This is a genomic window from Thalassotalea sp. PLHSN55 (assembly GCF_052030545.1).
Lineage (GTDB): Bacteria > Pseudomonadota > Gammaproteobacteria > Enterobacterales > Alteromonadaceae > CANMXU01.
In genome coordinates, this window is the sequence record NZ_JBPDIH010000010.1 from 1 (window position 1) to 57671 (window position 57671).

The 57671-nt window shown below is 40.7% G+C and carries 38 protein-coding genes (1 of these 38 running past the window's edge); 17 read left to right on the forward strand and 21 right to left on the reverse strand.

Annotated features, from left to right (window positions below; genetic code table 11):
- Positions 1-98: 98 nt before the first annotated feature.
- The 3 genes from ACRRSQ_RS17180 to ACRRSQ_RS17190 all read left to right on the forward strand — a co-directional run bounded on the left by ACRRSQ_RS17180 (position 99) and on the right by ACRRSQ_RS17190 (position 2589).
- On the forward strand, positions 99-1856 hold the full coding sequence (locus ACRRSQ_RS17180; RefSeq protein ID WP_440877009.1) for a hypothetical protein: 1758 nt from the start codon (positions 99-101) through the stop codon (positions 1854-1856).
- A 261-nt stretch (positions 1857-2117) separates the two neighbouring features.
- Positions 2118-2423 (forward strand): hypothetical protein, encoded by a 306-nt coding sequence (locus tag ACRRSQ_RS17185; RefSeq protein ID WP_440877010.1) that lies wholly within the window; start codon positions 2118-2120, stop codon positions 2421-2423.
- Positions 2401-2589, forward strand: a complete 189-nt coding sequence (locus tag ACRRSQ_RS17190; protein WP_440877011.1) for a hypothetical protein — start codon at positions 2401-2403, stop codon at positions 2587-2589. Before ACRRSQ_RS17185 ends, ACRRSQ_RS17190 begins: the two co-directional genes overlap by 23 nt.
- A 192-nt stretch (positions 2590-2781) precedes the next feature.
- On the opposite strand, the gene ACRRSQ_RS17195 is transcribed toward ACRRSQ_RS17190, so the two are convergent.
- A complete protein-coding gene (locus ACRRSQ_RS17195) occupies positions 2782-4215 on the reverse strand; it encodes a sugar porter family MFS transporter (RefSeq protein WP_440877012.1) in 1434 nt (477 codons plus the stop codon).
- Between the two features lie 418 nt (positions 4216-4633).
- On the opposite strand from ACRRSQ_RS17195, the gene ACRRSQ_RS17200 reads away from it, so the two are divergent.
- Positions 4634-6433 (forward strand): glycoside hydrolase family 43 protein, encoded by a 1800-nt coding sequence (locus tag ACRRSQ_RS17200; RefSeq protein ID WP_440877013.1) that lies wholly within the window; start codon positions 4634-4636, stop codon positions 6431-6433.
- Between the two features lie 90 nt (positions 6434-6523).
- Here ACRRSQ_RS17200 and ACRRSQ_RS17205 read toward each other — a convergent pair whose 3' ends face one another.
- From ACRRSQ_RS17205 to ACRRSQ_RS17235, 7 genes are all read right to left on the reverse strand, one after another.
- Positions 6524-7726 carry a hypothetical protein gene (locus ACRRSQ_RS17205; RefSeq protein WP_440877014.1) on the reverse strand — a complete coding sequence of 401 codons (1203 nt, stop codon included), beginning with the start codon at positions 7724-7726 and terminating at the stop codon, positions 6524-6526.
- Positions 7723-9351 carry a methyl-accepting chemotaxis protein gene (locus ACRRSQ_RS17210; protein WP_440877015.1) on the reverse strand — a complete coding sequence of 543 codons (1629 nt, stop codon included), beginning with the start codon at positions 9349-9351 and terminating at the stop codon, positions 7723-7725. Before ACRRSQ_RS17210 ends, ACRRSQ_RS17205 begins: the two co-directional genes overlap by 4 nt.
- Positions 9352-9507: 156 nt before the next feature.
- Positions 9508-10389: a sugar phosphate isomerase/epimerase family protein gene (locus ACRRSQ_RS17215; protein WP_440877016.1), complete on the reverse strand. Its 882-nt coding sequence runs from the start codon at positions 10387-10389 to the stop codon at positions 9508-9510.
- 222 nt (positions 10390-10611) lie between these two features.
- A complete protein-coding gene (locus ACRRSQ_RS17220) occupies positions 10612-12291 on the reverse strand; it encodes a BNR-4 repeat-containing protein (protein ID WP_440877017.1) in 1680 nt (559 codons plus the stop codon).
- Positions 12292-12375: 84 nt separating this feature from the next.
- Positions 12376-13584 (reverse strand): glycoside hydrolase family 88/105 protein, encoded by a 1209-nt coding sequence (locus ACRRSQ_RS17225; protein WP_440877018.1) that lies wholly within the window; start codon positions 13582-13584, stop codon positions 12376-12378.
- Positions 13585-13672: 88 nt separating this feature from the next.
- On the reverse strand, positions 13673-15238 hold the full coding sequence (locus ACRRSQ_RS17230; protein WP_440877019.1) for a sulfatase family protein: 1566 nt from the start codon (positions 15236-15238) through the stop codon (positions 13673-13675).
- A gap of 115 nt (positions 15239-15353) precedes the next feature.
- Positions 15354-18455, reverse strand: a complete 3102-nt coding sequence (locus ACRRSQ_RS17235) for a TonB-dependent receptor (RefSeq protein WP_440877020.1) — start codon at positions 18453-18455, stop codon at positions 15354-15356.
- A 613-nt stretch (positions 18456-19068) separates the two neighbouring features.
- Between ACRRSQ_RS17235 and ACRRSQ_RS17240 the strand changes: the two genes are divergently transcribed.
- The 7 genes from ACRRSQ_RS17240 (at position 19069) to ACRRSQ_RS17270 (ending at position 36059) form a co-directional block, all read left to right on the forward strand.
- Complete coding sequence (locus tag ACRRSQ_RS17240; protein ID WP_440877021.1) at positions 19069-19785, forward strand: 3-keto-disaccharide hydrolase; 717 nt, start codon at positions 19069-19071, stop codon at positions 19783-19785.
- Positions 19786-19899: 114 nt separating this feature from the next.
- Positions 19900-22725, forward strand: a complete 2826-nt coding sequence (locus ACRRSQ_RS17245) for a family 78 glycoside hydrolase catalytic domain (protein ID WP_440877022.1) — start codon at positions 19900-19902, stop codon at positions 22723-22725.
- Positions 22726-22931: 206 nt separating this feature from the next.
- Positions 22932-24647, forward strand: coding sequence for a BNR-4 repeat-containing protein (locus tag ACRRSQ_RS17250; RefSeq protein WP_440877023.1), 1716 nt, complete (start codon positions 22932-22934; stop codon positions 24645-24647).
- A 96-nt stretch (positions 24648-24743) separates the two neighbouring features.
- Positions 24744-27611, forward strand: a complete 2868-nt coding sequence (locus ACRRSQ_RS17255) for a family 78 glycoside hydrolase catalytic domain (protein ID WP_440877024.1) — start codon at positions 24744-24746, stop codon at positions 27609-27611.
- 291 nt (positions 27612-27902) lie between these two features.
- Positions 27903-30920 carry a sugar-binding domain-containing protein gene (locus ACRRSQ_RS17260; protein ID WP_440877025.1) on the forward strand — a complete coding sequence of 1006 codons (3018 nt, stop codon included), beginning with the start codon at positions 27903-27905 and terminating at the stop codon, positions 30918-30920.
- A gap of 148 nt (positions 30921-31068) precedes the next feature.
- Positions 31069-32541, forward strand: coding sequence for a sulfatase (locus ACRRSQ_RS17265; RefSeq protein WP_440877026.1), 1473 nt, complete (start codon positions 31069-31071; stop codon positions 32539-32541).
- A 47-nt stretch (positions 32542-32588) separates the two neighbouring features.
- Positions 32589-36059 carry a glycosyl hydrolase gene (locus ACRRSQ_RS17270; RefSeq protein WP_440877027.1) on the forward strand — a complete coding sequence of 1157 codons (3471 nt, stop codon included), beginning with the start codon at positions 32589-32591 and terminating at the stop codon, positions 36057-36059.
- Positions 36060-36167: 108 nt separating this feature from the next.
- Here the strand turns inward: ACRRSQ_RS17270 and ACRRSQ_RS17275 are convergent, their stop codons facing one another.
- The 3 genes from ACRRSQ_RS17275 to ACRRSQ_RS17285 form a co-directional block, all read right to left on the reverse strand.
- The gene (locus tag ACRRSQ_RS17275; RefSeq protein WP_440877028.1) at positions 36168-37097 is read right to left on the reverse strand and encodes a heparin lyase I family protein; all 930 of its coding nucleotides are present in this window, start codon (positions 37095-37097) and stop codon (positions 36168-36170) included.
- Between the two features lie 152 nt (positions 37098-37249).
- Positions 37250-38176, reverse strand: a complete 927-nt coding sequence (locus ACRRSQ_RS17280; protein WP_440877029.1) for an AEC family transporter — start codon at positions 38174-38176, stop codon at positions 37250-37252.
- Positions 38177-38249: 73 nt separating this feature from the next.
- Positions 38250-38909, reverse strand: a complete 660-nt coding sequence (locus ACRRSQ_RS17285; protein WP_440877030.1) for a hypothetical protein — start codon at positions 38907-38909, stop codon at positions 38250-38252.
- A 293-nt stretch (positions 38910-39202) separates the two neighbouring features.
- On the opposite strand from ACRRSQ_RS17285, the gene ACRRSQ_RS17290 reads away from it, so the two are divergent.
- Positions 39203-40609 (forward strand): sulfatase-like hydrolase/transferase, encoded by a 1407-nt coding sequence (locus ACRRSQ_RS17290; RefSeq protein WP_440877031.1) that lies wholly within the window; start codon positions 39203-39205, stop codon positions 40607-40609.
- A 180-nt stretch (positions 40610-40789) separates the two neighbouring features.
- On the forward strand, positions 40790-42025 hold the full coding sequence (locus ACRRSQ_RS17295) for a glycoside hydrolase family 88/105 protein (protein ID WP_440877032.1): 1236 nt from the start codon (positions 40790-40792) through the stop codon (positions 42023-42025).
- A 121-nt stretch (positions 42026-42146) separates the two neighbouring features.
- Here ACRRSQ_RS17295 and tpiA read toward each other — a convergent pair whose 3' ends face one another.
- The gene (tpiA, locus tag ACRRSQ_RS17300) at positions 42147-42887 is read right to left on the reverse strand and encodes a triose-phosphate isomerase (protein ID WP_440877033.1); all 741 of its coding nucleotides are present in this window, start codon (positions 42885-42887) and stop codon (positions 42147-42149) included.
- Between the two features lie 403 nt (positions 42888-43290).
- On the opposite strand from tpiA, the gene ACRRSQ_RS17305 reads away from it, so the two are divergent.
- The 4 genes from ACRRSQ_RS17305 to ACRRSQ_RS17320 are packed head-to-tail and all read left to right on the forward strand — an operon-like array spanning position 43291 to position 48016.
- Positions 43291-44073 carry a hypothetical protein gene (locus tag ACRRSQ_RS17305; RefSeq protein WP_440877034.1) on the forward strand — a complete coding sequence of 261 codons (783 nt, stop codon included), beginning with the start codon at positions 43291-43293 and terminating at the stop codon, positions 44071-44073.
- 20 nt (positions 44074-44093) lie between these two features.
- Positions 44094-45551, forward strand: a complete 1458-nt coding sequence (locus ACRRSQ_RS17310; protein ID WP_440877035.1) for a sulfatase — start codon at positions 44094-44096, stop codon at positions 45549-45551.
- Positions 45541-46530 carry a 2-keto-3-deoxygluconate transporter gene (gene kdgT / locus ACRRSQ_RS17315; RefSeq protein ID WP_440877036.1) on the forward strand — a complete coding sequence of 330 codons (990 nt, stop codon included), beginning with the start codon at positions 45541-45543 and terminating at the stop codon, positions 46528-46530. Before ACRRSQ_RS17310 ends, kdgT begins: the two co-directional genes overlap by 11 nt.
- A complete protein-coding gene (locus ACRRSQ_RS17320; RefSeq protein ID WP_440877037.1) occupies positions 46520-48016 on the forward strand; it encodes a sulfatase in 1497 nt (498 codons plus the stop codon). Before kdgT ends, ACRRSQ_RS17320 begins: the two co-directional genes overlap by 11 nt.
- Before the next feature lie 110 nt (positions 48017-48126).
- Here ACRRSQ_RS17320 and ACRRSQ_RS17325 read toward each other — a convergent pair whose 3' ends face one another.
- The 9 genes from ACRRSQ_RS17325 to ACRRSQ_RS17365 form a co-directional block, all read right to left on the reverse strand.
- Positions 48127-49032 (reverse strand): GGDEF domain-containing protein, encoded by a 906-nt coding sequence (locus ACRRSQ_RS17325; RefSeq protein ID WP_440877038.1) that lies wholly within the window; start codon positions 49030-49032, stop codon positions 48127-48129.
- Entirely contained in the window at positions 49029-49835 is an 807-nt protein-coding gene (locus ACRRSQ_RS17330; RefSeq protein ID WP_440877039.1) for an alpha/beta fold hydrolase, read from the reverse strand. The genes ACRRSQ_RS17325 and ACRRSQ_RS17330 overlap by 4 nt, the downstream gene beginning before the upstream one ends.
- Before the next feature lie 348 nt (positions 49836-50183).
- The gene (locus ACRRSQ_RS17335; protein WP_440877040.1) at positions 50184-51446 is read right to left on the reverse strand and encodes a HipA domain-containing protein; all 1263 of its coding nucleotides are present in this window, start codon (positions 51444-51446) and stop codon (positions 50184-50186) included.
- Positions 51447-51450: 4 nt separating this feature from the next.
- Positions 51451-51732: a transcriptional regulator gene (locus tag ACRRSQ_RS17340; RefSeq protein ID WP_440877041.1), complete on the reverse strand. Its 282-nt coding sequence runs from the start codon at positions 51730-51732 to the stop codon at positions 51451-51453.
- A 444-nt stretch (positions 51733-52176) separates the two neighbouring features.
- Positions 52177-53646, reverse strand: coding sequence for a sulfatase family protein (locus tag ACRRSQ_RS17345; protein ID WP_440877042.1), 1470 nt, complete (start codon positions 53644-53646; stop codon positions 52177-52179).
- 18 nt (positions 53647-53664) lie between these two features.
- Complete coding sequence (locus tag ACRRSQ_RS17350) at positions 53665-55365, reverse strand: GH39 family glycosyl hydrolase (protein WP_440877043.1); 1701 nt, start codon at positions 55363-55365, stop codon at positions 53665-53667.
- A gap of 49 nt (positions 55366-55414) precedes the next feature.
- On the reverse strand, positions 55415-56839 hold the full coding sequence (locus ACRRSQ_RS17355) for a cellulase family glycosylhydrolase (protein ID WP_440877044.1): 1425 nt from the start codon (positions 56837-56839) through the stop codon (positions 55415-55417).
- Positions 56840-56913: 74 nt separating this feature from the next.
- The gene (rhaM, locus tag ACRRSQ_RS17360; RefSeq protein ID WP_440877045.1) at positions 56914-57228 is read right to left on the reverse strand and encodes an L-rhamnose mutarotase; all 315 of its coding nucleotides are present in this window, start codon (positions 57226-57228) and stop codon (positions 56914-56916) included.
- Between the two features lie 149 nt (positions 57229-57377).
- A protein-coding gene (locus ACRRSQ_RS17365) for a DUF4861 family protein (RefSeq protein WP_440877046.1) crosses the window boundary here: on the reverse strand, positions 57378-57671 show its end. 627 nt of this gene lie beyond the right edge of the window; the window shows 294 of its 921 coding nt (coding positions 628-921); its start codon lies beyond the right edge, outside the window; its stop codon occupies positions 57378-57380.

Below are 57671 nucleotides of genomic sequence, written 5' to 3' on the forward strand. Positions count from 1 at the left end.
ACAAACTAATTATGGCTCTGTCTTTTTAAGTTAACCCACGAATGGAGGCTAGCCTCGTGGGGAGTCATTATGTCTATGCCCAAAGGAACTGACGATCAATGAATCAAGATTGGATTCTTCAAAAAAAGGAAACACGTCGGACTTTTTCAAAGTCTACTTGGGTGCCTTTGAGAGCATCAATTAACGATGAAAAAGGAAACTGCAAATATATAGGGCACGTTGGCGAGTACTTTGGTTGTGGTTCTGTAGCATTTCCTCCAGAGCACAGAGAAATAGCAGAAAAAGCTAGCTGGAGTGACATTGGTATTGGTTGTACTCCTCAACCTTATGCCTATGAAGATGGCTATTATTCTACAATTGAACAGTACCAATGGAATGACAAAGAACCAATCGGAATCCATCTTATATTTGAGCACCCTCAACCTGTAGTTGGCGGAAGTTTATGGATATTGAATCCTGACTTAGTAGTAGCGCTTCGTCTTATTAAAGAGGGAAGTAACTGGGTAAGGCCAGAAGAGAATTTTGTAGTAGTAGCTCGGGAGGTTCTCGATGACAAAGGGGAACAGCGCCTCATCGAAATAAAAAGAGAGTTTCTTCTCGACTATTTAGCGGCTAGAAATTTATCTCTAAAGCTATCGTACTATCGACAAAGAGTTGAAAACGTACCGACACTTGAAAACAGCGAATATGCTGACCTGAAAGACCACCAAGAAGAAAGGGATGGCGGCCGATATGAACTACTTATTCGCAATGTGAATGATGTATTTGGCGGTAGTTGGGCAATGTTTCGTGCTTGGCGTACAGATGTAGACGAAGAGGAAGACGCTCCTGTAATGGGGCCCGAAACAAACGAAAATACTGATTATGAAAAGTCTGAAGGAAACAAGTCCGGTTATGATGGTGTACGGGTGGAAGGAGAATTTTGGCGGGATGAATGGGTTGAACACCAAGGCATAAGCAAACGCGTTAGAGGGGACGCTGATACAAATCTACCTCAATTCATAGTCGAAACTGATAGTACTCGTATCGCATCAGCTGAGCTAAACAATGAAGACGTTGGAAGGTGGCTGTGGTTTCGTTCAAGTATTGTAAATGAGCTGTTGGGGCTTCGAGGCTTCTCACTTGAATGGTATACAGCCGAAACAGGTTCTATTCACTCAACGTCCGGTTATCGAATTCACTTTGGAGTAAACTCAGCGGATTTCATTACTGTATATGCTTATGACATCGCCCGTCTGCCTTCATGGGAACAGCACTTATGGGCCGCACATAATGCAGTCCCAGAGGGCAAGGTTTCCAGTGAGTTGTTAGATTCTCAAGTTAAGGCTCAACCCGCATCCACACATGCAGTAGAGGAGTTACTTTTCGAAGTAATGCGCATGCTGGAGAATGGATTTAAGCAAGAGTTTAATGTTTCTCTTTTCTCACATGATATAGACCGTGAAGAAGCCTTAAAGAAAATATCCAGATTCGAAAGTAAAGATCAGGCGTCATTGCTAAGGCTAGCAAAAGAAATTGTACGCGTTTTCTCTGACCGGCTTAATGTCAAAGAGTTGCGGGCGTTATCAGTACATGCGAATAAGGATAAACTTGGCTCAAATAAACTACTTCAAGACATACTATCCCAGAAGGTTGGAGATGATGCTGCTCGTAAAGTCTTTGGTCCAATTGTGGGTGCTTATGATATGCGAGTAGGTGATGCACACCCGACAAGTTCAAAAATCGGAGAAGCCTTAGAGCTTGCCGGAATTGACACTGAAAATTCGTATTTAAGGCAAGGGCAACAATTGATTTCCAATGTTGGGCGGTCAATTTGGTGGATTGGTAAGATGATGTTTGAAGACCCTAAAAAATGATGAGGCCCGCAAGATGGCATAACAAGGCGCTGCTGTCGGACAAATTTTCCGCTGTGCTACAAATTTGCCGCAGAGCGCAGCGTTATTCGTTAGTTTAGGGTACCGATTCTAACAAGTCATTAAATCAGGACAAAAAACAGCTGGTTTTTTACTCGTGCCTTGCTAATTTTTATGAAAAATAGTTTGCTTGGTTTTGATTCGCTAGACATTTTAGCAAACTATTATTTGCCTCTAATAGCGTTTGTTTAGAAGAGTTAATTGATGTTTCGAAATTGGTTAAAGATAATCGTAGCCTTATTTTTCCTTACAGGTTGCGCTGAAAGAGTAATAAATATTACTGATAATGAAGGGAAGATCGTCGGCGGTTGTAATGCCGGTTTTGATTGGCATATTTATGGCCTGCAAGACTCTATTGATTATATGCTCTATGAGTGTGCCAAAGATTCAATAGCTAAAGGTTTCTTAATATCAGATGAAAGGCTTCTTACTCTTGATTTTACGTTACCACAACTTCCTGAAGGCAAGCAGTGGAATGAGGCTTTGCATGGCGTTGCACCACTTCCATAAGGGATGTATCAGCGAAAGAAAACTCGGTTATATTCTTGCTGCTATAGAATACGAATATCAAAAGGTTGCTTGGTCAGCAGAAGATGATTTAGCTCACGGCAAAATCAGTCAGGCTGAATTCAATCGAATAATCAAAGAAGCCAAATTTAAGTGGCTTGGCGAATAAAACACATAACAAGCCCATGAGTGCTTTTAGTTTATAATTTGGGTATTTATTAGCTAAGGTCAGTAATGTGTCAGTCGTTATCTTTTCAAACTAAGTTGTAACTGCTAGCTTTGGTTGGCAAGAAATAGTCAGGTTTAGTTGAACGCTCTTTACTAAACCTGACAGACTTGGTTATAAATTTTGTTTGCAGTATTAATTAGTTTCTTTGGAAAAACCTTGCATGTCTTCCAATTCAACGCCTTTCGTTTCATGTACATACTTGATCACAAAAATAATCGAAATAGCGGCACATAGCGCGTAAATACCGTAAGCACTTGCTAGGCCTAGTGAACTCAGCAGTAATGGGAAACTCATGGTGATTAAAAAGTTACTAAACCACTGGAAGAAACCTGCAACAGCAAGGCCTGAACCTCGAATTTGATTCGGGAACATTTCGCCTAACATAACCCACATAACTGGTCCCCACGACATATTAAAGAATATGACGTAAAGGTTAGCTGCAACCAATGCCAAGGTGCCCATTGAGTCTGATAATGATACAGCGCCAGTAGCATCGAGTGAGCTGGTTGAAAATGCAAATGCCGTTAATGCTAATGTTATTGCCATGCCAATAGAGCCAAAAACCAGTAAGGGTTTACGTCCTATTTTATCAACGAGTAATAGCGCGACAACACAAGCGAAAATACTGACTAGTCCCGACACTGTATTGATAAACAACGCATCACTTTCTGTAAAGCCAACCGATTGCCACAATACTGCGCCGTAGTAAAACACAACATTAATGCCTACCAGTTGCTGGAAAGTTGCTAAGCCGATACCAACCCAAACAATTGGGCGTATTTTCCTAGTGGTTTTATCAATTAAATCAGACATTTTAGGTTTATGGTGATCTGATGCTAAAGAGGCGTCAATTTCGGTGAGTTTCTTCTGACCTTGGGTATTGCCATATAGCTTTTTCAAAACGACTAAGGCGTTTTCTTTATTACCTTTAACCACTTGAAAGCGAGGACTTTCAGGAATGAAAAACAACGCAACTAAAAAGATAATGGCAGGGACAAGCTCAACCCAAAACATCCAACGCCATGTTTCAAAACCCAGCCATAGTGTATTTAATGCTGATCCTGAAATTTCAGCTAATAAATAATTACTTAAAAAAGCCGAGGTTAAACCAATGATGATGGCTACCTGTTGAATAGAAGATAAACGGCCGCGATAAGATGCGGGTGCAACTTCACTAATATAAGCAGGGGTCATCACACTTGCCGCGCCAACAGCTAAACCACCCACGATTCGGTAGATGATAAATTCAGCTGAACTGGTAGAAATACCTGAGCCCCAAGCTGAAATAACAAATAGTATCGCGGCAATAATTAGCATTGTTCTACGACCATAAAGATCTGCTAATCGACCGGCAGCAGCGGCACCCAAAGCGCAACCAAGTAGCATAGATGCGACATTAAATCCGGTACCGGCAGCGTCTGAATTAAAAGCGACTTGCAGGCCTGCAACTGTGCCGTTAATTACACCGCTGTCAAAACCAAAAAGGAAACCACCTATAGTGGCAACGCAGCTTATCAGTATGATAAAGCGAAGGTTTTCGGTGTCCTGTGTAAGGGCTGTGTTCATGCAATATTCCCATTAATAAAGTTGTTTTTATTGTAATTACGTTAAATGCTTAGTGACTCATCGATGCTAAGCCGTTTAGTCATTTAACTGGTTGTTATATATTGTTTTATTTTATTTTTTACGCATCCGGCAGCGGTTTGTCGGATTTTATTTAGCACACAATAATGAGCTAGTGTGATTTATTATGCAAGTAAATGATTTTTGTTGTCTTGGTTTATAGCATTTTTAATAAGTTGATCGGTCAGTAAGTTATTATTTTTCTGTGGTTATTCTAGTTTCAGTTACTGGTCAGCTAAATTGTTTGAATTGAACGCTGTTGATTGGATTTGATTTTTTGTGGTACATTGTTAATCATAATGATTATTAATTAACAATGTTTTGCACTTAAAACAATTGTTACACAACAGGAATAATGTAAATGACGTTTGCTAAAAACAAGGCGATTGGGGTATGTAGTTTGCCACTACTATTTGCTGCCACAGGTTGCACCATTGATAACTCGACAACAAAAACGTTACCGACCGTAGTGCTACAAGAAGCTAAAACCGGTAGTTTTGGTGATCAAGGGGATGGCACATATATTAATCCTATTTTGAATGCTGATTATCCCGATTCAGACATTGAACAAGTCGGCGACACTTATTACATGATCACCTCTAAGCAGCATATGTCTCCGGGGATGCCTATTTTGGAATCTAAAGACATGGTCAATTGGACTAACGTTGGTCATGCGTTTCCTAAATTATCGTGGGCGCCAGAATATAATGCTGATCGTATGAATGGCTATTCATTTGGTACTTGGGCAGGTGATATCGCTTACCACGAAGGCAAATGGTATGTGTATCAAATTGATTATCAACATGGTTTGATGGTGACCACCGCTGATGATATTCGCGGCCCGTGGAGTGAACCTATCATGATGTTACCTCATGCTGAAGTGTTAGATGACCCAGGCGTTTTTTGGGATCACGAAACGCATAAAGCTTACGTTATCATCAATACCGGTACTAAGCATAAAGGCCCTGAAAATACGATTGAAGGTAATGAAAATCGCATTTATGAAATGAGTTGGGACGGTACTAAAATTTTAGATGAAGGCAAACTTGTTTATACCGGCATGGGTGCAGAAGCGGCTAAAATTTATAAGATTGACGGTACTTGGTATATTTTTATGGCGCAATGGACCATGGGAGATAAATCTACCAAGCCTGGCGTTAAAAATCCTAAAAATGACCGTAAACAACTCGTGCTTCGTTCAAAAGAAAGTATTTACGGCCCTTATGAAGTCAAAACGGTATTAGAAAAAGGTAAAGAATTTAACAATCGCAGTGCGAGTCAAGGCGGGCTAATGCAAGCACCCGATGGCTCTTGGTGGTACATGCATCAGCTTATTCAAAATGACGATATTCCTTTCCAAGGTAGACCACAAGTACTTGATCCTGTGACTTGGGTAGACGGTTGGCCGATTATTGGTTTTGATGAAGACAATGATGGTATTGGTGAGCCTGTTAAGCGACACAAAAAGCCGATTGACGGTTACCCGATTGCTGCGCCAAGTTCAGATGACGATTTTTCTGCTGAACAATTAGGTTTCCAATGGGAATGGAATCATAATCCAAGAGACAGCCATTGGTCATTAACTAAAAGACCCGGTTGGTTGCGCTTAACGGCGAGCAAAGTGCTACCTAATGAAAAAGGTTACGGACCAAAAATTAATGAGTGGACCAATAATGACGGCTCAGACTCTGATTTTTGGCGTGCTAGCAATACCTTAAGTCAACGTATAATGGGGATCACCACAGGTACTGCCGTTGCTAAGTTTGATATTTCAGGCATGCAGCCTAATCAGCTAGCGGGTTTTGTTCGTTACGGCGGCGTATTTAACCTACTTGGTGTGCAAATGAATGAGCAAGGCAAGAAACATTTGTTTTATATGGACCCAATGAGTAATAAAACCCTTGGCCCTGAAATAACGGGCAACGACTTATATGTGCGTACATCGAATGCCCGTAACCAAGCTACTTATGAATATAGTTTTGACGGCAAAAGCTTTAAAGCATTTGGTCCAACGTTTACCATCGCATTTGGTAAATGGACAGGTGATCGCTTAGGTTTCTTCTCATGGAATGAAAAAACTGACCAAGATGCCGGATATATTGATGTTGACTGGTTTACTTACGATTACGACGGCCCTAAAGCGGCGAAGTTATCGCGCTAAGCGATAGTTTTGTTATTATTCTCTTTCAGTAGAGCAATATGTATGTCGCCCAATGGCTTAATATTATTGCTTGCTGAAAGAGAACAGCCCCTAGTTTTTTTGCTGATATATTTTTTTTATATCGACACCAAAAGTTAATACGCTGATCGGATACATTGATTTTGGCAAAGAAAAGCTAATTTGGCTTTGATAGGTTTTCGTTGATTGGTCAAAGACAATGTCGCTAACGTGTACTTTATCAATGCCATGAGTATTAATGAACTTTGGCTCATCTCCTTGATATAAATCTGTCGTCGCTTGGCTCATAGCGATAGCATAGCCATCAGTATCTATTGCTAAAATCTCGGTAATAGTTTGGTTAGCGCTAAGTTGCTGTTCAAATAAAAACTTACTGAATTCAGAATTCATTATCAGCTCATAAAGATCACCGGCCCCATTGCTTACTTCACTGCGCCATTGGTTATCTATTTTTTCACTATAACTTTGCGTAATTTCATTTTGTAAAAGTGACTGAGCAGGGTGTAAGCGTAAGTAGTCGACAACTTTTGTTAAATACGACTGGGAATAATCTTTTAACATAATTTTTTCATCATTAGTAAGTCTTAACGACAGGGGAGCGCAAGCAGAAATAGACTGGTTGAAATGATGAATTAAATTGGCATGTTGAGTTAATACATTATCTGAAAATGCTAGGTGTTGTGATTCATACTTTAAAAACAGCCAGTAGTTGTTTGTCGCATTTAGAATATCTTGAAATTCAAGGCTTTCATTGGTTAGGTTTTTATCAACTATGATGATGTCGACTCTGCCGGCTTTGAACATTTCCAACAGCTGTTTTTGTGTTGTTACTAAGGTGTTGACGGAATAGTTATTTGCTAATAGCCAAAAATGTTCTGGGCTACCTCGTACTGCGCCAATGTGCTTTTTGTCTGAAATCTCAGTGCTGTCTGTTAATTTGTAATTGGATAGCCAAAACCACTTTTTAATTGAAACTGGTAACGTTCTCGTCGACTTTTGACTTTCTGCAAAATTAACCGGAAACACACCATCAATGGTATTTTTATCTAATTCAACTAGCGCCCGTTTGAGCGGGTAAATAGCAAAAGCAACCTCCATGTCTAATTGGTTAAAAATACATTCAATAGTATTAATTGAAATACCTTGAATACTATTATCTTCTACCTGCACATAAGGAGGCGAGTTATAGCTACCAAGCAATAAAGAGGGAAGGGTATTTGCTGTTGCATATGTTGCCAATAAAAAAGTGAATATATAGGTGACTAAATACTTCATTCCACTTTAAACCTATCAATTCCGGCTTCAATATTTTGTGTTAACAATTGCATTTGGCTTGATGCGTTATTTGTTTCTGACGAAATTTCTTTAGTGATGATAATTTGTTCATTTAAATCATGTAAATTGCGATTAATTTCATCGGTGACGGCCGTTTGCTCTTCAGTCGCTGTTGCTGTTTGAATAGACATATCGCTTACTGTGGTTACGCTACCTAAAATGCTTTCTAACGATAACTCTGTTTCTTTAGATAATTCAACGGTACTTGCTACCTTGCTAAAGCCGTCGTCTATTTGTTTTACCACATTAGATACTCCTGACTGTAATGATTCGATCATTTTCTGAATACTGTCAGTAGACTCTTGAGTTTTCTGAGCAAGCGAGCGTACTTCATCAGCAACAACAGCAAAACCTCGACCTTGCTCACCAGCTCTGGCCGCTTCTATGGCGGCATTAAGTGCTAATAGATTTGTTTGATCAGCAATGCCTCTAATAACATCGAGCACACTTGAGATGTTTAACGAGTCTTCAGACAATTGTTTGGTACCTGTAGAAGCTTCTTCAATGGTTGTATAAAGCTGTTCTATTTGCGTGACCGATTCACCAATTTTAGTGACACCTTCTTTCGAAAAGGTCATCGCTTTTTTGGTTTCGTCAGCTGTTTTTAAGGCAATATTTGCTAATTCTTTTGTCGACATACTCATTTCATGAACTGCACTTACGATCATGTCTGAGGCGGTATTTTGCGTTTCAGCAACTTTTTGTCCTTTTTTAGCAGATACTTTTAATGTTGTACTACTTTCCGATAAATGGCTTACGTCATCACGTAAGCTAATAATCAACCCTTTTAAGCTTTCAACAAACTCATTAAAGGCTTGTCCGAGGTGGCCTATTTCATCATTTTGTTTGGTTCTGATTTTATTGGTTAAATCGCCGCCACCAGAGGTAATATCATTAATACCTTCTTTTATTTCGTTGAGTCGTTGCAGCAAGAGTTTTTGGCTATAGATGGACGTAATTACCGTGACAATAATAATAATGAAGGCGAGTACTATGGTGATTGTTTTAAACTGACTATTTGACGCAGCAATTTCGCTTTTTAATAATTCGGCTTTGTTAAAGGCGCGCTCGCCAGCCTGATCATAAATTTTTCTTAATGCAGAAAAATGTTGTTCAGAGCTAGTATTAACGATAGCAATAGCGGCCTCGTTGCCACTATTATTTTTGGCCGTGATAACTTTTCCCACTTCGTTAAGCCATAACTGATAACGTTCATCAAAGGTTTTTAAGGCATTTAACACGTCTGGGTAATCTTTCATTAATTGGCGGTATTTATTAAAACGTTCTTTTGCTTGTTTTGCGTTTTCGTCAATATCGCTAAGAAAACTCGCTGCACCTGAACTTGAGTTTGCCAGTTGAATTTCAGCAACTCTTGCTTGATATAAATCTCGATCGGCATTTAATACGGCATTAATGGCGGGCATAAATTTTTCAGGAAATACGTTGGCATCGCTTTCTAACTTACTTGTTAGTAAGAAATTTGCATAGGTCACAGTAACAAGGGCGATTAAAGCGACAACCAAAGGTATTGCGTATTTAATTTTTATACTTAAGTTATTAAACATATCAAGAGTAATTTTTTTATTAACATAGTCTTATAGATAGTTTATAGACCTAAATAGATCAATGTATTTCCCTTTTTATTTGCGTGCTAATCACCTATTTTCTAACCGCTATTTTGTGTGTTTTTGTTTTATCTAAACTACTTTATCTGAGCGACATTATCTAAATGTGTCGTTAAGTACTTTTTGTAAACCTTTAAGTGATTGCTGCACCGTTTCTAAACGTGTTTTACCTACATGGGTTTCTTCTTGTTCAATCACTAACCACTGTGTGCCACCTTTGGTATGCAGCGCATTAACTAACCGCGCCCAATCGTAATTGTCTTGGCCAATCACCACTGGCACGTTATTGGGAATTTTAGCCATTAGCTTTTTATCGGCTGTCGTTCTTATTTTTATATGAGCGGCTAACGTGCGATTGGGGTAACGATTAACGTAGGTTAAGGGATCTACACCAGCAAAGTTTGCCCAACCAACATCTAACTGCAGCGCAAAATTTTTCGGCGTATTTTTGGCGAGATGATCCCAAAATGTTTCCCCTTGAAAACGGGAGAATTCTTTGGCGTGATTATGATAGCCTAAGGTTAAGCCGTATTGATTTGCTAGCTCTGAAAGCATTGTTAGCTCTGCAAACAGCGCTGGCATTTGCTTTGGGTCGTCAATACGCTCGTCATGTGGAATAAAGATGAGTTTTGCCCCGAGCGCCTTAAAGAATGCGAAATGTTTTGCGCCTTGCTCACCGCGCAATTGTTTTACACTAATATGCGCGCCACTGGCTTGCAATCCTATCGAAGTTAAAAATTGTTTTAGCGCAGTAGGGTCGTCTTTATAGGGTCCGTACCTGCCTGCAAATTCAACGCCGGTAAAGCCCATATGCGCGAGCGCGGTTAGGGTGCCGTTAAAGTCTTGCGTGATCGCGTTTTTTACTGAGTGCAGTTGAACACTCACTAATGGCGTTTGCATTGCTTTTGCCATTAGGCTGGCACTACATAATAGGCTGGTTATCAATACGGTAATGATTAAGTAGGTTGTTGGTCGCATAATTGTTACGTCCCTTATGTTGATAGTTGGCTGCGCTTTGCCTTTTCGATTTTTTTTGGTTTTTTCAAGGTTTAATTTTTGCTCATATCATTGGCCTGAACATAGCGCTGATCGTTGAGCTAAGTTAAGGACAACTGCGAAGCTGTCCTGTCTTTCATGCTAGCCAATAAGCGTACATTGCTTCACTGAGCTGATGTTGACGCGAAACTAGCAAGTGAAAACTTAGACTTTGTTCGCTCTGAACTGACCGTCATGCCATAAGTACAATTGTTGCGCTTTACCTTTTCGCACATTAATAATTAATGCAACTGATTCTCCTTGGTCATTTTTCACTGCTCGCATCTGTATTTTTCCCTTGGCAATGGCAAAGTAGTTTTGTTCAATTTGCCAAATTTTTTTGTTGTCTTTTGACGTTGAAACTAATTTTGCGATAGCAAATACCGTTTCTCTGTCGCTATTTTCATAGCTCAGTGCGGCGATGTTTTTTCTATCTTGTTTACTTGGGTTGGCTAAATGTTCAAATGAAAATACCGTGTTTATCTGTTTGCCAGCAATCGTTTTCACTATGCGATTTGTGGTGCCAGGCATAGGTAATCCTGTTTGCCATTGGCCTTTGTCAAACTTTGCCATACGCCATTCTCTATAGGCCAAGGTTCGCGCTTCATAAGCGGCGGCTGGCGTGCCATCATCAAGTATCAGTGGCTTGGTATGAAAAGTGGTTTCATTGGCTTTTTCAGAGTCATAAACTAGGGTTTGTTGATTAAATGCGTGTTGGGTTAACGGCAAAGTTAGCTTTTCTTTATTGGCGTTATAAAAGCTGTCGTCACGGGTATCTAAGGTCATGTAATAAAGGTTTAGACGGTTATAAAGAGGTTTTGGGTGGCTCTCGTTAAAATTACAGGCATGCCAAAGTGAGGTAATGGCGATTTCCGTATCAGAAATTTTAAGCGGGTTAATGTATTGCGTATCAACATTGATCGGATCTGATTTTTGCGGTGTCGGCCAGGTAATAACAACGGGTGGCTCGAAGGTTTGTGAGCCACTTTTCATTTTATAATAAACCCAAGGTGATTTATGTGTGCCAGCACGGGTGAAGAAATAAATATCACCATTTGCCATTTTGTAACTGCGTGTATAAGAGGCAAAGGGTGAAATATCTTGTTTTTCAACAAATTCACTAAGATCGTATGGTTGAGTCGACACCACATGTTTCATTCGACCGCCTGCGTGAGGGGTATCGATAGAAAAAGGGTTTAAGCCGTCTTCTCGTTCACCGCCATGGCCGCCAAACACAATGTGAATATAACCTTGGTCATCAACTTCAATGATCGGTCTGCCGTGGCTATCAATTTTACGTTCACCCTTTGAAAGTGTGCTATGACCGGCTTTATAAGCGCCGTCCCACTGCTGAGTTTTCAGGTTATAGCTTGCGACATAAGGATCTGTTAAGTGGCCTTGATAGGTAATATAAAGCGTATCACCATCTAGCTTATGCCAACCGGTATTGGCATTGCCAGCAAGGTTTTCGGTAAACGCATTGGCAGGAAGCTTAGGTAGATTACTTGGTTTTACCCATTTTTTTCCTAGATCTTCTGGTGGTAGGTTATATATTTGGTTGAACTTTTTACCTTGAGTAAATGCATCATAAATGGGCTGAAATTCAACATATTGGCCATAAAGGTATTGATCTATTCGCCAGCGCCAATATTCATTGCTGTACAAAGTTTGCTGTGCTTGTTCTTTTTTCAGCATGGCAAATGTGGCGTCGTGATGTGAATGCTTAATGATCAACGCCGCTCTTTTTTCAAAGAAGGTTTGCTCGCTCATCGTTGCCTGTGCAGACGTTAAACATAGTGTAGTAAGCAACGCTGCTATTATGTAATTTTTTACTTGTTTCATCATTTAAATATAAACTCATTAACTAAATTTTGTTGTCGCCATTAGTGCTTCGCTTTGTTATTGGTTTTGTTTTCATAAGTTCACGCATTATTTTTCAGACGCTAAGTCATAAATCATTGCGCCAGCTAATAAAAAGGCACCAGCGCCATATATTTGTGTGCTGTCGTAGGCAGATTCGCCAGGCTTATCGCCAATTTGCTGCACATGCCCTAATTTGCCATCAGGGTGGATAAACGAGGTCAGCGCTGACCATGCTTTTTCGGTGCTTGGCCAAAAGTCTTGGGCGCTTAACAATCCGTTTTTAATTCCCCATGCAAAGGCATAGGTAAAAAAGGCAGTGCCACTGGCTTCTTTGTTGGTCATTTTTTCATGGGCGAGTAGTGATGAAGACCAGGTTCCGTCTTGCTTTTGTAGCTTTTTAATCGCGTACGCCATTTCGATAAAGTGCTTGGTGTAATAAGCACGGTTTGGGTCATTTTTGTCTAACAACTTAATGCTATTGGCTAAACCTGCAATTACCCATCCCATGCCGCGCGACCAGAAAATTTGTTCGCCAAATTCGCCTTTCAGGTCAAAGTAGCGACTGTCGCGAAAAACTAAATGTGTTTTGGTGTCGTATAAATAATCTAAGGTGGCTTTAAACTCTTTATGCGCGTAGTCAGCGTATTTTTTCTCACCAGTGGCATTTGCTAGTGCAAACCATGTTGGCGGCGACATAAATAGCGCATCGGCCCAGCACCAACGTTGCTGACAGTCTGATTTGTTTAGGTTAGTTTTTTTGCCGATAAAAGCTAAATCAACCTGTGGGTCAGCAGCCAAAATTTTGTCAAATTGCGAGCGGGTATGAGCTAATAGTTGCTCATTGTTTTGATGATTTTGATAATACCAAAGGTAGGTTTGGCCAATAATATGATCGTCGGCGTGAAAAAGTCGATTGGCTAGTTGCCATTTTTCTTGTTGGCCGATCATGCCAATCCATTTTGCATAGGTTGGGTTATTAGAGCGTTCTGCTATGGCAGCCAACCCGACATAAAATGCCCCTTGGATCCATTGTTTCGGATTTTCTGAAGGTTTGCGACCACGAGTTGCGTAATCGGCTTTAAAAAGGCGCGGTAGCTGCCAGTTCGCCACTTGCTCCATGTATTGCATGGTTTGCTTAGCATCAGGATAGTTTATATCTGTTGCCGGCACTTGAGAATCAGGTGCGAGTTGATTCTGTGCACTGACCACTTTTGGAAATAGTGCACCCGCAAATAGGGCTGAAATAAAAAGTGGTAATATAATTTTTTTAATCATTTAAAACTTAACCTTTTGTTTTTATTCGCTTATTTTTTATGGTTTTATTGTCTTAGTTATTAAGCCAACAAACGCTTTTTGTTGTAAATTAGGGATATGTCACCATTGAAGGGTATTTCTGTTGTACTGCCCAAGGGTGGTCAATATTGCTTAGTAGCATGCCTAATGCTTGCTTGAGCATTTTGCTGTCTTGTTCAGGGATTTGTTCAAGCGTTAGCGATTGCAGTTGATACGGATCTTTTTTGTTGTCAAATAAGGCAATTAACTGACCATTGGCATTGAGTACGTAGGTATATTGATGTGTACGTACGCCAATTTCATTGGCTTTACCGTAATATAAACTGGCGTTAGGCGCGGCATTATTTTTTCGACTTTGGCTTATTAATAGTTCACTACGATCTATGCCGTCTAAATTGTTTGGAATTTTTTCTTTTAGGTCAACTAAAGCCAATATAGTTGGCATAAAATCAGGCACACTGATAAGCAAATCATTAAGATGAGGCTTAAGCTTTTTTGGGTAGCTGATAATTAATGGAATGCTGAGCGACTCTTCATAATAGCTGTTTTTAGACATTTTGCTGTGGCTACCCATCATCTCTCCATGATCAGCGGTAAAAATCACTAGCGTATTTTCATCTAAGCCTTGGTTTTGAAGGCTTGCCATCACTCGGCCAATTTCTCGATCAATTAAGGTGATCATTGAAAAGTGAAAGCGAGCATATTTTTCAGCGGTTGCAATGTTGACATTACTGCGGTTTAACAGCGTTTCAATGGCAACATCTTTGTAAAACTGGTTATAAATTTGCTCGTCAGTATCTGTTAGGTTTTTGTATGGGCTATGGGGGGGATCCATCGTCCACAATAACGCAAACGGTTTGTTTTGGTTGCGTTGCTCGTGGCTATTATTAATGTAATCAATAATGACATTGGCTTGGTCTACTGCCGAGTAACGTTTTGGGTAAAAGGGTTGTCCGTCGTTTTTATTGCTTATTTTTTTATCATTGGTATACACCACCGGATTGTTATGGTTATGCCCTATTGATTGGTACCAATATTCGATGCTTTGTCGCGCCGGACCTGGAGGAATATAGGTGTCGTAACGGGTGCCTTTAAAAAAATGCCCGCCTGGCGCGGTTGCTTTTCCAACGTAATTACTTTGCCCATCAAAAAGTGGGTGATTATTGTGCCAATGGCCTTTTCCTACCAAAGCGGTGTTATAACCTTCATTGGCTAACACATTGGTCAGTGTTCTTACCTCGGTTTTTAAACCAGTATTGGGTCTATCGGTACGAGTATTATTGGTGACACCATTTTTGTGTGGAAATAAGCCCGACAATAACATGCCTCTAAAGGGACTACATAAAGGGTAGTTAGAAATCGCGTGATTAAAAACAACCCCTTGATTAGCGAGATTGTCTAAATTTGGGGTGATGACATAATCACTCTTGCCATTAAGCGCGTGTTTAAACCGACTTTGTTGCCAAAAGCCCATTGACGCGCGACGCATTTGGTCTGCGACAATAATAATAATGTTTGCTTGTTGTTTACCGTAAAGCGGCTTCTCTAGATTGTTCGAGTTGGTGCTTGCCAAGCTCTGCGAATAAATACAGCAATGTATCAAGCCTAAAACAATAAAGTAAAAGCGAGTTTTCATGACCAAAATCCTGTTAAGAGCATATAAAAAAAGCTTAACAATGGGTGAATGGGGAAATTCAGCATTGTTAAGCTTTAATCAAATGAAAAGTGATGACTTTTCTATATCAAGATTTTTAGAAGTTGTAGCTCATGCTAGCTTCAAAAATACGTCCTGTATAATCAACACGTGATATTGCTCTATCATCGTAACCCCATGACTCTTTACGTTTTTCATCAGTTAAGTTGTAACCACGTAAGAATACTTTAAGGTTTTTGTTAAATTTATACGCTGCTGATGCATCTAAACGTCCGGTTGCTTGCTGCGTGCGTGGAAGCAAACCTAAGTACGTATTTGTTGCTTGTAACAAAGAATCATCTTTCCAGTTATAGGCTAAGCGGAAAGAGTAACCGTCATTTTCGTAATAACCAACAATGTTAAACGACTGTGGCGCAACCTTGTATAGTTTGTTATTTGCATCGCCAACTTCTTCTTCAGCTTCTTGGTCAATGTAGGTGTAGTTAAATACACCACCAAAACCATTCCATGGGTAAGGTAAGAAGTCTAATTTTTGTTGGATAGCAATTTCTACACCAGTCAAGGTAATATCGCTGTCACTGTTCTTTCTTTGATTAACAGTAACATCACGAATTTGCAATTCACCGTTGGCATCTAAATGCGGCTCGTTTTGAGTACAGGTAAATGATTCTGGACCCGTTTGGGTATAGGTAATATCACTGGCAAGTGCATCAATAATTACTGGGTCGCCTTCAGGACATGATTCGTTGTCTGTGTAGAAGAAACCTGTAATTACTTTTTGGAAAACGCCTACAGATATCGCACTACCGTCACGGTTATACCACTCTAAAGATAAATCGATGTTCTGTGCGTCGTAGGGCTTAACAAGTGCCGATGGTAAAGTTACGGTTGCCGTTTCGTTACCACTACGTAAGTCTGTTGTTGGTGTTAAAATACGTAAGTTTGGACGTACAAACCCTTCACTATAGGCAGCACGTAATACAACATCATCGTGCAACTCAAAACTGAAGTTAGCTGATGGTAACAAGTGATCGTAATCATCTTGTATTGTTGTTGCGACAAGAATGTCACCTTCTGGGTTGTTTCGGTCACGTTTGAAACCATCAAATTCATTGTCTGTATAAACATAACGTAAACCAAGGTTACCTGAATACGGTACGTCTCCAAGTTCACCGGCAAAATCAGTCATTATGTATGCGGCACTGATATTTTGCTCTGCAGAAAAGTTTGTTGCATAGCGCTGTGAATGAGGGCCAACTTTACGTTCATAAAAACCACTTGGATCAGCAATTACACCATCTTCAATATCTGCTAAGCCGTCTTGCAAATCCGCGCGTAAATCTAAGTTATCAACAGTTAACCAGCCACCGTCAACACCAAATGCGCCATCGTATTCACCGTTAAAGAAGCTAGACTGACCGCTTGATACTAATGGGTTGCCTTCTACTGTCGCGTTATTGATATTGGCAAGGTTAGCACCACCTAACGTGATTTGCTGATCTCGGTTATCTAATGATTCAATACTGTGGCGTACACCAAACTTGAATGATTCAAAGCGTAATACATCGCCAAAACCAATATCAACGTAGCGCTGTGCGTTAAATTCAGCACTTGAAACTTCGCGAACTGGGTTGTCAACACGACCGGTTAAACAGAAAGTTAGCTTTCTATAGTCATTCAATACATCTCTTTGTGATAAACAACTGGCACTTAAGTTGTCAGTTACTGACCAAGGAATAGAGAAGTTGATATCTTCAAAACCAGTACCGACTACTGACGCACTATTAATATCACCATAAGCTGCATCAATTGTGGCATCAATTCCCGTTGGGATCACAGGAGAACCACCTTGCGCTGGGCTGTGATGACCTTGCACACGAAAATCTAAACCAACGTTCATGAATTGGTTTTCAGATTTTGAATGAGTTACAACACTGTTAAATGCCCAGTTATCCGTAATATAGTCACCGTATAAGAAGATACCTTTAGACTCTTCTAGGAAAGTTGTTTCACGGTTAGTAATTTGCCATGAACCGTCAGTGATGTGGGTTTTGGTAACACCGTATACATCTTGACCGTCTTCATTGGTGTCGTATAGGAAAGGTGCTGTATCCATATCAGGTTCGATTTTATGAAACATATCGTTATTACGCGCGTTTCGTGCATTCATACCTGAAGAAAAAGCCGCATCTTGTTTTGTGCCGCTATCTAGATCACGTTTTGTATATAAAAGGTGAGCACCTAGTTTTAAATCTTCAATCGGGCGCCATTCAATGTTACCGGTAAACGAGATTCGGTCACCTTCACTGTATTCTGTAACATTTCGGGCTTGTGCTACACCGCGTACTTCGGCTTCGTCTGGAATATTCCATTTTGCTTTGTAAGCGTCAATTGTGTCTGAGTTACTGCCACGTGTTCCGCCACGTGGGTGCTCAAGACCAATCGTTTCCCAGTCGGTAAAGTTAGCGGTATCTCGGCGGAAAGTTTGTCCTGAACCTGCGGCTTTAAAAGCGACAGCAAGTTTATCTTCAATAATGTGCTTAGTGCCTGAAAGTTTTATTGTTGGATCCCAGTTTTTAGTTAGCTCTTCATAACGAGAACCCATACTAATATTGAAAAGGCCATCTTTTTTGCTTAACGCTTGCTGCATTTTTTTATCAACAGTACCGGCAATACCGCCTGCCTGCATGTCTGCCGTTGGCGACTTAATTACTGTAACACCGTCAAAAACACTTGATTCAAATGACGAAAATGGATTTGATGAACCAACGTCACTGTAACTACGACTAGGAGTTGCAAAACCTTGACCAAAAGCTGTTGTTTTAACAAAACCGCCACTTAAACCACGTAAACTAATTTCAGATTGACGACCTTCACCAGAGCGTTCAATTTGTACACCTGGTATAACTTGTAATGCTTCACCTAAATCTAATGCTGGTAGAGCATCGATATCTGTTGCTGAAATAGCATCTACAATTGAATTCGCATCTCGCTTAGTTAGTAGTGCTGATTCTAAAGAACTACGTACTCCAGTTACTTCAATAACTTCTACTTCACGTTCTTTTTGTGCTTGTTTAGCTAATGCTGTTTGAACTTCTTGAGCGACGATTGTAGGAGAACTGATTGCCATCAATAAACCCGCTGCACCGTACACTAAGCCCCGATTATTCTGTTTTTGATTCTTTAGAGTAGTTGTCATTATATCTCTCTCTTAACTTTCTATTTTTTATTGTAGTTACTAAACCCTGTTATATCTCATATCGATAAAACTATAACGTTACATTATGAAACACAAACTTTCAGTAAGTGTCATAATCAAACACTAATGGTCAATATTAAACATAAACACACGTATAAAGCAACAATATGATTGCTTTTTACACATTTATTTAGGTGATAGTAGGTATTTTTGCCTGGTTATTAAGGGGAATTTTACCGATTACGGGTTGGTTTGTATTATTTAAGTTGTTGTTATTAAGTATTTTATTTTGTTTTTGTGGATGGAAGGGGGATTTCACAATTTAATTTTCATTAAATTCGTCACTGTGACTATTAATTGACTAATTTCGACGTCACACTTGTTTTTTATTGGGTGCTCTCACTCTAACTCTATGAAAATAATGGTTATAATTGTATTTTTAGTGGTGTTTTTTTGATGTTTATACGGCATTTAGTGTCAAAAACTGGCGAATTTGCGTGTATCAATCTAGCTTAAATTGTTGCATATTATACAAATATCCTGTTATCTTTTGTCATTAACGCTCATTGGTGATCATTTTATGAGGTTGTTGATTATTTCATGAGGAATGTTAATGCATTTTTTACAAAAAATACTGACGCTATCGACTTTCTTCGTCTTGCTCGTTGGTTGCGCATCTAATTCACCTAGCCCAGCAATCAGTTTATTAGATAAAGATTTAAGTCAATTTCACAACATTTATCCGCATGGTGAAGCGGTTTATAACAATGGCGAGCTTATACTTAAGTCGACCGATAATTGGTTTTTTACCACGAAAAAGACTTATCGAGACTTTGTATTAACCGCAGACATTAAAATGCCAGATGTTGGTGAATACAGTAATTCGGGCATTATGTTTCGAGGTCAGGCAGTTGAAACGCCTAAAGGTACAGCAGCGATGGGGTATCAAGCGGAAGTTGACCCGAGCGCACGTCAATGGAGTGGTGGCTTTTATGATCAAGGTCGTCGCAAGTGGCTGCATCCATTACATAAAACACGCTCTCACCCTGATGAAGATTTTATGATGAATTATTTGCCGCAGTGGACGCCAGAAATGGCCAATGCCTATCAGCACTTAGCGTGGAATACTTATCGTATTGAATGTCGGGGCAATGAAATTAAAATTTTTGTTAACGACGTTTTAACAACGCATGTGCTCGATAACAAAGCACAGCAAGGCTTTATTGGCTTTCAACATCATGGCAGTAAAGTGCTAAAAGCGACAGGCGCAACGCAAAATCTTGTGCGTTTTCGTAATATCTATATAACAGAGCTATCAACAAATCACTAAAGCGTTTTGCTAAACGAGTCAAATTAAGTGTAGAAGTTCAGCAACGAGCTGATAACAAGAATAAAATAACTATAAACAAGTATTCGAATGAAAGTGATATTCGAGGGATGATATATGTCGATTCAACAAATGTTTAGTAAAAAACATTTACCTAACAGCACCGCCAACAAACTCATTGGTAAACCATTAAGCTTTACTTATACATGCATTATAGGTTTGTTTTTATGCATGTCATTAACTGGCTGTAGCACAGATAAGCAGCAAACTGTTTTACCGAAAAGCCCAGTGAAACTGGTTGTTGGTGAAGGTTTTGAAAATCCGCTTGGCTATTACGAACAAGCCCCACGCTTTTCATGGCAACTGGCTGCTAATAGCAGCGCAAAATTTCAATCGGCTTATCAACTTCAAGCGGCGAGTACAAAACAGCGCTTTGATAACAGCCCGGATCTTTGGGATTCAGGTAAAATTATCTCGGCGCAGACCTCTTGGGTTCATTACCAAGGCGTGGCGTTAAATTCTCGACAAAAAGTCTATTGGCGTGTTCGCGTATGGGATGAAAACCAGCAAAGATCTGCATGGAGCGCAATACAGTCACTGGAGTTGGGTTTATTATCTCAACAAGACTGGCAAGCAAAGTGGATAGGGCACCCAGATACTGATCTACAAAAAGCGCCAACGCCTGAGTTACTCGCCACGCCACAATATTTGCGTAAAAGCTTTATTGTTGAAGGTGATGTTAGCAGCGTTAAGCTATATATCACTGCAAAGGGATTATTTAAGCCATATATCAATGGTGCGCAAGTGGCCGAAAATGATGTAATGACACCAGGTTGGACGCCTTATGACAAGCGCATTGAATCTTTAACTTATGATGTTACCGATACTATTGTTCAAGGAGAAAATGTCATTGGTGCAAGCATTGCTGGTGGTTGGTATGCAGGACGTGCGTTTGATCAGTTTGAGAAAGATCATAAAAAGCCGGCGCGTTTATTAGCCCAGTTAGAAATTAGCTATGCTAACGGCAAAAAAGAAATTGTCGCAACTGACAACACTTGGTCGGTGACACAAAATGGCCCGATTCGTTTTGCCAGTATTTATGATGGTGAACGCTACCAACAGTCGTTAGAAATGCCGGGTTGGGCGCAAGCGAATTTTGACGCAAGTCAGTGGCAATCGGCTAAAGAAGAAGCGCTTGATACAGGTGTTGCGCTTACCCCTAAACGTCATGCGCCTATTCGCATAACCGAGCAACTTGCTGTGCAAGAAATTGTACGTGCCGATAACCAATCCGTGATTTTTGATTTTGGCCAAAACATGGTGGGTGTTCCCAAAATTAACATTCCGGTTGTTGCTGGCAAGGAAGTTAAAATACGATTTGCTGAAGCATTGCACAAAGGTGAGTTTTACACTGAAAACTACCGTACTGCCCATTCAACCGACTATTATTACCCAAGTGCTAGCGGCAACATTGAGTACCAGCCTACCTATACTTATCATGGCTATCGTTATATCGAAATTTCAGGTTTTGATGAGAGTCAAAAGCCCGAAAAATCGTGGGCAACGGCAATGGTTCAACACTCCGACGTTGATATTCATGCTAGCTTTGAAAGTTCACACACAAAATTGAACAAGCTCTCGCAAAATATTGTTTGGGGTTTAAGAAGTAATTTTTATGATATTCCACTTGATTGCCCACAGCGAGATGAACGTCTTGGTTGGACTGGAGATGCGCAAGTATTTGCCACACCGTCAATGTACATGGCCGATGTTTACGGCTTTTGGTCAGCATGGCTGCAAAGTATTCGCGAAGAGCAAAAAAGTGACGGAAAAATTCCTCTGTATATTCCTTTTGTTGACTGGAAAATTCAATGGACTTCGTCAGGTTGGGGCGATGTGGTCACTATTATTCCGTGGGAGCTTTATCAGGTAACCGGCGATAAAACTATTTTGGCTGACAACTATGCAATGATGCAAGGTTGGGTAAAATACCATCAGAAAAAAAGCCAAAACCTTATTTCGAACATGATGACGTTTGGTGATTGGTTGCAACCTTTTCCGAGCAACTTAAAAGAAGGTGACAATGGCAACCGTGGTAATACCGATTTCAATTTAATTGGCACTGCCTATTTTGCCCGCTCGGTTGAACTGACCATGAAAAGCGCAGCTGTGTTAGGTAAAACCGACGATGAAAAAGCCTACGCCAAGTTGCATCAGCAAATCAAACAAGCCTTTGAGCAGCACTTTTTTGACCACGAATTAAATCTTAAAAACGGTATTGAAACACAAACTACCTATTTATTGGGCTTAGCGTACGGTTTATTTCCACCGCAAAAGCAGGAGCTTGCGGTGAATAAACTGATTGCTTTGATCAACGCGGCTGACTCACATTTACGTACCGGCTTTTTAGGTACACCTTTATTAACACAAGTGCTACAAGATGCTGGTCGAAGTGATGTTATATACCAACTTCTGTTTAAAGAAACGTATCCGTCATGGTTTTATTCAATTAACAATGGCGCAACCACCACTTGGGAGCGTTGGAATTCATACTCGCTTGAAGACGGTTTTAATTCGCAAGGCATGAACTCACTAAACCATTACGCATACGGCACAATATCGCGTTGGTTCTATGAAGGGATCTTAGGTATAAAAGCTGCAAAACCGGGCTTTGAAGCGATTACTATTGCTCCGCAATTTGGTCACCAACTAAACCAAGCAAGTGGCAGTTACACCACGCCGCAAGGAAAAGTTTCGGTGAGTTGGCAAACAGAAAATCAACAGCTAGCAATGTCGGTTACTGTGCCTAAAAATACCGTTGCTAATTTGGTTTTACCTAGTGTGAAGTTATCAAAAATCACCTTTAATGGCGTGGCAATGGCTAATAAACAGCTGTCTGAATTACCGCCAGGTAAGTACGAAATTCACGGCGATTTTTTATAACGCCTTGTTATTAATTTAAAAACTGTAAGTGAAGGCGCGCTAATGAGTGCGCTTTTTTATTTCTGCTAAAAAATTATTTAAATAAAATCATATTATGCAATAATGAATCATTATCAGTCTTTTTTGGTCTAATATGCTCATAGGTGTTGGTATAGCACTTAATATGAAGAGTGGGCATTAGTGAATATTTGATTTAGGAAACAAGAATGAAGATAAATTACAGGGTGTTAACTGGTAAGCTTGCAAATAGTGGTAGGTTAGTTGCGTCGTTTTGCACATTAGCTTTACTGTTTAATGCTGGTCACGCGTTAGCAAATGTTAGCTTAGAAAATGAAATAAAAATTACCGATGGTGCGTTGCACTTTGATGGCCGAAACCTTGATTTTGGTAATTTTAACTCGCCCGACAGCACGAGCGATAAATACGATTATTTTTTCGGGCCGAATATCTCAGCGCACGGCGACAGTGTTAAAGCCTACAAAGATTATATTTTTACTACCTGGTATCGCGGTGGCAAATACGACCGTCATGTTATGTTGTCGCGCTACAATAAAAAAACAGGCGTTGTTAAATCGATTGAATTTCCTCATCAGCATACTGGCTTTCGCGGTGATCCGCTCGTGGGCGAATCTCACAATACCATCGCGGTGGCGATAAGCCCGATAAATGGCACTATTCACTTACTTTACGATATGCACGCTTATGACGATACCAATCATAGCGGTAAGTTTAAAAACGACTATTTTCGCTATTCATACTCTGTTGTCGGTGCGGCTGAAGTAGAAGATGACGCATTTACTTTAGCGCAATTTGTTAAAGACACCAGTAGCGTTAGCCAAGGTGCAGATGATTATAAACACCTAGTGATGACGGGAGAACTGGCGGATAAAAGTAATTTTGCCCGACTCACTTACCCAACATTTTTCACTAATGTTGACGGTACTTTGCTGTTATATATGCGCTTAGGTGGCAATAATAATGGCGCTTATGTTTTTAATCGATATAACGCGGCAGAGCAAAAATGGTCTACTTTCACGCAATTTAACGAAAAAGACCAAACGCTTTTCGGCAATGCTTATAACTGGGGTCTTTATGGCCACATGAAATATGTTAATGGCAAACTGCGCGTAGGATTTCAGCAGCGTAGCGCAAACAATAACGACAAATATACCTATCAAAATGGCGTGTATTACGCCTATTCAGATCATAGTGAAGGTGCTGGCGACTGGAAAAATCATCGCGGTGAAAGCATGACGTTTCCGTTAGTTAATGCTGACGAAATTAAAGTATTTGAGCCCGGCGATTACATCGAGCATCGCGAAGCAAACTCTGTACACATTGTTGGCTCGTTCGACTGGACCGTTACCGAGCGTGGCGACATTCATATTATCAGTAAAGTGTATTCCTCCGATCGTAATCGTGCTGATTATCAAGAAATTTACATTCATTCATATAAACCCGCAGGTGATAACGAGTTTACGCATACAACAGAATTTGCTGGTGCCTCAAATATTTATACCTCGGGTGACAATATTTACATTATTGGCTTAACTCCGACTGGTTTCCCTTATGTTGAAAAGGCTATCGGTGGCACTAATGGTTTTACCCGCGTATATGAAGCAACCGACGGCAAGCGATTTGACCACGGGCGAGTGCACATAAATAACGGCAAGCTTTATTACTATTTGATGGAGAAAAAATCAGGCACCGCGCAACCACTGTACGTTCAAGTCATTGATCTTGATATAGGCGCAGTTGCACCTAGCCCAACTTCTACACCAGACGGTAACGTATCAGGTGATAGCCCAACAGGCGAAAGCTCGAAAGATGGCAGTTCATCAAGTGGCAGTTTTGGCGGCGCAGTTATTCTTGGATTAACTCTGTTGTTTGGCTTGCGACAAAAAATGTCAGTTAGTCACTAAGGGCTAGCAACTATAACGATCAGTAAACGTGAATTTGGCGTAACTGATTGTTGGTAAAAAACTCAAATTAAAGCGATAACAGGAAAATAAATTAAAATGATAAAAAAATTCCTCATACTCTTGTGTTTAATATCAGGCGTTGGCTGCAGTTACGACACCAGTATCGATAATAGCGCTAACCACCTAGATAATAGTAAGGATAACAGCAAAAAACGTCCAAATACCTTGTTGGTTGAAGGTAAAGCGCAACCACTTAACGTGCACAATATAAAGCCGCGTTTGTCATGGCGTGCAAATGTGCACAGCCAATCTCATTATCAAATTCAAGTCAGCAAACAACGCGCTTTTGAAACGGGTAGTGCTTTGCTGTGGGACAGTGGCAAGGTTCAAGGTAAGCAGTCATTAAATATTGCTTATAATGGCGCAGCATTAAATGCGAATGACGGTGCGTTTTGGCGTGTTCGTGTTTGGCAGCAAGGTAGCGAACAGCCAAGCGATTGGAGTGAAACTGGCGCATGGGAAATGGGCTTGCTTACTCAAAACGACTGGCAAGCTAAATGGCTACAAGTGGCCAAACGCGATGTTGCACAAGTTACCCCGGCAGTGAGTCAATGGGCGCATTATGCGACCGATACTCATGCGCAAGCGCTAAAAACCTTACCGGCACATAAAATAAAAACGCAAAAGCTAGTTCTTGAGCAGGTAAAGAATCAGCCAAAAGCCAGTATGTTTCGTCATAGCTTTATAGCTGAGCCAACTAAAACGTTGCTGCGCGCTAAATTACACAGTACAGCTGCAGGGTATTACGAAATTTACCTTAATGGTCAACGTGTTTCTGATCGCATAATGGATCCGGGCCAAACCGATTTTGACAAACGTATTTTGTATAATACTGATGAAGTTTCCTCTTTGCTGTTTTCTGGAAAAAACACCATTGCTGTGCATCTTGGTAGTGGTTGGTATGATGAAAATATCGCTTTTAGTCGTTGGAAAAACCCTGACGGTGCCTCAAGAGAATTAAGCAAAACCTTATCTTATGGACAGCCTAAATTTATCGCGCAACTTGAACTTATTTATGACGATGGCTCTCGTCAATTGGTCACTTCAAATAACCAATGGTTAAGCCATGCGTCGCCGGTGTTAAAAGAAGGCATTTTTTCTGGTGAATTATTTGACGCTAACCAAGGTATTAATGATTGGCACAGTAATACTGATGCCTCGAATTTAGCCAACTGGCAGGCTGTTGAAGTACTAAAAACGTGGCCAACAGAAAAGTTAGAGCCGCAATTATTACCACCGATAAGACCAATAAAAGCCATGGTGGCGCAAAAATTATATCAACCTGCAAAGAATGTTTGGGTACTTGATTTTGGCCAAAACTTTACCGGTGTGCCAACGGTAAATCTTGATAAATTAGGGCTAACCCAAGGCCAAGCGATCTATCTTCGTTATGCTGAATGGGCGGATGTCGACGGCAACATCAGTCAAAAAACGGGCGGCGGTGCGCCGTTATTAAAACAAGTTGACGGTTATATTGCATCAGGTGATGAACAAGGAACGTGGACGCCTGAATTTACGTGGCACGGTTTTCGTTATTTAGAGATCACCGGCATTAACCAAGCACCTGCACTTGATGCGATCACTGCGCATTTAGTGAGAAGCGATGTTGCCATTGCTGGCACATTTAAAAGCTCAAACGATTTGGTGAACCGTATCCATGATATGGCGCTGTGGAGCTATGAAAGTAACTTAATGGCGGTGCCGATGGACTGTCCTATTCGTGAACGTGCTGGTTGGACAGGTGACGCACATGCCGCATTAATAACAGGTAACTATAATTTTAATATGGCTAATTTTTGGCCGAAGTATTTGGGCGATTTTACGACCGCATCGTTTCAAGCGCCTGCGGTTGTGCCGGGTAAACGTACCCATGGTGGCACGTATGACTGGGCGGTTGCCGAAGTGATTATTGCTTGGGAGCATTATCGTCATCATGGTGATAAGCAAGTACTGAAAAATCAGTATGCCAGCATGCTTGAATACATGAAATTTGCCGAGGCCAAATTAGACAAGGGGTTATTGCGCATTGGTTATGGCGACTGGTGTGATCCGGTGTTAAAACCGGGCATGGGACGTAAACGTTGTAATCCTCAATACACAACGCCAACCATTACCAGCTCAGCTTTGTTAGCTCATGGCGCTGATTTAATGAGTAAAATTTCTACCTTGCTTGGCGAACAGCAAAATTCAGAACGTTTTAGTCAATTGTTCCAGTCGATAAGCACTCAGTTTAACCAAGAATTTTATGATGAAAAAAACGGTCATTATGGCAGTCAAACTGCCGATGCTATGGCACTTCGCTTTGGCATAGCACCGTTGCATTTGCGTCAAAGCATTGCTGATTCATTAAATAAGGATGTTGTTGAAAAATGGCGCGGCCATGGCTCGGTAGGTGCGCTTGGGCAAACATATTTGTATTTAGCGCTTAGCGATTATGGCTATGGCGATACTGCGTTTAATATATTTACAGCTAAAGGCTACCCTGGATATTCGTACCAATTTGAAAAGCTTAACGCCACCACCTTATGGGAGCGTAAGGGCGTGCTTGATCCTGAGCTTGATCCAGAGCGCAGAAATGCCCCCGGGCGTTCGTTGAATCATCCATTTCATAGCGGCTACGATGGCTGGTTTTATCAAGGTTTAGGTGGCATTCGACCACTTGAAAATAGCCCAGGTTTTCAAGAGTTTGAACTGAAACCTGTATTTGTAAAGGCGCTAGATAATGTTGATGTTAGCTTTGAAACCGGCTACGGAAAAATTGTCAGTCGTTGGCAACGTAATGGCCAAACGGTTAACTGGCAGTTTGAGATTCCGCTTAACTCAAGTGCTTGGGTAAGCTTGCCAAATAAAGCCAAAAAGTTATATACCTCAGGAAGTTATAGTTTAGAAATTAAGTCGAAATAACGCATTGTAAACGGTCTTTGAGTCTAATAATAAGCGACTCAAAAACCGTTTTTAACTTCAGCAAAATACCACTTAGCTGCTCAAAAACAGGTGTTAATCACCAAACTTCAAAAATAACATGTATTTTTCTACATCCCAACAAGACCGGCTTTAAGCCATTTTTTAATCGAAAATAAAATATTTTAGCTGAAATTGATTGATTTTGCTTTATAATGATTTAATTGGTAAGGCCATATAACCAAAAAATAAAGCACTAAATTAAGTGCATACAACAAAGCGTAGGGCTATTTCATGTTATTTTTTAAATCACCTATGCGAGCAATTTTTATTTGTTCGTCATTGCTGTTAATCGTCGGTGCTTGTACTAACTTTACCGGTACTGCCTTTACAGATACAGGCGTATCCAATAAGCCGCTATCTGTAGCGCAAAGTGAGCGTGTTACCTATAACTTCAATCCTGATTGGAAGTTTTTAAAAGATAATCCAGCCAATGCGCACAAGGTCGATTTCGACGATTCAAATTGGCAAACCGTTAGCACGCCACATACTTTTAACGACATTGATACCTTTGATGAATTCAGCCTAGGTAAACATAAAGGCGAGTTAAATCAATGGCGGGGTACGGTTTGGTATCGTAAACATTTTACACTGCCTATTGAGCAACAAGCGAAAAAGGTCTTTATTGAATTTGAATCGGTGCGCCAAATTGCTGATGTTTATCTCAACGGTGTGCACTTAGGTAAAAATCAAACGGGTTTCATTCCGTTTGGTTATGACTTAACGCCATATTTAACTCAAGATGGCTCAGCAAACGTTTTAGCGGTGAAAGTAAATAATGATCGTGGTGATAATTTTCGCGATAATTTTCCGTTAGTTTGGAACCATGAACATTGGCACCCAACTCACGGTGGTATATACCGCAACGTTTATTTGCACGCGATGAACCCTGTGCATATTACCCTGCCTTTATACGATAATTTAAAAACCGTTGGTACTTATGTTTATGCCGAAAACGTCAGCAAAAACAGTGCTGATGTGAGTGTGCAAGCGCAAGTAGAAAATTCACTAGCGACAGATCAAGAGATTGAATTAATTGCAGATATTGTTGATAACGACGGCCACGTTGTTTCATCGTTTAACACAGTGTCAGTATTAGCGGCCAATTCGATGTTTACTTTTGAAGTTGCCGGCAAGGTTAACAAGCCGCAGCTTTGGTCAACCCGTTATCCATACCTATATAAAGTTTTAACTAAAGTGAAAATCGCCGGCAAGGTGGTTGATAGTTATGAAACTCCGTTAGGTATTCGTGATTTTGAATTTAATAAAGACAGCGGTTTTTGGCTAAACGGAGCACAAGTTAAATTAACCGGTTGGGGACAAAAGCCAACGGGCGCTTGGGCGGGCTTAGGTGCTGCAATGCCCGATTGGATGCGTGAATATACCTTTAGATTAATGGATGAAGCGGGTGGTAACTTTATTCGTTGGGGCCATGCCGCTGGTGCGCCGGCTGAAATTGCGATGGGTGATAAATACGGTTTTGTGACCTTAATGCCCGGAGTATCGGGTGAGTCTGAAGACTCAGGCGAAACTTGGGATATTCGCTATGCCGCATTTAAAGACACCTTAGTATATTACCGTAATCATCCAAGCATTTTTATTTGGGAAGGTGGCAACTGGGCAGAGTCTCATCAAAATTATCAAGACATAGTCGCTGCAATTAAGGAGTTTGACCCTAAAGGTAAGCGCTTGATGGGTAACCGCCGCGCAGATGTTAAATTATCGTCAAAGGACTATGTGTCTATTGAAATTGGCACAGAAGGTTGGGAGCGTGAGTATGCGCATTTACCGCTTATTGAAAGCGAATATAACCGAGATGAAGGGCCGCGACGCGTTTGGGATAAATATTCGCCAGACAACAGCTTTTTTAGCAGTGATAATTTTAAAAAGAATGTTTATAAGTTTGCCTCGGAACAGTTTGCGGTGCGCCAAGTAGAGCATTGGTGGCAAAAAATGGGTAAAAAACCCTACCACAGTGGTGGCGCTAATTGGATATTCTCTGATGGCCCACATGGTGGTCGAAATCCTACCGAAAATACCCGCGCTAGTGGTGAAGTAGACGCAGTACGTTTACCCAAAGAAGCATTTTATACCACTAAAGCGATGTGGCGCCCTGAAACACAAGCGCATATCGTTGGCCATTGGAATTATGAAAAAGATACCGTGAAAGATATCTACGTTGTTGCTAACGGCCAAATGGTGAAACTTTATGTTAATAATAAGTTAGTTGGTATCAATAGCAATCCTGAGCATGGCTATAGCTTTAAGTTTCCAAAGGTGAAATTTGAAGCTGGCACCATTAAAGCTCAAGTCTATATCGACAATAAACTTAAAGCGACGCAAGTCAAAGAAACGATCAATAAACCAGTAGCGTTAAAGCTTACCCCTATTACTGGGCCAAAAGGCTGGTTAGCAAATGGCGCTGACTACTTATTAATTGATTTTGAAGCTGTTGATGAACAAGGGCGCCGTTATCCACTTGATCAAAGCATGGTGCACTTTAGCATTGAAGGCCCGGCAACTTGGCGTGGTGGTTACAATAGTGGTAAAGAAAAAAGTACTAATAATATGTACTTAGAAACTGAGTCAGGTATTAATCGTCTAGCTATTCGTTCAACACTTGAAGCCGGTACAGTAACTATAACAGCCAAACGCGAAGGTTTTGCTGACGTTACTCTTCAAGTTAATTCGCAGGCCATTGATTTAAAAAATGGTTTAACTACCACATTACCGCAAAGCTATCCGCAAAATTTAGTCACTGCACAACCATTGCCCGCTTATTTGCCGCCGCAACCGCCATTGCCGATTAATACCGAACAACGTAGTGAACTCTTTAGCCAATTTAGTTACACCGGCTTAGAAAAAGCGGTGCTACGTACTAATGCGTACTGGGGTAAAAAGGCGTATATCGATCAAGAAATTAACTATCTTAGAATACCTCGTTACTTAGTGGGTGCTGAATATGTTCGCTTACCCAATGCCGACAAAGCGTATTGGGCTCGTGACCAACTGCAGTTTATTGCGGGTAAAGACATGATTATTTGGGTTGGGCATGACGATACTGTGCCTCGCCCACAATTTCTTGAAGACTATAAAGATACTGGCGACAACTTTAAATTAGGCAAAAATGTTATGTCGATTTTTGAACGTCGTGTAAAAGCCGGTACTAGCATTATTATGGCAGGCAATTCAGATGGTGATGTGCCTGAAAATGCCAGAATGTATGTGGTATTAGCGAAAGCGAGCAAATAGCTCAAATTAATAACTCGAATTAATAGCTTAGCTAGCCATGTAAACATTGTTTACACAGGGTGTTGAATTTGGCCTCCATACCTAATGTTAAGAAAAGTTCGGGTTAGCTAATGTGTTTAAAGATAAAACGATAAAGACAGGAAACTAGATGAGATTACACCATTCACTATTGTTATTGTGCGTCGCTATTGGCGGTTGCGTAAAAAGCCCAACCGCTACAGTAGACCCGTTAGATACGCGCTCAACACCTGACTCAATAAACTCTCAGCCCAATATTATTATGATTGTGATTGATGATTTAGGCTGGTCAGACGTGGGTTACAATCAAACTACGCAGTTATTTGAAACCCCGAATATCGACAAATTGGCTCAGCAAAGTTTACGTTTTGATAATGCCTATGCTGGCGCGGCAAATTGTGCGCCCAGTCGTGCGGTTTTAATGTCAGGGCAATACGGGCCTCGTCATGGTGTTTATACCGTATCGCCTTCGGCGCGTGGTAATGAAAAAAACCGCAAGCTAATTCCAATCGTCAATCAGCGCGGATTAAAAACAAACGTTATTACGTTAGCGGAATCGTTAAAAGCTGCCGGTTATGCAACGGGTACTTTTGGCAAATGGCATTTAGGTGCCGATCCTGATGAACAAGGTTTTGATGTTAATGTTGCGGGAAGTCATCAAGGCATGACGTTTCATTACTTTAGCCCTTACAACTTGCCTAATATAGAAGATGGGCCAACAGGTGAATATTTAACGAATCGCTTAACGTCGGAGGCAATCGACTGGATGCAGTCAAGCAAAGACACGCCATTTTTTGCCTACATTCCTTATTACACTGTGCATACGCCACTGCAAGCTGCTGTTGATAAAGTTGAAAAATACCATAACAAAGGCATCAAAGATAAAAAGGAAGCAACTTACGCGGCAATGGTTGAGTTAATGGATGAAAACGTTGGCCGAATTTTAACCATGTTAGCTGCTGAAAACTTAGCAGAAAATACCCTCGTTATTTTTACCTCTGACAATGGTGGCTATCGTATGTCGTCGTTTCCTACACCGCTGCGTGCAGGCAAAGGATCATATTATGATGGCGGTTTGAAAGTACCTTTACTCGTGCGTTTACCAGGGAAAATACAACCAGGACTTGATGCGACACCTGTTATCAATGCCGATTTTTACCCAACCTTATTAAGCTTTGCTGACGCTAAACAGCCGGCACAAGTGCTAGACGGTATCGACTTGAGTCCGCTTTTATTAGGTCAAGAAAGTATTGATACTCGCGATTTATTTTGGCACTTCCCTGTTTATTTACAAGCTCATCATGCCGCCACCGACCAAGGGCAAGATCCTATTTTTAGAACGCGCCCCGGTAGCGCTATTCGTAGCGGTGATTGGAAGCTCATTCAGTATTTTGAAAATAATGAATACGAATTATACAACCTGAAAAGTGATATTAGCGAGCAAGTCAATCTTGCTAATCAATTACCGGCTAAGGTCAACGAATTAAAAGCAAAATTGCATGCGTGGCAGCAACAAATTGGCGCAGATATACCGATAAAGCTTAACCCTAAATATGACCACACGTTTAATCAAAAATTGATCAATGAACTTAGCGTGAAATAAGGTTTTTAAAGACCCTAGCAAAGCACTTAACAAGAGTACATTTTAGTATGAATAATTTTAATAAAAAGTCATGCATAATTATGTTAACGGCGGCAGTTGGCCTGTTCAGCTGCGGCGAGCAAGAAAGCCCAATTCAATCTCAGTCATCATTAAATAATACTGAGTCGCTAACAGCACAAAAAGGTGAGCTAGCCAGCAGTTATCAGTCATTGGTGCAAAGCTTTAAAGCGCCGCCAAAAGAGGCGAAACCTCTCACTTGGTATCACGTGATGAATAGCAACATGTCAGCGATTGGTATTACTAAAGATTTTGAAGCCATGTCGAAAGCGGGCATTGGCGGCGTATTGTACTTTAACCTTGGTCGCAATATTTCTAAAGGCAATATCTTGTTTAATACCAAAGAGCATATTGATCTGATTGGGCATATGGCCTCTGAAGCAAAACGTCTTGGTTTAAGTTTTGGTATTCACAATGCCGACGGTTGGTCATCAAGTGGTGGTCCGTGGAATAAACCTGAACATGGTATGAAACAAGTGACTTGGAATGAAACCGTGGTAAAAAGTGACGGTAAAAAATTGCAGGTACAATTGGCACAACCAATGACCATGCTCGATTATTACCATGATATCGCTGTTTTGGCTTATCCATCACTGCCAACCGAATTGGTTGACGCTGAATTAACGCCAACCATCACATCGTCTGATCCTGAATTTGATGTCACTGTCGTCAACAATATCGAAGTAGATACCGTGTCGTCGATTAAGTCTAAAAACGGCCAACCAGTATGGTTACAATTTGCTTATGAACAACCGGTAACCATACGTTTTGCCAGTGTCGATATTAATTGGGGTAAACATATTAAATACCAATTGCAGTATTCAAACGACGGTAAACACTTTAAAAAACATGTTGATATGCGCATTAACCGCCCGGGCCGTGTACGTTGGGCACTTGACGCGGCGTTTGAAGGGATAACGGCTAAATACTTTCGCATTGTTGCTGACAAAACCTTAAATATATTTGAAGCGAACTTAGCGTCAACGCCAAGAATGGGCAACTATTTAGGCAGAACACTAGCGACACATACCAATTATCATCAACTGCCGCCGATTGGCGAGCCAGAACAAGCGCATATTATTGATTCAAGCAAGATCATTAATTTAACCGATAATTTATCAAAAAATGGCCAGTTAACGGCAACATTGCCAGCAGGTGACTGGACGATTATGCGTTTTGGTTACACCGCTAAAGGCACTACCAATATTCCGCCAACCGATGAAGGCCGCGGTTTAGAAGTTGATAAATTTAGCCGGGCCGCTTTTAAAAACCATTACGACGCATACGTGACCAATGTGATCAATAAAGTCAAAGACGTTGCGCCGGGTGTAATGCAATATTTGGAAATTGATAGCTACGAAGTCGGTGGTCAAAATTGGACTCAAGGTTACGATACACAATTTAAGCAGCACGCAGGTTATGAGTTAACGCCATTTTTACCGCTTTTTGCCGGTAAATTTGTTGATTCGGTCGCCACCACTGAAGACGTGACCTGGGATATTCGTGGTTTCAGCAATAAGTTAATTACTGAAAACTACTACCAATATTTTACCGAATTAGCCCATGCCGATGGCATGAAAACCTACACTGAACCATATGGTCATGGTCCGTTTAATGAATTAGACGCCGGTAGCAAAGTCGACATTCCGATGGGAGAATTCTGGTTAAAACGCGATATCTATATGTTAGCGTCAGCAATTTCTGTTGGTCACATTTACAACCGTAATATCATTTCTGCTGAAGCGTTTACCGCGACAGTTGATCATAACTGGAAGTTTAATCCTGCCTACGCCAAATTTGACGGCGATAAAACGTGGGCATTAGGGGTTAATGAATATGTTTTCCACCGTTTTGTTCATCAAGCCAATACTCATGTTGTGCCGGGGATGACCATGGATCGTTGGGGCGCGCATATTGACGCTACCCAACCTTGGTTTGATACCGCCGGTAAAGCGTGGTTTGACTATCTCGCTCGCGGTCAATATTTATTGCGTCAAGGCCAACCGGTTTCTGATGTTGCTTGGTATCTTGGTGAAGTGGCACCAACAGGCTGCCCTGATAGACGCCAGCGTGAAAGCAAACATGTACCAACGTATATAAATTACGACTGTTTGAACACAGAAAAACTCAATGAACTGGTTTATCAAGACGGTCGCTACCAGTTAAATCACGGCCTTAAATATAAAGTGCTGGTGCTGAAAAATCACGATACCTTATCGTTTGATTCGGTGCAAAAAATTCACCAGTTTGCAAAGCAAGGCGGCGTGATTATTGGTGAGCCTATTCAGCAGTTGGCTGGCCGCAATATCACTGCCGAGCAACAAGCACAATTTGAGCAAATGGTTGAGGTTATTTGGTCGCAACCGACCACGCACTTAAGCGTAAAAAATGAAGCTGATTGGGAACAACTTTATCAACAACATGGCTTTAATTTCGATTTGCGTATTAAAGACACTCAAGATTTATTCTTTACCCATAGACAAACCGACACCCAAGATATTTACTTTGTTTATAACGACAGTGGCAAGCGTAAATTATTTGATGCTAGCTTTGAAGTTACTGGCAAGGTGCCAGAGTTGTGGGACGCCAATACTGGTAAAATTAAAAAAGTTGCCGCGTATAGTAGTCACAATGGTGTTACGAAGGTGGCTTTTCGTTTAGCGCCAAACGAGTCTACATTTGTGGTATTTAATGATGATGCTGCAGGTAAAGTAAAGCTGAACCCACAAGTGGTGAGAAATAACGATGTTGAAGCGCTTTATAATGAGCAAGGTGCGATTGAATTTGTTAGTGCAAACAATCAAAAATTCAGCGTTGATGTTAACGGTCAACTTAAACAGGTTGTGCTTAACGGCATGCCAGCGACGCAAACCTTAACTGGCAGCTGGCAAGTGACGTTTGAACAAGAGTATGGTCTGAACAAAAGCTTTACCTTTGAAAAACTGACCAACTGGAAAGACTCAACTCATCCAGAAATTCGCGCTTATTCAGGTATAGCGACTTATCAGAAATCCTTCACTGTTGGCGCTGATTTACTGGCAAACGATCAGGAAGTGATCTTAGATTTGGGTAAAGTCAGTGACAGCGCGCAAGTGTTTATTAATGGTAACGAAGTGGCTACCGCTTGGCTTTCACCATTCACGTTAGATGTTAGTGCCTTTTTGCAGCTAGGTGAAAACCAATTAACGGTGAAAGTCGCTAACTCATGGAGTAACCGTTTAATTACCGATGAAAGCTTGCCAGATAGCTCACAGTACTGGCAAGAAAATAACGTGCACGTGCCAGTAATGCCTGATTGGTACACCAACAATGAGCCACTGCCAAACTTTGGTAAAAAAGGACATCGTCGCACCTTTACGACTTATAAGTTTGTCAAAGCAGATGATCCGTTAGTTGATTCAGGTTTATTGGGGCCGGTAAGTTTAACTGCGGTTCAAACCGTTGATTTAGGCCTAGACTAAGGCCCTGTATTAGCGGGTTTTCATTGCTAGTTTACCGATTGTAAAAATCAGCACCTACAAGGATCGCTATTGTAGGTGCTGAATAATCTGTTTGATTAGGCACTTAACTTATTTTTTGTGATTACCTGGCGCGACATCATGGTAACCTGCGTTGGCAAAGTCGGCCATTTTAACCTCATCTAAGTATAAGTAATGATCATTTTCCATCACATTTAAATCGCCATTAAAGTACATGCCCCACGACGGATATATACCTTTGTCGTCATTGTAACCAAACTGGATATTGTGCTGGTTTAGTACTTTTTCCCCATCAACCCAGAGCTCGAGTAAACCTGTTTTTTCGCTTGAGTAATCTACTTTTACATGTAAAACAAAATCCACCCATCTATCGAGATAATCGGCTTTGGTGCCTGCAATTGAATAGGGCTGTGTACCTTTGCCTTGGCGAGTTTTGCTGTTTTCATCGGGGTCCCATTTCCAACTACCGCCAAGGCCATCTTTTCTTAGGGTTAGACTAAAAGGAGGGTTTCTTGAATGCTCTTTAAGACGCTTGTCGGCACTGCCGTGAATTTGGAAAAATAGCCAGTTGTTTTGCTCTGTTGCTGTACCATCGCTAGGAAAATAAAAGCTAAAGCCAAACCAGGCTTCGGCGCCCATCACTTTGTCGGTTTTAAAACCATGAAACATCGCTTTTCTGTCAACGTTATCCCATTTGTTTTTATCGCCATTGAAAGCTGCGGCATTTTTGTGTTTCCACACCAGTTTGGCTGAATATTTGCCACTGCGAACTATATTGTCTTCAAGTACAAAAGCGTCGGGTGATTGCAGTTGATTAAACATAAAGTTTGGCGTGATGTCTTTTTTTAACCCAGGTGTAAAATCTAATGGGCTGGCCGCGTTCCAACCACCTTGTTCAAATGACTCATTAACTTTATATTCATTTTGTGCAAGCGCATTACTCGTGCATACAAGCAAGGCTATAGTGGACAATGATGTTTTGCTAACGCGGCTTAAACAAGCTGCGGGTAAATGGTACATAACGACTCCGTTTGTGTTGAGACCTGTTGTCTTGATAGCGGTATTTATCTGTTTACAATTAACGTTATCGCTTAAAACAATAACAACACTTATCTTTCAGTGGTGTTTCAGGAGTCATCACAAAATACCTAACGTACGTTATAGGTTAGTTGTTACATATAGCCCTGATGTTTTAAGAGTACTAAGCCCAACGTAACCGAGATCGGGCTTAATATGGTCGATAAGGTAATAACTTCAGCGGCAAATTTTCCATGAGATGTCATTTGTTGTGTCATAACATACGCCGCGGCCGCTGTTGGCGATGACATCATTAAAAATAAGATCCCTAAAGATTGGCCGGTAATGCCCAACATAATGGCAATGGCGCAAACAAGCGCCGGCAGAATAACGAGCTTGGCGCTGCTGCACCAAATGGCAATACTGTGGTTTGACTTTAGACTTGACCAGTCGAGGCTTGCGCCGATGCATATTAATGCTAATGGCAGTGTTAATTTGGCTAAGTAACCGATAGAAGTATCAATAATTACCGGCAAAGGCTGATGAGTAAACGACCATAAAAAGCCAGAAACTATGGCCCATATCAGCGGATTTCGCGTTAAATTATTAATAATCGCCTGTTTGGAGTTACTTAATAAAATAACGGACAACACATTATATAAAATAGTTAAACAGCCTAGGTAAATTGAGGCTTGTACTAATACCGATTCGCCGTAGGCGTTTACGCATAAAACAAAGCCGACAATGCCCATATTGCCTCGAAAGGCGCATTGGGTAAAAACGCCACGTTTTGATGGTTCAAGAAACAACGAGCAAATCAACCAAACCAATGCCACACTGACTACCGTTGCGATCATGGCGTAGTAAATCAACGAAAAATTTATCGTTTGGTCTGCTGAACCATTTGCGACACTTAAAAAAAGTAATGCCGGTAACGCTACTTTAAAGACAAGCTTGTTGCCAATCGCAACAAAATTTTGATCGACAAAACCTATTCGCTTGAATGTTATTCCTATGACTAAAATTATCAATAAGGGGGTGGTTACTTGCAAGGCTGCATTAAGAAGCTGAAAAAATGTCACGGCAATTACTCTACAAAAATGAAGATGCTAGTATATCGTTAATTTAAAGCAGTATGCAGCCACATAACTTTACTTACAGTAAATCAATGCCTTTGGGCTGATAATCTTTGTCGGTGGTTAATAAAAGCTTATCGAGTTCAAAGCCATCTTCACGCATCGACACCATAATCGTGTGCATCCCCGCAGACGGTACTTTTAAGGTAATGGTATTAGGCACACCGCAATGGTTTTCTTTGGTTCGTTGTGCTGAAGACCATGTCCACCTATGCTTATGTTTACACAGCTGTAAGCGTTTTGCCGAGGCAGGCCAAGTGTTATTGATACCAAGATGAAGGCCATTATCTTCGCTGCCAGTGCTGTAGGCGCGCGCCCACACATAATAGGTGCCGGGTGTATTGAAATACACTGGGTAACTGAGCACTGCCATTGAGCCAGCTTTATTAGTAAAGTTTTCGCCGCGAATAAGTGCATGGCTATGATTCGCACGCGTATCAGGCAGTAGCTCGATGTAACCACCTTGGCTTGCATTGTAGCTGTGTGGTTGGTCACTGTCGGTTAGATTGTGTGGTGGTGTTGACGCTGAGAATTTATACCAACGTCTTTTGTCGTCTTTTATTTGCGTGCTAAAATCTTCGGCTTCAATCGTAACTATGCCATTTTTTTCTACATAATTATTTGCCATTATTTGTAGTGATGCCAACAGTAATAGTGCGCTTAACCCATATTTTTTCATTGTATTATTGACTCTTCAAATTGTGCGAATGCTATTCAATTTATTGTTTTTTTAATTTCTACCTAGTTTATATAATCACTGCAAATAGTCAAATTAAATCATTTTAAGTCTTTTTGTGGCTGTTTTAATCTGTTAGTATCACTGAAATGTGCACTACATTAAGTTACAGTATTTGGATTTAATGACAGCGTTTTGCTGTCAGCAGCGAGCCAAATATTGTCGATTAAAAGCACAGTCATAATAAACACAACTGCCTATACAGTTAGGTATTGAGCAGTGAGAAGGAAGATAAAATGAAAAAAAACAGTTGCAAGTGGGTTGGTGTAGTCGGGAGTCTACTATTAAGTCTTTCTGCTGGAGTGAGTGCCGCAGAGAAACCCAATATTATTTTTGTATTAACAGATGATTTAGGTTTTAACCAAATTGGTGCTTACGGTAATACACCAATAAAAACACCTAATTTAGACAAAATGGCCAGTCAAGGTATTCGTTTTGACCAAGCGTATGCTGGTAACACGGTTTGTTCGCCTTCTCGAGTCTCTTTATTTACCGGCCGTGATGGTCGTTATATGAGTAACAATTCTAATACTGTGCAATTACAAGAAATTGATATTACCTTAGCACACGTACTTAAACATGCAGATTACGATACCGCTTTATTTGGCAAATATTCAATTGGCTCGCAAATGGGGGTTACCGATCCGTTAGCGATGGGTTTTGATACTTGGTATGGCTTTTACTCTATTTTAGAAGGTCACAGACAGTATCCGCAAATTGTATGGCGCGATGGTCAAAAAATTCGACTTAAAGAAAATGAAGGTGGTCGAAAAGGCGCTTATGCTCAAGAGTTATTCACCGAAGAAGCCATTAACTACATCGAAGAAGATCGCGACAACCCATTCTTCATGATGCTTACGTTCTCATCTCCACATGCTGAGTTGGGTGTACCATCAAAATACAGCGATCAATACCAGTTAGAAGAAACACCTTACACTGGTATGTCTACTGGTAAGCCAAGCGATAAATACGCGGCTTATTACCCAGAAGCGGTTGAAAACCCGAACGCGGTTTTAGCAGGTATGGTGACAGCGCTTGATGATTACATGGGACAAATTGTTGACGTATTAGAAAGCAAAGGCATGCTAGATAATACGCTAATTTTCTTTACTTCTGATAATGGTCCTCATGATGAAGGTGGGGCCAATCCTGATTTCTTCAAAGCTTCAGCGCCTTATAAAGGACAAAAACGCGATCTTTATGACGGTGGTATTCACGTACCTATGATTGTGCACTGGCCGGCAAAAATTAAACAAGCCCGTGTTGATAATACGCCATGGTTGTTTGCTGATGTTTTACCTACCGTGGCCGATATCGCGGGTGTTGACTTAAACACAGTACCGCGCGTAAGAACCAATGGTAAGTCAATTAATGGTTTACTCAATGACCAACCCCAACCAATGGACGAACGTATGTTGTATTGGGAATTTGCAAAGCAAGTGGGCGATCCAAATTCTGGCGTAATAGGTGATACTTTCCAAGCCGCTCGTAAAGGCGACTTCAAAGCGGTTCGTTATACCGTACAAGGCAAAGTCGAGCTTTATAACATCATCAAAGATCCGGGTGAGTCAAAAGATATTTCGGCTAAGCACAAAAGCTTAACCAAAGAGTTTTATGACTTATTTGAACAGTATAAAAACTAGCTTCCCCACCTTGGCTTGTTGACAGCTATGTAATTCTTGATTGTGAAGATTAGTCAACGAGCCTTTTTTATTTTATTACGCCTTAAATCGTGCAAATAACCGTATGAAAAAGCTGATAACAGCAACTGGCACATGGTTTAAGGCAGTAAATATTTAGCGTTAAATGCATTAGGACAGAAAATGAAAATTCTTAATAAAAAATTTGCTTTGCTGCCACTAGCAGTGAGCTTAATGTTATTTGGTTGCGGCCAAGAAGAGAGCACGACAGCAGCTGTATCAGCGCAACCAGCGGTGACTAACGAAACGAGCCAGCTAACTGCTGCGGACATACAAGCTTCAGCCAAAGATATTGCTGATCGCAGTGCGAAGTGGCAAATCGCGCAACTCGATAATTTACATTATATTCCTGAGTCGCATCGCGCTAAGTCTGAAAACGTAAAGTTTTGGATCCAAGCGTCACTCTATATTGGTTTAACTCGCTGGACTGAAACCACCGATAACCAAGAATTTATGCAGCACTTAGAAAAAGTGTCTGCCGCTGAAAACTACGAATTGTTATTAGATCGACCTTACCATGCTGACGACCATACAATTGCGCAAACTTACCTATGGTTAGCAGAGCAAACCGGAAATAAGGCAGCAATTAAACCAACGCAAGCTGTATTTGATATGATTTTAGCTAACCAACCTAATGTTGGATTGGCAATGTTAGATTCAACCGCATCAGGTCATGGAGAAGTGCATTTAGAAGGTAATTGCCAAACACGTTGGTGTTGGGCAGATGCGCTATTTATGGCGCCACGTGCATGGTTGCAAATGTCAAATGTTACCGGCGATGCTAAATACTTTGAGTACGCCGACAAAGAATTTTGGGCAAGCGCTGATTATTTATTTTCTGACGAACACGGCTTGTTTTTTAGAGATAGCCGCTATTTCGATATGAAAAATGAAAATGGTAATCCGGTATTTTGGGGACGTGGAAATGGTTGGGTATTTGCAGCCATCCCATTGATTATTGACGAGTTACCGCAAGACCATCCATCGAAAGCACGTTACATCGAACTTTATAAGAAAAACGCTGCCGGTTTACTCAAACTGCAACGTGAAAATGGCTTCTGGCCAGTATCACTTAAAGATCCTGATATTGTAAAAACGCCTGAGGTGAGCGGTACAGGTTTTATCACCTTTGGTTTAGCTTGGGGTGTTAATAACGGTATTTTAAATGATGCGGCAAGCAAAGAAGCGGTTGAAAAAGGTTGGGCGGCATTAGCAACTACCGTTGATGCTGATGGTCGCGTTAATTGGGTTCAGCATGTTGGCAAGTCGCCTGATCCTGTGAAAAAGACCGATTCACAACTTTATGGTGTTGGCGCCGTTTTATTAGCCGCGTCTGAAATGGTTAAGTGGCAAGATTAGTTATTAAGTGAATAGTTAGCCTCTACATGGTTAGTATGTTGAGGCTACTATTTATGTGTTGATGTTGATGAAATTAACCAGATGTTTATTTCATCAACATACACTACCTAAAGCACTAGCATTAGCACTGACATATTTTTTCAAATGATTGTGCTTTTAACGAAGCGCCGCCGACTAAGAAACCGTCAATATCTGGCTGTGCAATTAACTCGTTCGCGTTGCCCTCATTAACGCTACCGCCATAAAGTATTTGTGTACCTGAAAATGCTTTATTATCGAGTGAATTCAAATAATCACGTATCACCTGATGTATTTCTTGTGCTTGTGCAGCACTGGCGGTTTTTCCGGTACCAATCGCCCAAATCGGTTCATAAGCAATAACAACAGAGGCAAATTCTTGTTGGCCAACCAAGGCTAAAACACTTTGTATTTGCGTAATAATCACGTCTTTAGTTTCATTATTTTCACGCTGAGCTAACGACTCTCCAATGCAAAATACCGGAGTCATATTATGGCTAAGAAGCTGTGTGATTTTTTGCGCGATATCTTCGCTGGTTTCATGAAAAAGTGCGCGTCTTTCCGAGTGGCCGACCAAACAATAATTACAGCCGATATCTTTAAGCATATTTGCAGCGTTTTCCCCGGTAAATGCGCCTTTACTTTCACTACTTACATTTTGAGCGCCTAAGCTAATATCGCTTTTTTCTATTAACAACTGTACTTGAGACAAATAAATAGCGGGTGGACAAATCACAATATCCGTCTCATTTGCGTTGAACTTTAACAATGCTTGAACGAGCGCAGCATTTGTTAAAATGTCGCCGTTCATCTTCCAGTTACCGATCACCAATTTGTTAGTCATATTTTGCCTTTAATGTGTGTTTTAGGTTCGTTGGTGTACATGATAAATTCTTAATTAGTCATTTCCAATCATTAATGTTGTTTTTAATTACTGTAATTTTAACTTTAATTAAATGCTTAATTTAAGTGATTTTGTTTAATTCTTTTTAAGACAGGTGGTTATAGTGTTTATTGTGAGTTTTTATAATTTTTTTGAATGACATTTATTGATTAATTTAAGTCTTTTTCGTGCGAGTTTATTCATAATGAGTCATTTTAACTCTTGCGTTTTAGGTGCTAATACTGATAAATTCCACTATTGTTGTTGATTTACTGTTCGATAAATAACGGTGCTTTGATCACTAGCAACTAAAAATAATAAATAAGAAAAATTGCGCAAGAACGCAAAATTTGAAGGGGATGTAATGAGTATTCAATGTTGTAAAAGAGTCATGAGTTTAATGTTATTCGGTCTATTAACCGCATGCGGTGGCTCAGGCTCAGAGCCTGTTGTTACAGCTGATCCAAAACCCGAAACTACGCCGCCTGCACCTTCTCCTGCACCAGATCCAGAACCAACACCTGTTGTAGGTGCTTTTATTGAAGAAAATGGTGTGCTAGTCGTAGAAATGGAGTCAACCGACTTTAGTGGCTCAAGCTGGCAGTTAAAAGCGGAGACATCAGCTTCAGGTGGGCAAGCAATTGAATGGACGGGGGACGATTTATTTAACCAACCCGGCATAGGAGTGATTAATATTGCGGTGCAAATTACTAACCCTGGCACCTACCGTTTTGATTGGTTAACGCTCATCGGAGAAGGAAATTCTACTACAGAAGCTAATGATTCTTGGCTGAAAATTCAAAGCGATAAATTTTACGGCTTAAAAGATAATTCCACCGTTTGTCCTAAAGAAATTGATAGCGCGGTAAATTCATGTGTGGGTGAATTACCAGAAGGCAGTAGTAAAGAGGGCTGGTTTAAAGTGTATCGCTCTGGTGGTGATGTTGCCCAATTTATTTGGTCAACCAGTACCTCTGATAGAGATCCACATGCGATTTATGCTGATTTTAGCCAGGCTGGTACGTATACCGTGCAAATTTCAGGTCGTTCAAAGCATCATGTTATTGACCGTTTTATTATGACCAATGATCCGCTAACTCACGATGCTGCAAAGAATTTTGATGAGTCAGCGAGAGTACAGCCATAATGAGGGTTTACTATTATATTTTGCTATTTGTATCTATTGCTTGCTTATTACAGCCTGAACAAGCAACAGCACAACAAAAACCGCTTAATGTCGTGGTGTTTTTAGTTGATGACTTACGCGCGGACCTTGGCACATATGGTAATCAACAGATCCAAACGCCACATATTGACGCGCTTGCTAAACAAGGCGTTAAATTTACCAAGGCCTACGCACAACAGGCGATATGTGGCCCGTCGAGGGTTAGTTTATTAACGGGTTTACGCCCAGAAACGTTAGGTTTATACACCATAGATCGCAGTGGCCGGTTACGTTCAAACCATCCTGACGTGGTGTCGATGCCACAACTTTTTAAAGAAAACGGCTATAAAACTATTAGCATTGGCAAGGTATATCATAGTGTGACTGACGATCAGGAAAGCTGGACGACACACATTAAAAAACTACCAAATTTTTATGCTATTGCTGGTAATAAAGAAGCGAAGTTTGCTTATGAAGCGGGTGACGTTGATGACGATTTTTACAAAGATGGTCAAGTAGCTCGCGACGCCATTAAAACCTTAAACGAAATTAAAGACGATAAGTTCTTAATGGTCGTTGGCTTAAGTAAACCTCATTTGCCGTTTAACGCACCTAAAAAATATTGGGATTTGTACGATCGCAACCAATTTGTCGTACCAAGTCGCAAAAAGCCTAACAACATCTATAAGCTAGCACTGAGCAAGTGGGGGGAACTGCGTATGTATGGCGGTATTCCAAAGCAAGGGGATGTTGATGATGAATTAACCAAAACCTTAAACCATGCCTATTATGCCAGCGTGAGTTATATGGACGCGCAAGTTGGCCGGGTAATGTCGGCACTTGATGAAATGAAGCTGCGCGATAATACCTTAGTGGTTTTTATGAGCGACCATGGCTATAAACTTGGCGAGTATGGCACGTGGAACAAACATTCAAATATGGAATTAGATACACGTGTTCCGCTTATTATTAGCAGAGAAGGCCGCTATACCCTCAGCAAAGTAAATGTTAGCTCATCGGCATTAGTTGAAAACATTGATGTATTGCCAACCATTGCCCAAGCTGCTGGCTTACAAGCGCCGCCTATGGATGGTAAAAGTTTACTGCCTCTATTAGATAACCCTGAACTACCATGGGATAGCGCTGCCTATAGTTTATTTGCACGTGGCAAAAAATATATGGGCGTTACCGTCACCGACGGAACATGGCGTTACACCGAATGGCGTAACGGTGAAACGCAAGCGCTGTTCTTTAAAGAACTGTATTTGCATGATACAAGCCCTGTGGCAAGCGCAAACGTTGCTGGCCAAATTCAATTCCAAGCTGATGAAAAACGCTTGAAACAATTGTTAGATCATCAATTTCCAACCAACGCGCCTTCGTTTCATCAAAAGCGCGTGCTGGGCAAGCTAGTGGCAAAAACACAAGAAAATCAAAAAAGAGACAGCGATGAAGATTAAGCAAAATATTGAACGAGTCCCTGGTGGCATGATGTTGGTGCCTTTATTTCTAGGGGCGGTGATCAATACTTTAGCACCAGAGTCAGCAGACTATTTTGGTGGTTTTACCAAAGGCATAATGACAGGGATCTTACCCATTTTAGCGGTGTGGTTTTTTTGTATTGGTGCAAGTATAGATCTACGATCAACAGGTACAGTATTGCGCAAATCAGGCACTTTAGTTATCACTAAAGTTGCAACGGCGTGGGTTGTTGCGGTTGTTGCTGCCGCGCTTTTGCCCGAGCACGGCATTGAAGCTGGACTATTTGCAGGCTTATCTACGCTAGCGCTTGTATCGGCTATGGATATGACCAACGGTGGTTTGTACGCAAGTTTAATGAATCAATACGGCTCTAAAGAAGAGTCGGGCGCGTTTATTTTAATGTCGTTAGAATCTGGGCCATTAATGACCATGCTTATTTTAGGCTCGGTTGGCGCGGCTTCATTTGAATTGCATCATTTTATTGGCGCGGTACTACCGTTTCTTGCAGGATTTATTTTGGGTAACTTAGATGTAAGTTTGCGTGAATTTTTCAGCCGAGCAAGCGCTGTAATGATCCCCTTTGTCGGTTTTGCCTTAGGTAATACTATCAATTTAGCGGTGATCTTAGACACGGGGTTATTGGGTATTATGTTAGGGCTTGCCGTTATTGTTATTACGGGGATCCCATTAATATTTGCTGATCGCTGGATAGGAAAAGGCAATGGCACAGCGGGCGTTGCTGCATCGTCAACCGCGGGGGCGGCTATTGCTAACCCAGCTGCCATTGCTGCGATTGAACCAAAATTTGCGCTTGCGGCGCAAAGCGCTACAGCACTAATAGCAACTAGCGTTATTGTTACCTCAATTCTAGTTCCGATAATTACCGCCATGTACCACAAACGCTATGGTGAACAGAGTACTCAAAACATCAACCAAGAGGCTGCTCATGCTGCATAAAATCATCGGGCTTTGCAGCGTAATGCTTGTGTTAGCCGGTTGCCAACAGGCGTCGGTTCTCGAAGAGCAAGTTCAGCAAAACCCAGTTCACCAACATACAGTTCAACAAAACACCTTTGCTGAACAAAAAAATCCCAATGTTTTATTAATAATGGTCGATGATTATCGAGTTGCAATGGGTGCGATGGGCGATAAAAAAGCGATCACGCCTAATCTTGATAAACTCGCATCTCAAGGAATGCTATTTAATCGTGCCTACGCCAATGTACCTGTATGTGGCGCATCTCGCGCAAGTATGATGACCAGCGTTTATCCGCATAAAACTCGGTTTATTGATTATTTGGCCAATGCTGAACGTGAAGTGCCGCAGGCAACAACCCTAGGTGAATTTTTCAAAAACTCGGGTTACTACACGGTCTCTAATGGCAAAGTGTTTCATAGCCGCACTGACTCAAATGAAAAAAGTTGGAGTGAATCGGCGTGGGAGCCAACAGCAAAAGGCCCAGCTTATTATAATGACGACTCGAAAAAATACCTTAAACCTACCAAGCGTTTTGGTCATAGAGGCCCATGGTATGAAAGTGCCGATATGCCAGATGAAGCCTATTACGACGGACAAGTAAAACAAAAAACGGTCAGCGATCTAAAGCGTTTGGCACAACAAAACCAACCTTTTTTCTTAGCTGCTGGTTTTCGTCGACCACATTTACCGTTTAATGCGCCGCAAAAGTATTTTGATTTATATAAAAATACCGACTTTCAACCGTCAGTACTGCGCGATAAACCGGTCAATGCCCCTGAATCTTTAAAAGGCTCGGGCGAGATCAATGTCTATCACTTTAAAAACCACACGTACAATTCAGATGAATTTCACCGACTGTCTCTGCGCGGTTATTACGCGGCTGTTAGTTTTATTGATCAACAAGTTGGCGACATTCTAGTGACCCTTGAGCAGTTAGGATTGCGCGACAATACTATCGTAGTGTTAACCAGTGATCATGGCTTTAATTTAGGTGAACACAATTTTTGGGGCAAGCACAACATGCTCAATAAAGCGCTGCATATTCCGTTGATAATTGACGATCCCAAAGCGCAATCTGGGTTAACGTCTGACACCTTGGTGAGTTTAGTGGATGTTTTCCCAACCTTAATTGACCTTGCTGGTTTAACGGCAGATGAGCCACTAACACAGCAAATGGTTGGGCGCAGTTTAGCGCCATTATTAGCAAATTTAAAACCTAGTGGAGACGAGTTTGTTTATTCTCGTTTTAAACAAGGCGATACCGTGATAAGTGATAATTTGATTTATACCGAGTATCAAACCAAAGATGGTCGCCAAGAAAAAATGCTATTTGATTTAGCCAAAGATCCAGAAGAAACAACCAATGTGGTAAATGATGTGGCTTATCAAAAAGACATTGCGTTGTTATCGGCGAAACTGGCGAAATTTATTGCCAATAGCGAGCGTTATTTGCCTAATAACTGAATAAACTGAGCTCGGTAAAATAAGCTTTTTGACCGTATTTTTAGTCAATAAAACTCGATAGCTTGATAAGGTATCGAGTTTTTTTGTCCTACGCTGCATTGCGCAGGTTTTTAAATGTTGTCATCAAAAATTTCAGTTCTATTGCGCCCGTTAACTTTCGCTTGATACAAAGCGATGTCTGCGCATTTTACATATTTTTCAATGACATCATCAGAGGTTAAATCATTGGCGTTTAACGCCGCAGCGCCAACACTAATCGATAATTTTTTATCTTGAGCAATGGTAATGGCATTAACTTCTTGATGCAGTCGTTGACAGAATAAATGTGTATTTTTTAGGTCTGAATTATATAACACCATTAAAAATTCTTCGCCTCCCCAACGGGCAACAATATCGCTAGAGCGCGTCATTTTTTTTAATACATTAGCAAGCTCTACCAAAATATCATCACCTCTGTTATGCCCGTAGGTGTCATTAATTTTTTTAAACCAGTCAATGTCGATGAGCAGAAATGAGGTTGCAACAAAATTACGGTTTAGTTGATTAAGGACTTTGGTAAAGTCATCAATTGCGGCGCGTCGATTAAGTAAGTTTGTTAGCGGATCAACTCTTGTTAATAAGGTTAACTCTTCGGTTTTAATTTCTAAATGTTCTCTTGCCGCTAAAAGCTCTTGATAGAGTTTGTCACGGGCGACAGCGATGTATATCGACCAGAAAATCTTTGTGTCGACTAACTGAAGGTTGGCGACAGCGGCAATTTTTTCGTTTGCAGGTAACATTAACGAAATTTGGATTTCTTGGCATGAGCCTGAACTTACCAGCGTAGGGCGTATATAACTTTCAAAGAAAATAGCACTTGCCTTAGAAATAATATCAAACAGACTATATTCGGTGATTTCATCAGCAGTTAACGCTAATACGTCTTTTGCATACTTATTGCAATATTCGAGTCTGTTGCTCTGCATATCGGTTGTAAGCAGTATGCATGGAAAGCAGTCGAGGGTTGGTTTTATCATGCTAAAAATAGTTTTATCGCTTGAAAGACGACGTCAGGCGCGGTCATGTGTAAACAATGCCCTTGTGAGTCAACTACCTTGAGCACTGAGTTGGGGATTTTTTCATGCATGTATTGGCCGATATCTACCGAGGCTAAATTGTCGTCACTACTTTGCAAGATCATTGTTGGTACGAGCAGCCTAGTTAGCTTGGCTCTGTCGTCCGAGAAAAACGTCGCTTTGGCAAAAGATTTGGCGTAAGTAGGATCGGTCGAACAAAAACTGTCTTCTAGCTCTTTAATCAGTTCAGAGCCATTGTTTTGTCCCATTACTAATGGCGCTAGATAGTTGGCCCAGCCAATATAGTTTTTGTCCATTAAGTTGATCAGCTCTTCTAAATCTCCTTTCTCAAAACCACCAAAATAATCTGGTGGAAAGTTCATAAAACAAGGGGAAGGGCAAACCATGACGATTTTGGCAAATAGGGCGGGTGATTTTAACGCCGCGAGCATGCCAATTATGCTGCTCACCGAATGTCCAATAAACACTATATTTTCAAGTGCTAATTCGTCACAAATTTCAATAACGTCTTCGGCATAGCCGTCAAGTGTTTCGTAGCGTTTGCGATCAAAATAAGCGGTGTCTGATTGGCCACAGCCGACATAATCAAATACAACAACTTTATATGTCGACTCTAATAGCGGCAGCATAAATCGCCACATATTTTGATCACAACCAAAGCCGTGGGCAAGCATAAGTGTAGTTTTCCCGTTGCCGGTTACTTTAACGTTATTTCGTGCGCGTACATTGATATTGAAAGACATTATTAGGTAAGTCAGTAAAGTAGAGTATGATTATAATGGTTAATTTACTGGCGCTACACAAGAAAAATAGCTGTTATTGTGTAGTTCGTGTGGTTAATTAGCGGTTAAGTCAAGTTATTGGAGTGTTAGTTTCGAGCTTATTATCGCCAATGGTTATTTGCTTAAAACATCGGGTTAAAAAGGGACATCCCTAAATGTTAAGAAAGGGAAATAGCAGAATAATAAGGTTGTTTTAACACCGCGAAGTATTTTAATCACTTTTTCAAGCAAGCCTATGGTTTTACTCCGTTAAGTTTCGAAAAACTTCGAGAATGAGAGTATTCTCGATATTCTAAATAAGTCGAATAATCAAGGCTGTAGTCTTGTCACCATTTCTTGGATCATTTTGTAGCGGATCTCTCTTAGCATATGAAGTTCGCCAGCCTTATTGGTTATACCTTCAAGCTCAGTGACTTTCTCAATAATTTTATCTGCTGCTATTTCAATTATTTTCAGCATTTTATCAAGTTCACGTTGAGTGATAGTTTTGTTTAAACCCAGCCCTTCACCAAATGCTAATACATCATTACGCGTAAGCTCACCTAGTACTTTTGCATTTCCCATTGGTTGAGATAATTCCGCGAGCAAATGGCGACCTTCATCGTCGTATATAGCTGTACTAATAAGGTCGTACATCGGCGATAGCACCATTCCATCAGGAGTTACCAAGCAAGACAGATTTTTTAAATGTGCATCAGTATTTCCTACGATGGCGTTAAAAATTGCCCACTTAAAAACTGTAATTTTTGCCTTACCTTTGCCCCTTAAAGCCTCTGTAAACTGATTTAATTGTTCTACATTACTTTGCGCATATTTAAGTGAACGACTTAAGCCCAGTAATTGGCATCCATCTAAAGCATGCATCCTAAGCTGATCAGGAAATACATTTTTTCTATCAAACCTTTCAATAATATATACAGGCTCAGGAAGGTAACAAACCTCTGTATGAGGCACATCCAAGCCAACAGCTTTAGCTAAATTCATCACGAACCATTCATTTCTTACCGTTTGCCAATAAAGATCTGGTTTTGAGTGTTCTGGTTTTAAGATATGTGAAGAAGGTGATGCACCTACAGGCTCTAAAAATTTATCTCCATGTTTAATAATCAACATTTTATGCTGTGCCCCAGCAATAGACATTCTTTTACTTTTTTGATTATTTAATGGAATATCCGGAAGACTTTTAATTCGAGAATTTAACTCAGAATAAGCTAATTCAATAACACCTTTTTCAGCATTATCATTTTCCGATTCAACTAATGTAATTGCACCAGCAGACTCAGCACCAGTAATCGCTAAAATACCAAACGAATCGGCTTCATTGATTTTTATGTCTTTTGCTAATAACGTTCTTGCACCTTCTTCAGGTAATAAATTATCAAAAAACCATTGAATATATCGCTTTGTCGAACCGTCGACCTGCTTCTCAGCTTTTAGTGGAATTTGAGGGCAAATAGGATGCTTTTCTAGACAGTTAAGCCACATATCATCATATTGAAAAGCCCATATATCATCCTCTTCGAATAATGTGCCTACCTTTAATTGGTTAATGAAAATATTTAACTTTCGCATTTATTTACCCTACATCCGTAGTTTGCAATTGCTTTAGCTTATTGATTGTTTTTTCAGGTAGGTTTGGAGGTAAATTTATTTCAAGCTCTATGCCTAATTGCTCCAATAGATTTAGCACCCGACCAATTTCCACGGTCTCTTTTCCATTTTCAAATTGGCTGATAAAAGTTAAGCCATTTCCTGATAATAGCCCTGCGGTTTCTTGATCAAGCGATTGACTTTGTCTGACAAGCTTAGATACAACTCCTAGCAGCTTTATGTTTTTCACTTTAATATTAACGTGCATTAGAACCACCTTATTTATGCGAACACATAAATACTAGCATAAAACATCTCTAGTACAACAATTTTATACGAACGCATAAATAAGAAGAAAAAATTAAATATTCCACTATTATTTATACGAACGCATAAACCTTCTGCCGAAGGGTGGGAAGCCTCATAAACTTCAGACAATTTATTACGGTTAACTTAGGTTGCTTCGTAATGAAATGAGCCTTTTCGTTTGGTTGCTCAACAAAAAAGTGTCTAATCACTCAACGACGCCTTTTGCGAAGCACAACTAAGAGTAATCCACGGACGATCTACATAGTTTAGCAATGTGCAAAATCTGCATATGTGCGTGTTGTCGACGTTAGTTATCGACTAGTCTTTAGGCTCACCTATTTCAGCAATATTCGCTAAAACAGGTGATTTTTCTTGTTTGTTGGGGCAGAAGTGTTTACCGGCTTTACCAGTGTTCAATCACGAAATAGTCTTCAGTGGTTAAGGTGTTCTGCAGTGCTTTAGGTACGCTAGTTCGTCTTGGTGGTTTGTTTTGATCCAACTTAAATGCTGGTGCTGTGATCACCGGTATATTGCCAAAATTCTCAGTTAAAAAATCGCCTTGTTCACGCATCCAAACAAACAATTGTTTCTTTAATCGCTGTTGAGTTGAAGCTAATTCTGGACGGTTAATTAAGTTGTGCTGTTCAAACGGATCGTTTTGCAAATCGTACAGTTCTTCAAATGATTCATTCTTATGTTTCATTGCACCTTGGCGTAAAAAGGCATTGATATGCTCATTATCGGTTAAGTTTTTGTCGAGTACTTCAAGTGCATTAAAGTTGCGAATATATTTGTAACGGGTATCTCTGATCATGCGTGAAGGGAAGATATGTGCATTAATAATATTTTGATTGGTACGCACGCCATAAACGTATTGATGAATCGGCTGATTGTAGCCTTTAAGAATCGGTAAAAAGCTTTTTCCGTCGAAATCTTCAGATGCTGTTCCGCCAGCAATATCGATAAATGTTGGCAATACATCAGTGTAATGAATAAGTTGTGCGGAATGACTCTTGGGCTTGATCATCGCAGGCCAACGCACCACAAAAGGCACATTCAGGCCAATGTCTTTTAGGCTAAATTTACCTGAAACACCATGATCTGCACTATAGATGAAAAGCGTATTGTCGGTTAAGTGGTTATCAACCATGTTCAGTACATGTTCAAGCTGTGTATTGTCTTCTTTAATGCTGCGGTAATAGCCGGCTTTTTTCTTAATGTAGGCGTTATCGTCCTTTAAGTGTTGGTCGAACGGGTGAAACTTCAACTGATCAACATCAGGGTTTTGAACGTCGAAGTACTTCCCGTGCGGATATTTTGAGGTAATAAACATCACAAACGGTTTGGAGGCGGTTTGGAAATATTGCTCGATGTCTGCCAGCGGAATATAGTCGCGCGGCACGCCCTTTTTAGGCACAGGTTGCCATTCTTGATCCCAATCGTAAACACTCGGTGGTTTTACATGGCTTTTACCGGCCAATACAACTTCATAGCCTAAGGCACGCATTTGTTTGGTAACCGACTTAATATCAGGGCGTGTGGGGGTGTGATTGGCAAAAGCACCGTTTTTTAACGGATATTTACCGGTAAAAAGCTGTGTTCTACTCGGTGCACAAATTGCCTGTGCGGTGAAAGCATTTTTAAATAACATGCCTTCATTGGCGAGTCGGTCTATCGCAGGGGTATGTACTTTTTCATTGCCGTAGACACCATAATCGGTAATGTCTTGATCGTCTGCTAGGTAAAAAATAATATTTGGCGGTAGATTGTTAGCAGATGCTGTGTTGGTTTGCTCTGTTGCTGATTGAGTACAGCTTATTAAGCCAAGTGCTAATAATATAAAAAATAGGTGCGTTAAGTTTTTATTGCTCATGTTCTCTCTTCAACCTTTTTATTCGAATCTGATCTCGAGTTTTTGCACACCAAAAGATTCCATCGCAGTATTGAGTAAAATGCTAGCGTTGCCGTTTTCATCTTTTACCACTTTTGCTTGTTGCCATTGACTCCAATTAAGTGCGTTTTGTTTCCCGTATTTGTGCTGATGGTTAGCAAATACTTGCTGCCCACTGCGATTAAGCAGTTTATTCGCTGACGCGCTTGGGTGAATGTTTTCAAGCCGCCAACCGCCATTTTTTTCAAGTTGTTGGCTCTGTGGAAATTCAGCGTAAAACTGGTCAAGGGTATTATTGAATCGATTAATCTTGCCAATACGATAGCTAAACTCTGTTCCTATAGGCTGACTAACTTTAGCGGCTACTGATACTACCTCTGGCGCGAGGTAGGCGGTATTTTCTTTGTTGAAGTTGTACAGCAAAATATCGATATTGTTTTGTGAAACGCTTTGGCTAAATATGCCACCAATTTGATTGCCGGCGATGTTACTTATGCCTTGTGTGTAACTGTTAAAATGTTGATTGCCCAACATTGAATGTAAGGCCAATTGCGTCATGGCGTCAGCGCTATAATGACCGTTAGTATGATTGCCCCACTGAAAAACTTCTCGGATGTTATTTTCGAGCATCATCTTAGCGAACATCGCAAAAAATGATGACGCATGAGAGGTTGATACGCTAACAAATCCCGCTTTAAGCATCGCCGAAATAAATTTAAATTCATGAATTTCAAAGCCGGCGTTAGGGTTAAAATCGGGGTGATGTTTTATTGGTGCAATATCGTATTGATATACATGTGTTAAATCGAGTTCATGGCTTTTAGTAATATGAGGGTAATACGAGATTGCGATAAAATCGTAATGCACATTATGTTGTTTTGCCCATTCAACAAAAGGTACCGCATAGCTGTTTTCTTTATTCTTGGTGTAATCTAAATACTGGCTTTTAAATGAGCCTTCACGAAAATGAGCGCCTATTTTTGCCTTGGGCAATACGGCATGAACAGCAGCAACGGTATTTTGATAATGGTCGAAAAACTGTTGTTGAGTACCGGCCCAATGTTGCGGACGGGTGTCTATTTCTGAGCCTACCCGAAAGCGCCAAGCAAGTACCTGCTCTTTGCCATATCTGTTAACCAAATGGCGGATAAATGCCTGCATGTATTTCTGCCACGCTAACGCATCGTTAGGGGGCAAACCGTTGCCATAAACGCCAACACGATCTTTAGCTAAATAATGTTGTCCATCGGCTTTATTAACAAAAGTATAGCCACGTTGAAACGCCCATGGCGGATTGTCTAAAACGATCTGAAAAATATCCCAATCCTGTGCCAGCCAAGCATCAATACGTTTGGTTGCCGCTGAAAAATTATAAACGTATTTTTCACCATTCCATAAATAGGTATCACCGTTTAAGTCTTGATTACGCCAGCCGCCGAGCATACGTACCGTTGATACTAGCTTTTTACGACCAAAATGCGCAGGAACACCTTTTGGATTGCCAGTTTCAGTGCGCACCGACACGTCGAAGAAATCATATATGTTACCCAGTTGACTGCTAGGATCAGTAAAGTCGGCGTTAACGCTAATGCTCGTCAAATTGTTGAGCTGCTGGGCAAGCTGATTGTTTTTCGGGTTGCTTGTGGTGCAAGAACTCGTCATGTAAATCATGACGAGTAATAATAGTTTAGCTGTTTTCACGTTTTATTTGCCTAAATAGCTGATGTGGCGAGCGTGCTGAATGTAAAGTTCAGTCATTATTTTTAGCTGCCGGATCTGGGTGTTGGTAGACACCGGGTTTTATTTTGATATTGATCTCGGCTTTGTTTTTTGGCCATGCCAATATCACCAATTGTTGTCGGTCTTCGTCCCAAACAATGTCATGAGGCGTAGTATTGTTGGCAGCGTGTTTAACAAGGAATCCTTTCGAAATAGGGCTTTTTGCAAGAATTAAATCGTCACCAACGTGCACCGAAAAACCATCGGGGTAATGACGATCAGCAGCGATAAAAATGCGTGATGCACCTTTGCTATTATCACTGATAATATTGATATCTAAGGTTCTAGTGGCAAAATTAAAAAGAAAATTATTGATGTCGCCAGCAATCAATTGTGGGTAAGGGCGGGCAATAATGTCGGTAATGTATTTTCGCTCAACAGTGCCGATGGCTTGTTTGTCGCTAAAAATTGCCCAAGTCGACTCGCCACCGGGTAAAAAATTTTGATAACTGCGGTTACCAAGGAACCAGGCTTTAATTGAACCCACGCCCATTTGGTCGAATATTTCCGCCGTTTTTATATAAAATTCAATATAGTTTAATTGCTCTTTGACTGAGTTGTCGGTGGTGACAAAGGTTGGGAATCCCCATTCGCCAATTAAAATAGGGGCGTTTAATAAGTCAGACTCTTTATCAAAGCGTTCCATGGTAGGGGCAATATAGTCTATATGTTCTTGATAAATATGTGGCGCAAATACAATGTTTTTGCGATTAATTTTTTGTTTAATTTCTGCGTATTGATTCTTATCAATTGCTTCACCTTTGTTCATGAAAATGGTTTGAATAAGAAACTGTTTATTGTCGCTATATGGTAGCGCGGCATCGATAATTTTTTCGTAAAACGGGATCAAATATTGATTGGTTAAATCGTCATATGAAATATCCATCGTTTTTTTACGAGGTTCGTTAACTAAATCGTAGCCGATAACTGCGTCGTTATTTTTAAATGCATCCCAAATATGACGCCACGCGTTAATATAGGTTTGTTGCTCATTATTTTTATCAAGGTAAAGCGCTTGCCATGAAAATCCTCTTGCGCCGTAAACTGTCATTTTAAAAACGGTTTTTATACCTGCTTCTCGGCCCAGTTTAGTGGCGCGTTTAATACGTGCTAAATATTCAGGTTCAAATGTAGACTGACCAAATTCGCTCAAACGACCCATTTCAAGACGTATTACTTGTACGTTCGCGCCCATACGCACCATGCGTAAATAATCTTCTGCATTAAAGTCAACTGCGCCAGCGTGATCATTGGTATTGATAACATAACCGCGTGGGATCATGTGGCGGCCGTCTTTGTCGCGTAATCCATGTTTTATCGGAGTTGCACTAAGCGCTGTGAAGCTAGTCGCAATGATTAAAACAGAGAGTATGGTTAAGAAAATAATACGTAGCATATGGGGAACCTTTTCTCGTAATTATATTTATCAAGTGGTTTTCAGTGTTGTTTGCTAAAATTTGCTACAGCGTCTTATTCCAAATGAAAAACACAATCGATTGGTGTAACAACAGGGGAGTTATCGTCATTGGTTTCCATAATGTCGGCCATAAACGCCCACCACTTTTTCACGATGGGCGCTAACGGTAAGTGGTCCATCGTGTGGTTGTTGGTGCGTTTTAATACCGCAAATAGTTTGTTTGACGATTTTTCGTGAAATATTGAATAATCAGACACGCCAGCTGCTTTTAAAGCGGTAACCAGTTCTGGCCAAATTTCATCGTGTCTTTTTTCGTATTCTGCTTCATTGCCTGGCAGCAAGGTCATCACAAACGCTATTTTTTCCATTTTACTCTCTCAATTTAAACTGTTTAATGGTTTTAAAAATATGAGTTAAGTGTAGTTTGTTGGGTAAACTACACATGTATTCATCACTTAAAATAATGATCAAGGCAATTGGTTAAGCTAAGCTGTTTTGCCTTTCCATAACTAGCGATTTACTTTGCAAGGTAATTGTCTAAGTATGAATGCCAGCCTTTAATCGAGGTTATTTCTCCAGCGCCTTGCCATGCAAAACCTGCGCTATAAGCTAATGCGCCATAGTCAGTGGTTTCTGTAAATAACCAAATATGGCTTTCATCTTTTACATCGCTTGGCAGGTGCTTTATCGCACTGACTCGCTCAGGCGCGATAACAACGCCTGTACCTAAACCTAAATCATCAATGACTTCCCATGCGGAAATTCTTCCGGCGCTTTTATTAAACGACACAGCTGCTTTTTCATCATGTGT

Excerpts from the sequence above, each read along its gene's own strand:
- ACRRSQ_RS17225 (WP_440877018.1), bottom strand. The coding sequence starts at position 13,584 with ATGATTAAAAAAATTATATTACCACTTTTTATTTCAGCCCTATTTGCG.
- ACRRSQ_RS17305 (WP_440877034.1), top strand. The coding sequence starts at position 43,291 with ATGAGTATTCAATGTTGTAAAAGAGTCATGAGTTTAATGTTATTCGGT.
- ACRRSQ_RS17195 (WP_440877012.1), bottom strand. The coding sequence starts at position 4,215 with ATGAACACAGCCCTTACACAGGACACCGAAAACCTTCGCTTTATCATA.
- ACRRSQ_RS17220 (WP_440877017.1), bottom strand. The coding sequence starts at position 12,291 with ATGATGAAACAAGTAAAAAATTACATAATAGCAGCGTTGCTTACTACA.
- ACRRSQ_RS17340 (WP_440877041.1), bottom strand. The coding sequence starts at position 51,732 with ATGCACGTTAATATTAAAGTGAAAAACATAAAGCTGCTAGGAGTTGTA.
- ACRRSQ_RS17355 (WP_440877044.1), bottom strand. The coding sequence starts at position 56,839 with ATGCTACGTATTATTTTCTTAACCATACTCTCTGTTTTAATCATTGCG.
- ACRRSQ_RS17190 (WP_440877011.1), top strand. The coding sequence starts at position 2,401 with ATGGCGTTGCACCACTTCCATAAGGGATGTATCAGCGAAAGAAAACTC.
- ACRRSQ_RS17265 (WP_440877026.1), top strand. The coding sequence starts at position 31,069 with ATGAGATTACACCATTCACTATTGTTATTGTGCGTCGCTATTGGCGGT.
- ACRRSQ_RS17290 (WP_440877031.1), top strand. The coding sequence starts at position 39,203 with ATGAAAAAAAACAGTTGCAAGTGGGTTGGTGTAGTCGGGAGTCTACTA.
- ACRRSQ_RS17200 (WP_440877013.1), top strand. The coding sequence starts at position 4,634 with ATGACGTTTGCTAAAAACAAGGCGATTGGGGTATGTAGTTTGCCACTA.
- ACRRSQ_RS17240 (WP_440877021.1), top strand. The coding sequence starts at position 19,069 with ATGCATTTTTTACAAAAAATACTGACGCTATCGACTTTCTTCGTCTTG.
- kdgT (WP_440877036.1), top strand. The coding sequence starts at position 45,541 with ATGAAGATTAAGCAAAATATTGAACGAGTCCCTGGTGGCATGATGTTG.
- ACRRSQ_RS17285 (WP_440877030.1), bottom strand. The coding sequence starts at position 38,909 with ATGAAAAAATATGGGTTAAGCGCACTATTACTGTTGGCATCACTACAA.
- ACRRSQ_RS17325 (WP_440877038.1), bottom strand. The coding sequence starts at position 49,032 with ATGATAAAACCAACCCTCGACTGCTTTCCATGCATACTGCTTACAACC.
- ACRRSQ_RS17245 (WP_440877022.1), top strand. The coding sequence starts at position 19,900 with ATGTCGATTCAACAAATGTTTAGTAAAAAACATTTACCTAACAGCACC.
- ACRRSQ_RS17260 (WP_440877025.1), top strand. The coding sequence starts at position 27,903 with ATGTTATTTTTTAAATCACCTATGCGAGCAATTTTTATTTGTTCGTCA.
- ACRRSQ_RS17180 (WP_440877009.1), top strand. The coding sequence starts at position 99 with ATGAATCAAGATTGGATTCTTCAAAAAAAGGAAACACGTCGGACTTTT.
- ACRRSQ_RS17270 (WP_440877027.1), top strand. The coding sequence starts at position 32,589 with ATGAATAATTTTAATAAAAAGTCATGCATAATTATGTTAACGGCGGCA.
- ACRRSQ_RS17210 (WP_440877015.1), bottom strand. The coding sequence starts at position 9,351 with ATGTTTAATAACTTAAGTATAAAAATTAAATACGCAATACCTTTGGTT.
- ACRRSQ_RS17215 (WP_440877016.1), bottom strand. The coding sequence starts at position 10,389 with ATGCGACCAACAACCTACTTAATCATTACCGTATTGATAACCAGCCTA.
- ACRRSQ_RS17235 (WP_440877020.1), bottom strand. The coding sequence starts at position 18,455 with ATGACAACTACTCTAAAGAATCAAAAACAGAATAATCGGGGCTTAGTG.
- tpiA (WP_440877033.1), bottom strand. The coding sequence starts at position 42,887 with ATGACTAACAAATTGGTGATCGGTAACTGGAAGATGAACGGCGACATT.
- ACRRSQ_RS17335 (WP_440877040.1), bottom strand. The coding sequence starts at position 51,446 with ATGCGAAAGTTAAATATTTTCATTAACCAATTAAAGGTAGGCACATTA.
- ACRRSQ_RS17320 (WP_440877037.1), top strand. The coding sequence starts at position 46,520 with ATGCTGCATAAAATCATCGGGCTTTGCAGCGTAATGCTTGTGTTAGCC.
- ACRRSQ_RS17345 (WP_440877042.1), bottom strand. The coding sequence starts at position 53,646 with ATGAGCAATAAAAACTTAACGCACCTATTTTTTATATTATTAGCACTT.
- ACRRSQ_RS17255 (WP_440877024.1), top strand. The coding sequence starts at position 24,744 with ATGATAAAAAAATTCCTCATACTCTTGTGTTTAATATCAGGCGTTGGC.
- ACRRSQ_RS17295 (WP_440877032.1), top strand. The coding sequence starts at position 40,790 with ATGAAAATTCTTAATAAAAAATTTGCTTTGCTGCCACTAGCAGTGAGC.
- ACRRSQ_RS17250 (WP_440877023.1), top strand. The coding sequence starts at position 22,932 with ATGAAGATAAATTACAGGGTGTTAACTGGTAAGCTTGCAAATAGTGGT.
- rhaM (WP_440877045.1), bottom strand. The coding sequence starts at position 57,228 with ATGGAAAAAATAGCGTTTGTGATGACCTTGCTGCCAGGCAATGAAGCA.
- ACRRSQ_RS17230 (WP_440877019.1), bottom strand. The coding sequence starts at position 15,238 with ATGAAAACTCGCTTTTACTTTATTGTTTTAGGCTTGATACATTGCTGT.
- ACRRSQ_RS17275 (WP_440877028.1), bottom strand. The coding sequence starts at position 37,097 with ATGTACCATTTACCCGCAGCTTGTTTAAGCCGCGTTAGCAAAACATCA.
- ACRRSQ_RS17205 (WP_440877014.1), bottom strand. The coding sequence starts at position 7,726 with ATGAAGTATTTAGTCACCTATATATTCACTTTTTTATTGGCAACATAT.
- ACRRSQ_RS17330 (WP_440877039.1), bottom strand. The coding sequence starts at position 49,835 with ATGTCTTTCAATATCAATGTACGCGCACGAAATAACGTTAAAGTAACC.
- ACRRSQ_RS17185 (WP_440877010.1), top strand. The coding sequence starts at position 2,118 with ATGTTTCGAAATTGGTTAAAGATAATCGTAGCCTTATTTTTCCTTACA.